Annotated in this window: 48 protein-coding genes and 1 pseudogene (1 of these 49 running past the window's edge); 22 read left to right on the top strand and 27 right to left on the bottom strand. The window is 72.1% G+C overall.

Going from position 1 to position 56,648, the window contains the following annotated elements:
- From ACGFZL_RS22670 to mce, 7 genes are all read right to left on the bottom strand, one after another.
- On the bottom strand, positions 1–816 hold the 5' portion of the coding sequence (locus ACGFZL_RS22670) for an ABC transporter permease (protein WP_393694189.1). It extends 54 nt beyond the left edge of the window; 816 of the gene's 870 nt are visible here — the first part of the coding sequence; the start codon lies at positions 814–816; its stop codon lies beyond the left edge, outside the window.
- Positions 813–1,982 (bottom strand): ABC transporter ATP-binding protein, encoded by a 1,170-nt coding sequence (locus tag ACGFZL_RS22665; RefSeq protein ID WP_393694187.1) that lies wholly within the window; start codon positions 1,980–1,982, stop codon positions 813–815. Before ACGFZL_RS22665 ends, ACGFZL_RS22670 begins: the two co-directional genes overlap by 4 nt.
- 100 nt (positions 1,983–2,082) lie before the next feature.
- Positions 2,083–2,859 (bottom strand): ABC transporter permease, encoded by a 777-nt coding sequence (locus ACGFZL_RS22660; protein ID WP_355169872.1) that lies wholly within the window; start codon positions 2,857–2,859, stop codon positions 2,083–2,085.
- Positions 2,856–3,848 carry an ABC transporter ATP-binding protein gene (locus tag ACGFZL_RS22655; protein ID WP_393694185.1) on the bottom strand — a complete coding sequence of 331 codons (993 nt, stop codon included), beginning with the start codon at positions 3,846–3,848 and terminating at the stop codon, positions 2,856–2,858. The genes ACGFZL_RS22660 and ACGFZL_RS22655 overlap by 4 nt, the downstream gene beginning before the upstream one ends.
- Positions 3,849–3,934: 86 nt before the next feature.
- A complete protein-coding gene (locus tag ACGFZL_RS22650) occupies positions 3,935–4,870 on the bottom strand; it encodes a cellulose-binding protein (RefSeq protein WP_355169876.1) in 936 nt (311 codons plus the stop codon).
- Between the two features lie 186 nt (positions 4,871–5,056).
- Positions 5,057–9,466 (bottom strand): polarized growth protein Scy, encoded by a 4,410-nt coding sequence (gene scy / locus ACGFZL_RS22645; protein ID WP_393694183.1) that lies wholly within the window; start codon positions 9,464–9,466, stop codon positions 5,057–5,059.
- 235 nt (positions 9,467–9,701) lie between these two features.
- Positions 9,702–10,142: a methylmalonyl-CoA epimerase gene (gene mce, locus ACGFZL_RS22640; RefSeq protein ID WP_355169880.1), complete on the bottom strand. Its 441-nt coding sequence runs from the start codon at positions 10,140–10,142 to the stop codon at positions 9,702–9,704.
- Between the two features lie 162 nt (positions 10,143–10,304).
- Between mce and ACGFZL_RS22635 the strand changes: the two genes are divergently transcribed.
- From ACGFZL_RS22635 to ACGFZL_RS22625, 3 genes are all read left to right on the top strand, one after another.
- Positions 10,305–11,528 carry an acetyl-CoA C-acetyltransferase gene (locus ACGFZL_RS22635; protein WP_393694180.1) on the top strand — a complete coding sequence of 408 codons (1,224 nt, stop codon included), beginning with the start codon at positions 10,305–10,307 and terminating at the stop codon, positions 11,526–11,528.
- A 51-nt stretch (positions 11,529–11,579) separates the two neighbouring features.
- Positions 11,580–12,536 (top strand): methylmalonyl Co-A mutase-associated GTPase MeaB, encoded by a 957-nt coding sequence (meaB, locus tag ACGFZL_RS22630; protein ID WP_393694178.1) that lies wholly within the window; start codon positions 11,580–11,582, stop codon positions 12,534–12,536.
- A 161-nt stretch (positions 12,537–12,697) separates the two neighbouring features.
- Entirely contained in the window at positions 12,698–13,930 is a 1,233-nt protein-coding gene (locus tag ACGFZL_RS22625) for an MFS transporter (RefSeq protein ID WP_393694176.1), read from the top strand.
- Between the two features lie 212 nt (positions 13,931–14,142).
- Here the strand turns inward: ACGFZL_RS22625 and ACGFZL_RS22620 are convergent, their stop codons facing one another.
- Positions 14,143–14,655 carry a PepSY domain-containing protein gene (locus ACGFZL_RS22620; RefSeq protein ID WP_393694174.1) on the bottom strand — a complete coding sequence of 171 codons (513 nt, stop codon included), beginning with the start codon at positions 14,653–14,655 and terminating at the stop codon, positions 14,143–14,145.
- Positions 14,656–14,771: 116 nt separating this feature from the next.
- On the opposite strand from ACGFZL_RS22620, the gene ACGFZL_RS22615 reads away from it, so the two are divergent.
- Positions 14,772–15,446 carry a response regulator transcription factor gene (locus ACGFZL_RS22615; RefSeq protein WP_393694172.1) on the top strand — a complete coding sequence of 225 codons (675 nt, stop codon included), beginning with the start codon at positions 14,772–14,774 and terminating at the stop codon, positions 15,444–15,446.
- Positions 15,443–16,855 (top strand): sensor histidine kinase, encoded by a 1,413-nt coding sequence (locus ACGFZL_RS22610; protein ID WP_393694170.1) that lies wholly within the window; start codon positions 15,443–15,445, stop codon positions 16,853–16,855. The genes ACGFZL_RS22615 and ACGFZL_RS22610 overlap by 4 nt, the downstream gene beginning before the upstream one ends.
- Before the next feature lie 7 nt (positions 16,856–16,862).
- On the opposite strand, the gene ACGFZL_RS22605 is transcribed toward ACGFZL_RS22610, so the two are convergent.
- The 4 genes from ACGFZL_RS22605 to ACGFZL_RS22590 form a co-directional block, all read right to left on the bottom strand.
- Positions 16,863–17,339 carry a MarR family transcriptional regulator gene (locus ACGFZL_RS22605; protein ID WP_355169894.1) on the bottom strand — a complete coding sequence of 159 codons (477 nt, stop codon included), beginning with the start codon at positions 17,337–17,339 and terminating at the stop codon, positions 16,863–16,865.
- Positions 17,340–17,440: 101 nt separating this feature from the next.
- Positions 17,441–18,217 carry an AIM24 family protein gene (locus ACGFZL_RS22600; RefSeq protein ID WP_393694168.1) on the bottom strand — a complete coding sequence of 259 codons (777 nt, stop codon included), beginning with the start codon at positions 18,215–18,217 and terminating at the stop codon, positions 17,441–17,443.
- Positions 18,214–18,864: an AIM24 family protein gene (locus ACGFZL_RS22595; protein ID WP_355169898.1), complete on the bottom strand. Its 651-nt coding sequence runs from the start codon at positions 18,862–18,864 to the stop codon at positions 18,214–18,216. The genes ACGFZL_RS22600 and ACGFZL_RS22595 overlap by 4 nt, the downstream gene beginning before the upstream one ends.
- Before the next feature lies 1 nt (position 18,865).
- Positions 18,866–19,498 carry an AIM24 family protein gene (locus ACGFZL_RS22590; RefSeq protein ID WP_355169994.1) on the bottom strand — a complete coding sequence of 211 codons (633 nt, stop codon included), beginning with the start codon at positions 19,496–19,498 and terminating at the stop codon, positions 18,866–18,868.
- Positions 19,499–19,648: 150 nt separating this feature from the next.
- Here ACGFZL_RS22590 and ACGFZL_RS22585 point away from each other — a divergent pair, with 150 nt between their 5' ends.
- The 5 genes from ACGFZL_RS22585 to ACGFZL_RS22565 all read left to right on the top strand — a co-directional run bounded on the left by ACGFZL_RS22585 (position 19,649) and on the right by ACGFZL_RS22565 (position 23,236).
- A complete protein-coding gene (locus ACGFZL_RS22585) occupies positions 19,649–19,993 on the top strand; it encodes a DUF3817 domain-containing protein (RefSeq protein WP_393694166.1) in 345 nt (114 codons plus the stop codon).
- Positions 19,990–20,286 carry an MTH1187 family thiamine-binding protein gene (locus ACGFZL_RS22580; protein WP_355169902.1) on the top strand — a complete coding sequence of 99 codons (297 nt, stop codon included), beginning with the start codon at positions 19,990–19,992 and terminating at the stop codon, positions 20,284–20,286. Before ACGFZL_RS22585 ends, ACGFZL_RS22580 begins: the two co-directional genes overlap by 4 nt.
- 269 nt (positions 20,287–20,555) lie before the next feature.
- A complete protein-coding gene (locus tag ACGFZL_RS22575; protein WP_393694164.1) occupies positions 20,556–21,065 on the top strand; it encodes a MarR family winged helix-turn-helix transcriptional regulator in 510 nt (169 codons plus the stop codon).
- Positions 21,066–21,121: 56 nt separating this feature from the next.
- Positions 21,122–21,460 (top strand): DUF3817 domain-containing protein, encoded by a 339-nt coding sequence (locus ACGFZL_RS22570; RefSeq protein ID WP_393694162.1) that lies wholly within the window; start codon positions 21,122–21,124, stop codon positions 21,458–21,460.
- Positions 21,461–21,535: 75 nt separating this feature from the next.
- Complete coding sequence (locus ACGFZL_RS22565) at positions 21,536–23,236, top strand: methylmalonyl-CoA mutase (RefSeq protein ID WP_393694160.1); 1,701 nt, start codon at positions 21,536–21,538, stop codon at positions 23,234–23,236.
- A 44-nt stretch (positions 23,237–23,280) separates the two neighbouring features.
- On the opposite strand, the gene ACGFZL_RS22560 is transcribed toward ACGFZL_RS22565, so the two are convergent.
- A complete protein-coding gene (locus ACGFZL_RS22560; RefSeq protein ID WP_393694158.1) occupies positions 23,281–23,901 on the bottom strand; it encodes a TetR/AcrR family transcriptional regulator in 621 nt (206 codons plus the stop codon).
- Positions 23,902–24,135: 234 nt separating this feature from the next.
- On the opposite strand from ACGFZL_RS22560, the gene ACGFZL_RS22555 reads away from it, so the two are divergent.
- The 4 genes from ACGFZL_RS22555 to ACGFZL_RS22540 all read left to right on the top strand — a co-directional run bounded on the left by ACGFZL_RS22555 (position 24,136) and on the right by ACGFZL_RS22540 (position 28,469).
- Positions 24,136–25,113 (top strand): tetratricopeptide repeat protein, encoded by a 978-nt coding sequence (locus ACGFZL_RS22555; RefSeq protein ID WP_393694156.1) that lies wholly within the window; start codon positions 24,136–24,138, stop codon positions 25,111–25,113.
- Between the two features lie 583 nt (positions 25,114–25,696).
- On the top strand, positions 25,697–26,329 hold the full coding sequence (locus ACGFZL_RS22550; RefSeq protein ID WP_393694154.1) for a DUF6230 family protein: 633 nt from the start codon (positions 25,697–25,699) through the stop codon (positions 26,327–26,329).
- 117 nt (positions 26,330–26,446) lie between these two features.
- On the top strand, positions 26,447–27,019 hold the full coding sequence (locus ACGFZL_RS22545) for a DUF6114 domain-containing protein (protein ID WP_393694152.1): 573 nt from the start codon (positions 26,447–26,449) through the stop codon (positions 27,017–27,019).
- A complete protein-coding gene (locus ACGFZL_RS22540; RefSeq protein ID WP_393694150.1) occupies positions 27,009–28,469 on the top strand; it encodes a hypothetical protein in 1,461 nt (486 codons plus the stop codon). The genes ACGFZL_RS22545 and ACGFZL_RS22540 overlap by 11 nt, the downstream gene beginning before the upstream one ends.
- 78 nt (positions 28,470–28,547) lie before the next feature.
- Here the strand turns inward: ACGFZL_RS22540 and pyk are convergent, their stop codons facing one another.
- The 3 genes from pyk to pta form a co-directional block, all read right to left on the bottom strand.
- Positions 28,548–29,978 carry a pyruvate kinase gene (pyk, locus tag ACGFZL_RS22535; RefSeq protein ID WP_355169924.1) on the bottom strand — a complete coding sequence of 477 codons (1,431 nt, stop codon included), beginning with the start codon at positions 29,976–29,978 and terminating at the stop codon, positions 28,548–28,550.
- Between the two features lie 97 nt (positions 29,979–30,075).
- On the bottom strand, positions 30,076–31,281 hold the full coding sequence (locus ACGFZL_RS22530; RefSeq protein ID WP_393694148.1) for an acetate kinase: 1,206 nt from the start codon (positions 31,279–31,281) through the stop codon (positions 30,076–30,078).
- Positions 31,278–33,407 carry a phosphate acetyltransferase gene (gene pta / locus ACGFZL_RS22525; RefSeq protein WP_393694146.1) on the bottom strand — a complete coding sequence of 710 codons (2,130 nt, stop codon included), beginning with the start codon at positions 33,405–33,407 and terminating at the stop codon, positions 31,278–31,280. The genes ACGFZL_RS22530 and pta overlap by 4 nt, the downstream gene beginning before the upstream one ends.
- Positions 33,408–33,575: 168 nt before the next feature.
- Here pta and ACGFZL_RS22520 point away from each other — a divergent pair, with 168 nt between their 5' ends.
- Complete coding sequence (locus ACGFZL_RS22520) at positions 33,576–34,604, top strand: ATP-dependent 6-phosphofructokinase (protein WP_355169930.1); 1,029 nt, start codon at positions 33,576–33,578, stop codon at positions 34,602–34,604.
- A gap of 57 nt (positions 34,605–34,661) precedes the next feature.
- Here ACGFZL_RS22520 and ACGFZL_RS22515 read toward each other — a convergent pair whose 3' ends face one another.
- The 3 genes from ACGFZL_RS22515 to ACGFZL_RS22505 form a co-directional block, all read right to left on the bottom strand.
- Positions 34,662–35,366 carry a helix-turn-helix domain-containing protein gene (locus ACGFZL_RS22515; RefSeq protein ID WP_393694144.1) on the bottom strand — a complete coding sequence of 235 codons (705 nt, stop codon included), beginning with the start codon at positions 35,364–35,366 and terminating at the stop codon, positions 34,662–34,664.
- 134 nt (positions 35,367–35,500) lie between these two features.
- A complete protein-coding gene (locus tag ACGFZL_RS22510) occupies positions 35,501–36,166 on the bottom strand; it encodes a hypothetical protein (RefSeq protein ID WP_393694142.1) in 666 nt (221 codons plus the stop codon).
- A 94-nt stretch (positions 36,167–36,260) separates the two neighbouring features.
- Complete coding sequence (locus tag ACGFZL_RS22505; protein WP_393694140.1) at positions 36,261–36,956, bottom strand: transferase; 696 nt, start codon at positions 36,954–36,956, stop codon at positions 36,261–36,263.
- An 86-nt stretch (positions 36,957–37,042) separates the two neighbouring features.
- On the opposite strand from ACGFZL_RS22505, the gene ACGFZL_RS22500 reads away from it, so the two are divergent.
- Positions 37,043–37,918 carry a glycosyltransferase family 2 protein gene (locus ACGFZL_RS22500; RefSeq protein ID WP_393694138.1) on the top strand — a complete coding sequence of 292 codons (876 nt, stop codon included), beginning with the start codon at positions 37,043–37,045 and terminating at the stop codon, positions 37,916–37,918.
- Position 37,919: 1 nt separating this feature from the next.
- Here ACGFZL_RS22500 and ACGFZL_RS22495 read toward each other — a convergent pair whose 3' ends face one another.
- A complete protein-coding gene (locus ACGFZL_RS22495; protein ID WP_393694136.1) occupies positions 37,920–39,023 on the bottom strand; it encodes an NAD-dependent epimerase/dehydratase family protein in 1,104 nt (367 codons plus the stop codon).
- Positions 39,024–39,410: 387 nt separating this feature from the next.
- On the opposite strand from ACGFZL_RS22495, the gene ACGFZL_RS22490 reads away from it, so the two are divergent.
- Together ACGFZL_RS22490 and ACGFZL_RS22485 are read left to right on the top strand one after the other, a co-directional pair.
- Positions 39,411–40,781 (top strand): helix-turn-helix domain-containing protein, encoded by a 1,371-nt coding sequence (locus ACGFZL_RS22490; RefSeq protein WP_393694134.1) that lies wholly within the window; start codon positions 39,411–39,413, stop codon positions 40,779–40,781.
- Between the two features lie 357 nt (positions 40,782–41,138).
- Complete coding sequence (locus ACGFZL_RS22485; protein WP_393694132.1) at positions 41,139–41,345, top strand: hypothetical protein; 207 nt, start codon at positions 41,139–41,141, stop codon at positions 41,343–41,345.
- A gap of 12 nt (positions 41,346–41,357) precedes the next feature.
- Here the strand turns inward: ACGFZL_RS22485 and ACGFZL_RS22480 are convergent, their stop codons facing one another.
- Positions 41,358–42,041 carry a response regulator gene (locus tag ACGFZL_RS22480; RefSeq protein ID WP_393694130.1) on the bottom strand — a complete coding sequence of 228 codons (684 nt, stop codon included), beginning with the start codon at positions 42,039–42,041 and terminating at the stop codon, positions 41,358–41,360.
- The gene (locus tag ACGFZL_RS22475) at positions 42,038–43,642 is read right to left on the bottom strand and encodes an ATP-binding protein (RefSeq protein WP_393694128.1); all 1,605 of its coding nucleotides are present in this window, start codon (positions 43,640–43,642) and stop codon (positions 42,038–42,040) included. Before ACGFZL_RS22475 ends, ACGFZL_RS22480 begins: the two co-directional genes overlap by 4 nt.
- Before the next feature lie 158 nt (positions 43,643–43,800).
- Between ACGFZL_RS22475 and ACGFZL_RS22470 the strand changes: the two genes are divergently transcribed.
- From ACGFZL_RS22470 to ACGFZL_RS22455, 4 genes are all read left to right on the top strand, one after another.
- Positions 43,801–45,222, top strand: coding sequence for a cation:dicarboxylate symporter family transporter (locus ACGFZL_RS22470; protein ID WP_393694126.1), 1,422 nt, complete (start codon positions 43,801–43,803; stop codon positions 45,220–45,222).
- Positions 45,223–45,277: 55 nt separating this feature from the next.
- Complete coding sequence (locus tag ACGFZL_RS22465; protein ID WP_355169944.1) at positions 45,278–45,676, top strand: MerR family transcriptional regulator; 399 nt, start codon at positions 45,278–45,280, stop codon at positions 45,674–45,676.
- Positions 45,677–45,687: 11 nt separating this feature from the next.
- Positions 45,688–46,002: a thioredoxin family protein gene (locus ACGFZL_RS22460; protein ID WP_393694448.1), complete on the top strand. Its 315-nt coding sequence runs from the start codon at positions 45,688–45,690 to the stop codon at positions 46,000–46,002.
- 169 nt (positions 46,003–46,171) lie between these two features.
- Positions 46,172–48,394 (top strand): HelD family protein, encoded by a 2,223-nt coding sequence (locus tag ACGFZL_RS22455; RefSeq protein WP_393694124.1) that lies wholly within the window; start codon positions 46,172–46,174, stop codon positions 48,392–48,394.
- Positions 48,395–48,463: 69 nt separating this feature from the next.
- Here the strand turns inward: ACGFZL_RS22455 and ACGFZL_RS22450 are convergent, their stop codons facing one another.
- The 5 genes and pseudogenes from ACGFZL_RS22450 to ACGFZL_RS22430 all read right to left on the bottom strand — a co-directional run.
- Positions 48,464–49,447 carry a helix-turn-helix transcriptional regulator gene (locus tag ACGFZL_RS22450; RefSeq protein ID WP_393694122.1) on the bottom strand — a complete coding sequence of 328 codons (984 nt, stop codon included), beginning with the start codon at positions 49,445–49,447 and terminating at the stop codon, positions 48,464–48,466.
- 283 nt (positions 49,448–49,730) lie between these two features.
- Positions 49,731–52,562, bottom strand: coding sequence for a 1,4-alpha-glucan branching enzyme (glgB, locus tag ACGFZL_RS22445; protein WP_393694120.1), 2,832 nt, complete (start codon positions 52,560–52,562; stop codon positions 49,731–49,733).
- A 51-nt stretch (positions 52,563–52,613) separates the two neighbouring features.
- Positions 52,614–53,987 carry a maltokinase N-terminal cap-like domain-containing protein gene (locus ACGFZL_RS22440; protein WP_393694118.1) on the bottom strand — a complete coding sequence of 458 codons (1,374 nt, stop codon included), beginning with the start codon at positions 53,985–53,987 and terminating at the stop codon, positions 52,614–52,616.
- A gap of 94 nt (positions 53,988–54,081) precedes the next feature.
- Positions 54,082–55,782: a maltose alpha-D-glucosyltransferase gene (gene treS / locus ACGFZL_RS22435; protein ID WP_355169950.1), complete on the bottom strand. Its 1,701-nt coding sequence runs from the start codon at positions 55,780–55,782 to the stop codon at positions 54,082–54,084.
- A gap of 8 nt (positions 55,783–55,790) precedes the next feature.
- A pseudogene (locus tag ACGFZL_RS22430) lies at positions 55,791–56,648 on the bottom strand (alpha-1,4-glucan--maltose-1-phosphate maltosyltransferase); the annotation flags it as partial.

Here is a 56,648-nt window from a genome sequence, read left to right as displayed (position 1 = left end):
GACGCCGAGGATGATCCACAGCGGCTGCCAGCCCGTCGGTCCCGTCTCGCTCAGCGAGCTGGAGTAGAAGACGCCCAGCTGGTTCGGGATGGAGTACTCGAACAGGGCCTCGCGCACGTCCTGGAGGGACTCCGAGAACATGAACAGGGCGATCACCAGCGGCGCGAGCACCGCCCCGATCATCAGGGTGATGGCGCCCGCCGAGTGCCGGACGACCGAGCCGATCGCGAGCGAGAGCAGGCCGAGCAGCGCGACGTAGAGGGAGACGCCGACCGTGCCCTTCAGCCAGTCGCCGCCGCTGGGCGAGCCAGCGCCGTTGCCCTCCAGCATGGCCGCGTGCAGGAGGCCGACGAGGGTGGTGGAGACCAGCGTCACGACGAAGGCGACCAGGAAGAACACGATGCCCTTGGCGGCCAGCACCCGGCCGCGGCTCGGGCAGGCGGTCATCGTGGTGCGCACCATGCCGGTGCCGTACTCCGAGGCCGTGGTGAGCACGCCGAGCGTCATCAGGCACATGCTGCCGAGCAGCAGCCCGAAGAAGCCCATGGTGAGCGGGTTCTCGCCGTCCAGGTCCGAGGAGGAGTTGGACACGATGAGACCGGTCAGCAGCCCGATGCCGAGGACCAGCGCCACGAACACGCCGAGCGTCCACATCGTGGAGCGCACCGACTTGATCTTCGTCCACTCCGAGGCCAGCGCGTGCCCGAGGTGGGCCGGCGTCACCGGGATCGGCGAGGTGTAGGTGGGGTACGCCGGACCGGGCGCCTGCTGCCAGTCGGGCGCGGCCTGCGGCATCGGGGGCTGGGGCGTGCTCATCGGGCGTCCTCGGGCTGGGTCGGGGCGGTGACGGGCGCGGCGGCGGGGGCGGCCGGTGCGGCGGCGGGCTGCGCGGGAGCCGCCGCGGGCTGCGCGTAGGGGTTGGCCGGGGCCGGGGCGCCGTACGGGCCCGGGGCGCCCTGCTGGGGCGGCGGCGGGGCGTACCAGCCGGGCTGGCCCTGCCCGGGCATCGGCGCCGGCGGCTGCGCGCCGGGCGGCAGCGGCTGCTGGAGACCGGCCTTCTGGTCGATGGTCGACCGGTAGTCCACCGCGCCCTGCGTCATCCGCATGTACGCCTCCTCCAGCGAGGCCCGATGCGGGGACAGCTCCCACAGCCGCACGTCGGCCTCGTGCGCCACGTCGCTGATCCGGGGCAGCGGCAGGCCGGTCACGCGCAGCGCGCCGTCCTGCTCGGGCAGCACGTGCCCGCCGGCCTCGGTCAGCGCCGAGGTCAGCTTCTCGCGCGGCTCCGGGTCGCCGTCCGGGGTGCGCACGCGCGCGAAGTCGGCCGAGTTGGCCGTGATGAAGTCGGTGACGCTCATGTCGGCGAGCAGCTGGCCGCGTCCGATGACGATCAGGTGGTCGGCGGTGAGCGCCATCTCGCTCATCAGGTGCGAGGAGACGAAGACCGTGCGGCCCTCGGCGGCCAGCGCCTTCATCAGGTTGCGCACCCAGAGGATGCCCTCCGGGTCGAGGCCGTTGACCGGCTCGTCGAAGAGCAGCACCTGCGGGTCGCCGAGCAGCGCGGCGGCGATGCCCAGCCGCTGGCCCATGCCGAGCGAGAAGCCCTTGGAGCGGCGCCGGGCCACGTCCTGCAGGCCGACCACGCCGAGCACCTCGTCCACCCGGCGGGCCGGGATGCCGGACAGCTGGGCGAGGCTCAGCAGGTGGTTGCGGGCGGACCGGCCGCCGTGCACCGCCTTGGCGTCGAGGAGCGCGCCGACGTGCCGGGGCGCGTTGGGCAGCCTGCGGTACGGGTGACCGCCGATCGTCACGTGCCCGGCGGTGGGGTTGTCCAGGCCGAGGATCATGCGCATCGTCGTCGACTTCCCGGAGCCGTTGGGCCCCAGGAAGCCGGTGACGGCGCCGGGCCGCACCTGGAAGGACAGGTTGTACACAGCGGTCTTGTCGCCGTAGCGCTTGGTCAGGCCGACTGCCTCGATCATGCTCCGCACCCATCGAAAGGTTCAGGACAGCGGGGCACACGCCCCCCGTAAGGGTTAGGAGGATATCCAGGCGTTGACGGTTCCGCCCAAGTGTTCCGGCTCAGGCGTCCCGGCGCTTGAGCACCAGGTAGCCGCCGACGAGCGCGGCGATCACCCACAGCGCCATGATGCCGAGGCCGCCCCAGGGGCCGTACGGGGTGTCGTCGTCGAACGGCGTGACCACCTGCATGATCTTGCTGCCGGCCTGGTCGGGGAGGTACTGGCCGACCTTCTTGGTGGCCGAGACGTTCCCCAGGATGTTGGAGATCAGGAAGAAGAACGGCATCAGGATCGCCAGCGACAGCATCGGCGAGCGCAGCATCGAGGCCACGCCCATCGAGAACAGCGCGATCAGGGTCATGTACAGCCCGGCGCCGAGCACCGCGCGCAGCACCCCCGGGTCGCCGATGGACGCCTTCAGGTCGCCGAGCATCAGCTGGCCGAGGAAGAAGGTGAGGAAGCTGGTCACCATCGCGACGAGCAGCGCGAGCCCCGCGGCCACCGCGATCTTGCTGAACAGGAAGGTGCCGCGCTTCGGCACCGCCGCCAGCGAGGTGCGGATCATGCCGGAGCTGTACTCGTTCGTCACCACCAGGACGCCGAACACGATCATCGCCAGCTGGCCGAGGCCGGTGCCGGCGAAGCTGATGAAGGTCGGGTCGAAGGTGAGCTGGTCCTGCCGGCTCATGTCGTCGAACTGGCTCTTCGACAGCGCCGAGATCAGTATGCCGAGCGCGACCGTGACGACCACGGCGAGGGCCAGCGTCCACACCGTGGACGCCACCGACCGGATCTTGGTCCACTCGGACCGGACGACCTGGTTCACGGCCGTGCTCATCGCTGCCTCCACTCGCTGCCCCACTGCTGCTGTCCGCCCGCTTCGGGCTGCTGCTGCCCCGGCACGGCGTCGGCGCGCGGCTGTCCGTCGTGCGCGTGGTACTCCACCGACTCGGCGGTCAGCTGCATGAACGCCTCCTCCAGGGAGGCCCGCTGCGGGGACAGCTCGTGCAGCACGATGCCCTGCCGCGCGGCCAGCTCGCCGATCGCCTCGGCCTGCTCACCGTCCACCTCCAGGACCTCGGCGTCCGGACCGGTCACCGGGATGCCGGCCTCCTTCAGCGCGTCGCGCAGCTGCTCGCGCTGCGGGGAGCGCACCCGCACGTAGGAGCGGGAGTTCTCGGCGATGAAGTCGGCCATCGAGGTGTCCGCCATCAGCCGGCCCTGGCCGATCACCACCAGGTGGTCCGCCGTCAGCGCCATCTCGCTCATCAGGTGCGAGGAGACGAAGACGGTGCGGCCCTGCGAGGCCAGCGTCTTCATCAGATTGCGGATCCAGTGGATGCCCTCGGGGTCGAGGCCGTTGACCGGCTCGTCGAACATCAGGATCCGCGGGTCACCGAGGAGCGCCCCGGCGATGCCGAGGCGCTGGCCCATGCCGAGGGAGAACCCCTTCGCCATCTTCTTCGCCACCGACGTCAGGCCCACCGTGTCCAGGACCTCGTGCACCCGCTTCGCGGGGATGCCGTTCGCCTGCGCCAGGCACAGCAGGTGGTTGTAGGCGCTGCGCCCTCCGTGCACGGCCTTCGCGTCAAGGAGGGCGCCGATGTACGTCAGCGGGTCCTTGAGCTGGTCGTAGTGCTTGCCGTCGATCCGCACGTCGCCGGAGGTCGGCCGGTCGAGGCCGAGCACCATGCGCATGGTCGTCGACTTGCCCGCGCCGTTGGGACCGAGGAAGCCCGTGATGATCCCCGGTCTCACGGTGAAGGTCAGGTCGTTGACCGCCGTCTTGTCGCCGTACCGCTTGGTCAGCCCCTCCAGCTCGATCATGCCCCACACGTTAGAGCGTGCCGAAGCCCTCTGCCACCCAATGGCAGAGGGCTTCGCGATCTCGTGCTACGACGTGGAGCCCGCGGTCACCGGGACTGCTGGGCCGGGACGCCGCGGGAGACCTGCTCGTCCTCGGCAGGCGCGCCGGCGGCGGCCACCGCGGCGCCGGTCAGGGTCGCCAGCATCTCGCGCACGTTGGTGAGCTGCGCGTTGATGGAGTCGCGGCGGTTGGTCAGGGCGGCCAGCTCGCGCTCGGACTCCGAACGGATGCGGTCGGCCTTGGCGTTGGCGTCGGCCACGATGTCCTCGGCCTGGCGCTGCGCCGTCTCCACGGTCTGGCGGGCGCGGCGCTCGGCGTCGGTGCGCAGCTTCTCCGCCTCCAGGCGGAGCTGCTCGGCGCGGTGCTCGATCTCCGCCAAGCGCTTCTCGGCCTTCTGCTGACGCGAGGCCAGGTCGCGCTCGGACTGCTCGCGGCGCTTGGCCAGGTTGGTCTCGAAGTCGGCGGCGGCCTGCGCGGCCTTGGCGCGGGTCTCCTCGAAGAGGGCGTCGGCCTCCTCGCGCTTGGACTGCGCGTCCTTCTGCGCCTCGGAGCGCAGCTGGGAGGCGTCGGACTTGGCCTTCTCGACGATCCGGACGCCCTCGTCCTCGGACTTGGCCTTGCGGTCGGAGGCGTACGCCTCCGCGTCGTTGCGCACCTGCTGGGCGGCCGACTCGGCCAGCTCGCGGTGCTGCTCGGACGCGCGCCGGGCCTCCTCGCGCAGGTCCTTCGCCTCTTCCTCGGCGAGGCGCAGGATCTTCTCGACGCGGGCGCCGAGGCCGGCGTACGACGGCTCCGCGTCGTTCACCTGGGCCTGGGCGTTCTGCGTCTCGAGGTGGAGTTCCTCGATGCGCTTCTCCAGAGCGGTGATGCGGGTCAGAGCGCTGTCACGGTCGGAGACGAGCTTGGAGATCCGTTCGTCCACCTGAGCGCGGTCGTACCCACGCCGCACAAGCTCGAAGCCGTAGGGGGAAGTGTCGCTCATGGGGTTCCTGTCGAAGAGACCGGTCGGTGAGGTGATAGAGGGAATCCTAGGCGCCGATGCGGTGTGTCATCGAGCGGATGCGCGTTTGATCTGGAGAATGACACCCCTTTCGGGTGGCTGACTCCCGTCCGGCTTGCCAAAGATCCGGCCAAAGACCTCATCAAGGCACCGAACGGGCCTCCTACGCTACCCCTCTGACGGTTTGCCACCCGAACGTGGGGCCCCCACCGTCGCCCCGGCCTTCACGCCGGTGTCCTTGCCGCCGGCGCCCGGCGTCTCGAAGGACTCCAGCGCCTCCAGGACGTCCTGGACCCGGCCGATCTCGGCGTTGATGTCCTCGCGGCGGCGCACCAGGGTCTCCAGCTCGCGCTTGCCCTCCTCGACCGTGCGGCGCGCCTCGCGGACCGCCTCGGCCTTCAGCTCCTCGGCCTCCCGGACGAGGCTGGCCTTCTTCTGCTCGGCCTCCTTGAGCAGGCCCTCGGCCTTCTTCACCGCGGCGATGCGCACCTTGCCGGCCTCGGAGTTGGCGTCCGACACCAGCTCCTTCGCCTTCGCCTCGGCCTTGGCGAGCTGCTCCTCGGCCGCCTTGATCAGCGCGTCGCAGCGGTCGCCGGCCGACTTCATGGTCTCGGCGGCCTCGCGGCGGGCCCGCTCGTGCAGCTCCTCGATCTCCGAGGTGAGGCGCTCGCGCAGCTCCTCCGCCCGCTCCCTTATGGCGGTGGCGTCCCGGCGCGCGCCGACCAGCAGCTCGTCGGCGTCCGTGCGGGCCTTCTCCACCCGGCCGTTGCCCTCCACCGTCGCCTCGCCCACCACGCGGTCGGCCTCGGTGCGGGCCGCGCCGACCATGGTGTCGGCCTGCGCCTCGGCGTCCGCGGTGGTCTGCTGGGCCTGCTGGCGGGCCTCGGCGAGCAGCTTGTCGGCCTCCGCCGTGGTCTCGGTGATGAGCGTGTCGACCTGCTCGGCCGCCTCCGAGCGCCGCTTGTTGGCGTCCTGGCGGGCCTCGTCCAGGGTCCGGTCGGCCTCCTCGCGGGCCGCCGCGGTGACCCGCTCGGCCTCCGCCGCCGCCTCCGCGCGCACCCGCTCCGCCTCGGTGCGGGTCCGCTCCGCGTGCTGCTGGGCGGAGCCGACCGTCTCGGCGGCCTCGGCGCGCAGCCGCTCCGCGTCGCCCGCCGCGTCCGACAGCAGCCGGTCGGCGCGGGCGGTCGCCTCCGCGCGCACCCGCTCCGCCTCGGCGGTGGTCTCCTCGCGCAGCCGCTCGGCCTCCGCCACCGCCTCGCCGCGCACCCGCTCGGCCTCGTTCGCCGTCTCGGTGCGCAGGTTCTCCGCCGCGGCGGTGGTCTCGGTGCGGATCCGCTCGGTCTCCGCGGCCGTCTCGGTGGTGAGCCGCTCCGCCTCGGAGCGGGCCTCGGTGATCAGGGTGTCCGCCTGCGTCGCCGCGTCGGAGCGGATGCGGTTGGCGTCCTCGCGGGCGTCCGCCCGGGTGCGCGCCGCGCTCTGCTCGGCCTCGGCGATGGCGTCGGACGCCTCGGTGCGCACCCGCTGGGCGTGCTCGGCGACGTCCGCCCGAAGCCGCTCCGCCTCGGCGGCGGCCTCGGCGACGGTGCGCTCGGCGAGCGCCTTGGCGGCCTCGGTCTCCTCGTACGTCTCGACCTGGAGGCGCTGGGCCTGCTCGGCGGCCTCGGAGCGGACGCGGTCGGCTTCGGTGCCGGCCTCGGTGAGGGCGTGCTCGGCCCGGGCCTTGAGGGCGTCGGTCTGCTCGCGCGTCTCGTGCTGGACGCGCTGGGCGTGTTCGGCGGCCTCGGTGCGGATGCGCTCGGCTTCGGTGCCGGCCTCGGTGAGGGCGTGCTCGGCCCGGGCCTTGAGGGCGTCGGTCTGCTCGCGCGTCTCGTGCTGGACGCGCTGGGCGTGCTCGGCGGCCTCGGTGCGCAGCCGCTCCGCCTCGGCGCCGGCGTCGGTGAGGGTGCGCTCGGCTTCTGCGGCGGCCTCGGTGAGGGTGCGCTCGGCCTCGGTGCCGGCCTCGGCGAGGGCGCGCTGGGCCTCGGCCTTCGCGGCCTCCGTCTCCTCGCGGGCCTCGTGGCGCAGCCGGCCCGCGTCCTCGCTCGCCCGCTCGCGCTCGGCGTAGGCGTCGGTGCGGACCCGGTCCGCCTCCTCCTCGGCCTCGCGGCGGGTGCGCTCGGCCGCGTGCTCGGCGGCGCTGCGCAGCCCGGTGATCTCCTCCTGCGCCTGCTCGTGCAGCCCGGCGACCGACTCGCGCACCTGCGTCGCGTGCTGCTCGGCGGCGGCCACCAGCTCGCCGGCGCGCCGGTCGGCCTCCTCGACCAGGCGGACCGCCTCGGCCTGCGCCTCCTCGACGCGGGTGCGGGCGGCGGCGAGCAGCTCCTCGCTCTGCTCCCGGGCCCGCTCGCGCTCCTGCCCCGCCTCCTCGCGGGCGGCGCCGAGCAGCTCCTCGGCCTCGCGGCGGCGCCGGGCGGCCTCCTCCTGGGCGCCGGCCAGCGCCTCGGACGCCTCGCCGGCGATGCGCTCGGCGGCGGCCTGCGCCTCCGCCCGCATCCGGTCGGCGCTCTCCTGCGCCTCGGACTTCAGCCGCTCCGCCTCGCTCGCCGCCTCCGAACGCAGCCGCACGGCCGTGTTCTCGCCCTCCGCGCGGGAGGCGGAGGCGTCGGCGGCGGCCTCGGTGCGCAGCCGCTCGGCCTCGGTCTCGGCCTGCTCCTTGAGCGTACGGAGCCGCTCGGCGGCCTCGGTGCGCAGGCGCTCGGCCTCCTCGGCGGCCTCGCGGCGGATCCGCTCGCCCTCCTCGCGGGCCTCGCCGAGGGCCTCCTCGGCGGCGGCGCGGCGCTCCCCGGCCTCCTCCTGAAGCCGGGTCAGTTCGGCGGCGGCCTCCTCGCGGCGGGCCTCGACGGCGCGCTCGGACTCCTCGCGCAGCTCGCGGGCGGCCGTCTCGGCCTCCTCCTGGAGGGCCTCGACCCGCTCGGCGGCCTCGGCGCGGTGCCGCTCCGCCTCGGCGCGGGTGCGCTCCAGGGTCTCCTCGGCCTGGCGGCGCAGGGTGGTGGCCCGCTCGATGGCCTCGGTGCGCACCTTCTCGCTGTCGGCGGTGGCGCCCCGGCGCAGCTCGTCGGCGTCCACCCGGGCCTTGCCGAGCAGCTCCTCCGCGGAGTTCGCGGCCTCCTCGATCTGCGCCACGGCCTCCTTGCGGGCCTCGGCGCGGATCTTCTCGCCCTCCGCGACCGCGTCGGCGCGCAGCTGCTCGGCCTCGCCGCGCAGCCGGCGGGCCTCCTCCTGCAGCTCGACCGTCTTGGCCCGGTACTCCTTGGTGTCGTCCTTGGCCGCGCCCTTGAGCCCCTCGGAGATGTCGTGCGCCTCGGCGCGCAGCCGGTCGGCCTCGGTCTCCGCCTCGGTGCGGATCCGCTCGGCCTCCTCGGCGGCGGCCCTGGTGGTCTGCCGCGCCTCCTCGGACGCCTTGGTCAGCACCTCCTCGGCGGTCCTGGCCGCCTTGGACAGCTGGGTGGCCGACTCCTCGGCGGTGTGGGCACGGGCCTGCTCGCCGGCCTCGGCGACGATCTTCTCGGCCTCGGCGCGGGCGTCCGCGACCAGCTGCTCGGCCTCCGCGCGGGTGGTCTCGGCGTCCTTGGTGGCCTCGCCGACCAGCCGGGCGACCTGCTCCTTCGCCGTCCGGGTGCGCTGCTCGTTGACCGACTCGGCGCCCGCGAGGGCCTTCGCCGCGGCCTCCTCGGCCTCCGCGACCAGCTTCTCGGCCTCGGTCCGCGCCGAGCGCAGCGCCTCCTCGGCCTCGGTCATCCGCTGCTCGGCGGCCCGGCTCAGCTCCTGCGACTGGCGGCGCGCGGACTCGGTGTCGCTCGCGCTGGAGCTGCGCAGCCGCTCGGCGTGGTCGGTGGCCTCCTGGGCCTGCGTCGAGGCGGCCTCCAGGAGCCGCTCGGCGTCCGCGCGGGCCCGGCGCAGCAGCGCCTCGGCCTCGGCGCGGGCGCTCTCGGCGTCGGAGGTCAGCCGCCGGCGGGCCTCGCCGGTCAGCCGCTCGGCCTCCGCGCGGGCCTGGGCGAGGGCCTGCTCGGCCTCGGCGCGGGACTCGTCGAGCAGCCGGCGGGCCTGGCTCTCGGTGCGGGCGCGCAGCTGCTCCGCCCAGGACACGTTCTCGTTGACGTGCGACTCGACGGTCTGCCGCCGCTCGGCCAGCTCCTGGTCGAGCTGCTGGCGCCGGGTCACCGCCTCCTGGTGCAGCTCCGCCTGGAGGCGGGCGGCCTGCTCGGCGTGCTCCTGGAGGATGCGCTGCGTCTGCGCGCGGGCCTGGGACAGCTCCCGCTCGGCGTCGGTGCGGAGCTGGTCGGCCTGCAGCTGCGCGTTGCGCAGCAGCTGTTCGGCCTGGTACCCGAGGTCGCCGCCGTCGAAGGCGGGCCGGGACATGATGGTGCGGCGCGCCTCGTGCAGCTTGGCGCGCAGCACCTCGACCTGGTAGCCGAGGTCCTCGGCGTGCTGGAACGCCTTCTCCCGCTCGGTCCTCAGCCGCTTCATCTCGGCCTCGAACCGAGAGAGGTGGTCGACGTCAGCCGCCGGCTCTCGCTCCTGGCTCTCGTAGCCCCGCACTGCGCGGTCCCATCCGTCCCCTGGTCGCAAATCTCCGAACGGGCCCCGCCCGTGGATCCGGACGGCGCCCCCGGGGAATGGTGTCAGATCAACGGCGGAGCATGGGCTGCTGCCCCGTCGCTCGCCCCCCGAAACACCCGGACCCCGGCGGCCCTGCCGTCAGCGACGACGGGGCCGGGTCACCCCGGACTGAGCGGCGACCGCGCCCAACCCTACCGGCCCCTATGTACGAAGGTCAGTGCTCAGGTGACTCAACGGCCGCCGAAGTGACCAGTTCGGTCAGCACGCCGTGGCAGTCCTTGGGGTGCAGGAAGGTGATCCGGGACCCCATCGAGCCGATCCGGGGCTCGTCGTACAGGACCCGGACGCCCTTCTCCCGGATGTCCGCGGCGTCCTGGTCGACGTCGGCCGTGCCGAAGGCGATGTGGTGGACGCCCTCGCCGTTCTTCGCGAGCCACTTGCCGACCGCGGAGTCCTCGCGGGTGGGCTCCAGGAGCTGGAGGTAGGAGGCACCGCCGTCCGAGGTCTCGTTGATCTTCAGCATGGCCTCGCGTACGCCCTGTTCCTCGTTGACCTCGGTGTGGAACACCTCGAAGCCGTAGGTGGCACGGTAGAACTCGACGGTGGTGTCGAGGTCGTGGCAGGCGATTCCGATGTGGTCGATGCGCGTCAGCATGGACCCAGTGCAGCGCTCCCCGCGGGGTGGCGCAACGTGCGGGCGATCACACCCACCGCGAGGTGACGCGCGGCATACCGCTCAGTACATTCGAGTAAACCCTCGTTCACCACCCTCGTTCACTCCTCGGCCAGTGCGGGCCGGAAAAGGGGATCGCAGCTCATGGCTACTTCTGCACAGAAGCCCTCCGCCTCGAACGGCACGACCTCCGTCATCGTCGCGGGTGCCCGCACCCCGATGGGGCGGCTGCTCGGCTCGCTGAAGTCCTTCTCCGGGGCCGACCTCGGCGGCTTCGCGATCAAGGCGGCCCTGGACCGCGCGGGCATCGGCGGCGACCAGGTCCAGTACGTCATCATGGGCCAGGTCCTCCAGGCCGGCGCCGGCCAGATCCCGGCCCGCCAGGCCGCCGTCAAGGCCGGTATCCCGATGAGCGTCCCCGCGCTCACCATCAACAAGGTGTGCCTCTCCGGCCTCGACGCCATCGCCCTCGCCGACCAGCTGATTCGCGCCGGCGAATTCGACATCGTCGTCGCCGGCGGCCAGGAGTCGATGACCAACGCGCCGCACCTGCTGCCCAAGTCCCGCGAGGGCCACAAGTACGGCGCGATCGAGATGCTCGACGCCATGGCGCACGACGGGCTCACCGACTCCTTCGAGAACATCGCGATGGGCGCGTCCACCGAGAAGCACAACACCCGCCTCGGCATCGAGCGCGCCCCGCAGGACGAGGTGGCCGCGCTCTCCCACCAGCGGGCCGCCGCCGCGCAGAAGAACGGGGTCTTCGAGGCCGAGATCGCCCCGGTGGAGATCCCGCAGCGCAAGGGCGAGCCGGTGGTGTTCAGCCAGGACGAGGGCATCCGCGGCGACACCACCGCCGAGTCGCTCGGCAGGTTGCGCCCCGCCTTCACCAAGGACGGCACGATCACCGCGGGCTCCTCCTCGCAGATCTCCGACGGCGCGGCGGCCGTGGTCGTCATGAGCCGGGCCAGGGCCGAGGAGCTGGGCCTGGAGTGGATCGCGGAGATCGGCGCGCACGGCAACGTCGCCGGACCGGACAACTCTTTGCAGTCGCAGCCGTCCAACGCCATCCGCCACGCCCTGACGAAGGAGGGCCTGGAGGTCTCCGACCTCGACCTGATCGAGATCAACGAGGCGTTCGCCGCGGTCGCCGTGCAGTCGATGAAGGACCTCGGGGTGTCCACCGAAAAGGTGAACGTGAACGGGGGCGCGATCGCCCTCGGCCACCCGATCGGCATGTCGGGGGCCCGCCTGGTGCTGCACCTCGCCCTGGAGCTGAAGCGGCGCGGCGGCGGCACCGGCGCGGCGGCGCTGTGCGGGGGCGGCGGGCAGGGCGACGCGCTGATCGTGCGGGTCCCGCGGCGCTGACCTGAGATCCTCGGACCCCACCGGCACTGTAGGTCACTGAACGGAGCTGTGATGCAGGACGTCTCCTCGCTGGTCGCCCAGGCCAGGGAAGGCCGGCCGCGGGCCGTGGCCCGGCTGATCTCCCTGGTGGAGGGGGCGTCCGGGCAGCTCAGGGAGGTCATGCGGACGCTGGCGCCGCTGACCGGCGGGGCGTACGTCGTCGGGCTCACCGGCTCGCCGGGCGTCGGCAAGTCGACGTCCACCTCGGCGCTGGTGACGGCCTACCGCAAGCAGGGCAGGCGGGTCGGCGTCCTCGCCGTCGACCCGTCCTCCCCCTTCTCCGGCGGCGCGCTGCTCGGCGACCGGGTGCGGATGTCGGAGCACGCCTCCGACCCCGGCGTCTACATCCGCTCCATGGCCACCCGAGGTCACCTCGGCGGCCTCGCCTGGGCGGCGCCGCAGGCCATCCGGGTGCTGGACGCGGCCGGCTGCGACGTGATCCTCGTGGAGACGGTCGGCGTCGGCCAGTCCGAGGTGGAGATCGCCTCGCAGGCCGACACCTCCGTGGTCCTCCTCGCCCCCGGGATGGGCGACGGCATCCAGGCGGCGAAGGCCGGGATCCTGGAGATCGGCGACGTCTACGTGGTCAACAAGGCCGACCGGGACGGCGCCGACGCCACCGCGCGCGAGCTGAACCACATGCTCGGCCTCGGCGAGTCCCGCGGCCCCGGCGACTGGCGCCCGCCCATCGTCAAGACGGTCGCCGCGCGCGCCGAGGGGATCGACGAGGTGGTCGAGGCCCTGGAGAAGCACCGGGCCTGGATGGAGGAGCGCGGTGTCCTCGCGGAGCGCCGCCGCACCCGGGCCGCCCGCGAGGTGGAGGCCATCGCGGTCACCGCGCTGCGCGAGCGCATCGGCGACCTGCGCGGGGACCGGCGCCTCGGCGCGCTCGCGGAGCGGATCGTCGCCGGAGAGCTGGACCCGTACCGGGCGGCGGACGAGCTGGTCGAGGGGCTGACGGGGGGCTGAGTCCGGGCCGCCGCAACGGGGTGGGCCTCCGCGCGCCCCGCTGCTAGCCTCACCCCCGTGTTCCTCCTCCTGGCGTAGGGCCCGCCCCGCCCGCGACCGCCGCACCGGCCGTCGCGGAGTTCCGGCGTCCCCTGATTCCGCCTCTTCCGCGAGGAACTCCCATGTCCACACCCTCGCCGCGGCCTTCGTACGCCGCGGTCCTCCGTGTTCCGCACGCCCGCCGGACCTTCGCGTCCGCCCTGGTGGGCCGCCTGTCCTACGGCACGGTCTCGTTGTCCGTCCTGCTCTCCGTCAACCGCTCCACCGGCTCCTACGCCGTCGCGGGCACGGTCATGGCGCTGTTCGGCGCGACGAGCGTCTTCCTGTCGCCGGGCCGGGCCGCCCTGCTCGACCGGTACGGCCCGCGCCGGGCACTGATCCCCATGGCGCTGCTGTACGCCGCCCTGCTCTGCGCGCTGGCCGCGGTGTGCCGGTCCGGAGAGGTGTCGGTGCCCGTCCTCGCCGTGACCGCCGCGCTCGCGGGTGCGTGTACGCCGCCGCTGGGTCCGACGATGCGCGCGGTCTGGGCGGGGCTGCTGCCCGACCGGGCCCTGCTCCAGCGCGCGTACAGCCTGGACGGCGTCTGCGAGGAACTGCTCTTCGTCTCCGGCCCGCTGCTGGTGGGGGTGCTGATCCGGTTCGCGCCGCCGGAGGCGGGGGTCGTGCTCAGCGCCTTGCTGGTGACGGTCGGCGCGGTGGCCTTCGGCACGTCGCCGGCGGTGCGGGCGGGCTCTTCTCGGGCCGAGGCGGCCGTACGGGGCGGGCGTCCCGCGTTCCGCGCGCTGCGCCGGCCGGTCGCCGTCGCCGCTGCCGCCGGGCTCGCGGTGGGCGCGGTCGAGCTGCTCGTCGTCGCCTTCGCCGAGCGGCACGGGCTGGGGGACGGCGCCGTGGCCTGGACGCTCGCGGCGATGTCGGCGGGCAGTGCGGTGGGGGGTCTGGTGAGCGGCGCGGTCGCCTGGCGGCGGCCTGCGCGTGTCCGGTTGCGGTACCTCGCGGCGGGGCTGGGCCTCTCCGTTGCCGCCACCGGTCTCGCCCCTGCCGTCTTCGTCTCGGCCGTCGCCTGCGTGGGCCTCTTCGTGGCGCCGCTGCTGACCACGGCGTACCTGATCGTCGACGAGAGCGTGTCCGCGTCCCATCGCATCCGAGCCGGCGCCTGGGTCAACACGGCGGTGAACGCCGGGGGTTCGACCGGCGCCGCCGCGGCGGGCCTCCTGATGGCCCACGTCCCCCTCGCCCTGTGCTTCACGGCAGCGGGTGCACTAGCGGTGACGACGGCGCTGATGCCGACCCGGCGAGCGGCACCTCACAGCGCCGAGCCCGCACCGGACGCCTTGGTCGTGACCCCGTCCCGCTGACGAGGGCGCCGACGGGGGGCGTTGGCGCAACCCGGCGCGACGGGTTGCCTCCCCCAAGCTCTTCGAGCAGGGGGGACCCCCAGCGCCCACCCGTGCCGCCCCAGCGGCACGACTGCCCGCGGCTGGGGAGCGGGCGGGACTGCATGCCCCAGGGGCGCGGGGAACTGCGCGACCAGCCACAGTGGACCCGCACCCGGCAGACGGCCCGCGGCTCAGTCGTCGTCCGCCGTGAGCTTGCCGGACCTGGTGTCCACCAGCCACTCGTGCTCGGGTTCGCCCTTCGTGTGCGTCTCCGCCTCCCACGCCGCGTCGTCGAGGTCGACCGACGTCACCCGGCCCTTGGCGGAGGCCGCCTCCACCGCCTCCGTGGCGGTGAGCGTGGTGTGCTTCAACGCCGCTCGGATTTCGACCGCGTCGTCCTCGTCGTCGGCATACGACCCGCGCACCTTCCCCCCGACCGGGTCGACACGGACGCTGTGCCACGTGTCGTCGGGCGCGAGGACGTCCACCTCCCAGGCGGCGCCGCCCTCGTCGTCGTCCAGCTCGGCGGAGACGGCCGTACCCGGCGTGTCCTTCAGCGCGGCGGCGATGGCCTCGGAGGCCGTGACCTTCGCCGACGGGGCGGCGGCGTCGTCGTCGTCCCCCGAGGCCGCCAGGGCCGTCGCCGTGCCGCCCACCGCAAGGGCGGCGGCCGTGACGGCGGCGATCACGATGTTGCGCTTCATAGGGGTCCCTCCCAAAGGGGCTCGGTGTTCGATGCCCCCACCGTCCCGCACCGACGCTGAGCCCCCGCTGAAGCCACCTGAAGGGCTCTTCAGCGAGCCTTTGCGACCCTTTACCCATGCGCATCCTGATAGTGGAGGACGAGAAGCGGCTGGCCCTCTCCCTCGCCCGGGGCCTGACCGCCGAGGGCTACGCCGTGGACGTCGTCCACGACGGCCGGGAGGGGCTGCACCGGGCCACCGACGGCGCCTACGACCTCGTCGTCCTCGACATCATGCTGCCCGGCCTCAACGGCTACCGCGTCTGCGCCGCCCTCCGCGCCGCCGGCCACGACGTGCCGATCCTGATGCTCACCGCCAAGGACGGCGAGTACGACGAGGCGGAGGGCCTGGACACCGGCGCCGACGACTACCTCACCAAGCCGTTCTCCTACGTCGTCCTGGTCGCCCGGGTGAAGGCCCTGCTCCGCCGCCGCGCGCACCACGCCCCGCCCGTGCACGTCCTCGGCGACCTCAAGGTCGACACCGCCGCCCGCCGGGTGTTCCTCGACAAGGCCGGGGACGAGGAGGAAGTCGTCCTCACCGCCAAGGAGTTCGCCGTACTGGAACACCTCGTGGTGCGGGCAGGCCAGGTGGCCTCCAAGGCCGACATCCTGGAGCACGTCTGGGACTTCGCCTACGACGGCGACCCCAACATCGTCGAGGTCTACGTCAGCGCCCTGCGCCGCAAGCTGCGCCCCGGCCTCATCCGCACCGTACGCGGCGCCGGTTACCGCCTGGACGCCGAGCGGTGAGCCGGCACCTCGGCTCGGTCCGCGCCCGCGCCACCCTCGGCGCCGTCCTCGTGGTCGCCGTCGCCCTGCTCGCGGCCGGCGCGGCCGTCCTGCTCTCGCTGCGCGCCAACCTGCTGGGCGAGGCCGGCACCCAGGCGGAGCGCTCCGCCCGCGAGGTCGCCGCCGAACTCGCCGTCCGCACGCCCTACGACGGCCTCTCCCTCGACGTGGACGACCGCCCCGTCCAGGTCGTCGACGAGGACGGCCGGCTCGTCGCCGCCAGCGAGGACCTGGAGCGGATCAGCGGCGCCGGCACCCCGGACGTACGCCCGCGCCCGGCCCCGAGCGCCACCGATGACGACGACGGCGACGACGACCGCGACGCCGACGACCTGAAGCCGGGGGACATCGGCGACCGCACCACCGTCGGCGACGGCTCCGCCACCATCGACGGCGACACGGAGGACTACCGCTTCGCCGCCGTCCCCGTCGAGACCCCCGACAAGGGGCGGCTGACCGTCTACGCGGGCGCCCCGCTCTCCGCCGAGCACGGCGCCGTGGACACCGCGCTGACCGCGATGCTGGTCGGCTTCCCGCTGCTGCTCGCCGTGGTCGCCGCCGTCACCTGGCTGGTCACCCGGCGCGCGCTGCGCCCGGTGGAGGGCATCCGGCGCGAGATGGCGGCCATCACCGCCTCGGCCGACCTCGCCCGCCGCGTCCCGGTGCCCGGCGCCCACGACGAGGTCGCCCGCCTGGCGCGCACCACCAACGAGACGCTGGCCGCGCTGGAGACCTCCGTCGAGCGCCAGCGCCGGTTCGTCGCCGACGCCTCGCACGAGCTGCGCAGCCCGATCGCCTCACTGCGCACCCAGCTGGAGGTGGCTGCGGCCCACCCCGAGCTGCTCGACCTGCCCGGCGCGGTGGCGGACACCGTACGGCTCCAGCGGCTCGCCGCCGACCTGCTGCTGCTCGCCCGCCTGGACGCGGGGGAGCGACCCGCCGGCGCCCGCGTGGACCTGGCCGCCCTCGCCCGGGAGGAGGCCGCGGGGCGGGCCGGGGTGCGGGTGCGGGCCGAGGGGGCGGTGCCGGTCGCCGGGTCGCGGGGGCAGCTCGGGCGGGTGCTCGCCAACCTGCTGGACAACGCCGAGCGGCACGCCCGTACGGCGGTGGAGGTGACGGTGCGGCGGGAGGGCGGCACAGCGGTGGTCGGCGTCGCCGACGACGGGGAGGGGGTGCCGGCGGCCGACCGGGAGCGGATCTTCGAGCGCTTCGTGCGCCTGGACGCCGCCCGCAGTCGGGACGACGGCGGCGCGGGCCTCGGCCTGGCCATCGCCCGCGACGTGGCCGCCCGGCACGGCGGCACCCTCACGGTGGCCGACGCTCCGGCAGGCGGGGCCCTGTTCGAACTCCGCCTGCCGTCAGCGCCCTAAGGGATGCTCACGGGCGCCCGCGCTGCCCCCGCAGGTGCTCCGCGATGGGCTTGAGTGCCTTGTCGAGGTCGGTCAGGGACTCGGGGGCCAGCAGGTCGATGAAGTGCCGGCGCACGGACGCCACGTGGTGCGGCGCGACCTTGCGCATCGTCTCCCTGCCGTGCTCGGTCAGCACGGCGTAGAGCCCGCGGCGGTCGGACTCGCAGTTCTCCCGCCGGACCAGGTCCGCGTTCTCCATGCGGGTGATCTGGTGCGAGAGGCGGCTCTTGGACTGCAGGGTCGCGGAGGCGAGGTCGCTCATCCGCATCCGGTCGTCCTCGGACTCGGAGAGGTTCACCAGGATCTCGTAGTCGTTCATCGTCAGGCCGAACGGCTGGAGGTCCTTCTCGAGCTGGTACGTCAACAGCCTGTTGACCTCCAGGTGGGTGCGCCAGGCGCACTGCTCCGCATCGGTCAGCCAGCGGGTGGCCGTCTCGGTCTCCATGTATGAAGTCTACCTAAAAGGTTGAAAGGCGAACTAGTGAGGGGTCGGTGTGGCGCCCGCGGGTGCGCACGCGTTCGAGGTCACACTCCGCAGATTACCGTTCACAGCCCGAAGCGGCGCTGGAGGTCGCCGAGCTGTCCGGGAAGACCCGGTAGCCCCGAGCGACCTGGTGGGGTGCCCGTCGTGCCCCCACCCGGCACGCCCCCGGTCTGCGGGACCGCGCCCGTCGCCTGCTCCGCCATCAGTGCCTCGCTGGACTGCAGCAGCACCGTCCCGGCGCCCACGAACTCGAACTGGTGCTCCTCCCCGCTGGCCCCGCCCAGGCCCGTCATGGCCCGTAGGCCGCCCAGCAGACCGGTCATGTACTGGTGGTCGTAGTGGTGGCACGGCGAGGGGCAGTCCGCCCAGCCGACCAGGGCCTCCGGGTCGACCTGGATCGGGGGCTCCATGAACACCACCGGACCGTTCGACGCGGCCACGAACTTCCCGGTTCCGATCAGCGTCAGGAAGCCCGGCACGATCGACTGCTTCAGCGCGAGACTTGGCTGAAAAGCGAGAAGGTTGCCTGAGCGAATGGTCAGGTTGCCGTCTTCCAGATCGTACGAATTCACGTCGAAGGCCCGGTCGGCGAGGAGCATCTTGCCCGAGCCCTCGGCCACCACCCAGTCGCTCGCGTGCAGTGGCGAATGGAAGGACGTGCGCACCAGCCGGTCCAGCCGGCCGTGCCCGATCCCGTTGAACTCGATCGTCCCGTAGTAGGCGATCATCTTCCCCTTCTGCAGGAACCACTGGCTCCCCGTCAGCTCCACCGAGAAGGTGTACGCGTTCACGTTGTCGTCCACCGGCAGGGACGCCGGGTCGTGCTGGACCGTGCTCACAGCTTCTCCTCGGATGCCTGGACGAACACCGCGCCGTTGCCGCTCAGCTCCAGCTGGAACGCCTCGCCGGAGCCGCGGCCCACCATGTCCCGCCAGCCCAGCGCCGTGGACAGCTTGTTGCGCAGGTCGCCGTGGTGGGCGACGTACGCCTGCGGGTCGACGTGCACCGGGCGCTGCGGGGTGACCGGGATCTCGAAGACGCCGCCGTGCGCCATCACCGCGACCGCGCCGTGGCCCTTGAGGGTGGTGGTGAACAGGCCCTGCCCGGTGACCTGCCCGCGCACCATGCCCATCACCCCGCCCTGTGCGCCGAGGAAGAGGGTGCCCTGCTCCAGGGTGCCCTCGAAGGCGAGCAGGCGGTCGGCCTCGACGTGCAGGGTGTCGCCGGAGAGGTTGATCACCTGGACGTGGTGGCCGCCGTGCCCGAAGAGGACGGTGCCGCTGCCCTCGACGGTCATCAGCGGGGTGTCCTCGTTCGCCACCCGGCGGCCGATCATCGACATCACGCCGCCCTGGCCGCCGCGCACGTTCGGGGTGAAGGACACCTCGCCCTGGTAGGCGAGCATGGCGCCGCGCTGGCTGTAGAGGCGCTGCCCGGGGGCGACGGTCGCCTGCACCATCTTGGAGTTGATCTCACGGAAGGCCATCTCACACATCCCCCGCGATCGTGTTCCGCTCGCTCGGCTGGACGTAGACCAGCCCGTCGCCCTCGAAGCGGATCTGGAACGCCTCGCCGCCGCCCTCGCCGAGGAGGGTGCGGAAGGTCACACCGGACTGGAAGGACTGCCGCAGGTTGCCCTGGTGCGCGACGTAGGCGCCGGGGTCGACGGTCAGCGGATACTGCCCGCTCACCCGCAGCACCACCGCGGGACCGTCGGACATGATCGCCGCCTGCCCGTGCCCCTCGACGGTCGTCGTGAACAGGCCGTTGCCCTGGGAGGCGCCGCGCAGGCCGGTGAACTCGGTGCCGGTGCGCAGGCCGGCGTCGGCGGCGAGGAAGTTGCTGGACTCGACGTACAGCCGGTCCCCCTGGAGCCGCACGAGGTTGATCTCGGAGGCCCGGTCCGCGAACCAGCAGGTCCCCCGCCCCTTCACCTCCATCACGGTCATCTGCTCGCCGGTCAGGCGCCGGGTCACCATGCCGCGTATGCCCTCACCACCGCCGCTCAGCTTCTTGAACGCCATCTCGCCGTCGTACGCGACCATGGAGCCGTTCTTCGCCTTCACGGCGTCCCCGGTCATGTCGACGGCGAGCACCTTGCTGCCCTGGAGTCGGAACATCGCCACGAAGGTGACGGTAGCCCCCGGGGGGTGTCGGCGAACAGGGCCGCCGCACCCGGGCGCGGGGGCGGGCGGGTGGTTTGCCACAATGGGGTGGTCGCTTGTGCGCCGGTTCACAAGTGATCAAACCCCGCCCCTTGAAGGTGACCCGTGGACCTGAAGACCGCATCCGCCCTCCGCCGCCTCCGCCTGGTCTCGGCGCCGGAGGCGATCTCCTTCCTCCTGCTGCTCACGTGTTCCGTCCTCAAGCGGACGACGGAGTTCGACGCGGTGAAGCCGATGGGATACATCCACGGCTTCCTGTTCGTCCTCTACGTGCTCTTCTGGGCGGACGCGTGGAACCGCGCGAAGTGGCCGCTCGGCCGGGCGGCCCTGTACTTCGTCCTCTCCGTCCTCCCCACCGGCGGCTTCTTCGCCGAGCGCAAGCTCAAGGGGGAGGCCGAGAGCGCGGTCATCGCCTCCCGGGCCCGCCGCGAGGGGGTCGTGAACGCATGATCGTCGCCTTCTCCGTGACACCGCTGGGCGTCGGCGAGGACGTCGGGGAGTACGTCGCCGACGCGGTCCGGGTGGTCCGCGAGTCCGGCCTGCCGAACCGCACGGACGCGATGTTCACGTCCGTGGAGGGCGAGTGGGACGAGGTGATGGACGTGGTGAAGCGCGCCACCGCCGCCGTCGAGGCCCGGGCCGGGCGGGTCTCGCTGGTCCTCAAGGCGGACATCCGCCCCGGCGTCACCGACGGGCTCACCTCGAAGGTGGAGACGGTGGAGCGGCACCTCGCCGAGGGCTGACCCGCTCACACGGCGTGTACGTGCACGTCCTGGGCGTTCAGCACCGCCAGGTACGCGGCGATGTCCTCCTGGTCCCAGGGCGGTGCCGACGCGGCGCCGGTCCGTCGGGTCGAAGCCGGACGCGCAGGCGACGCACTCGGGCCGGCCCGCTCGGCGTGCTGCTGTATGACGCGTAATACGTCCGGCCAACCGCGGTCGACGGGGTCGTCGGCGACCAGAGTCCGAGACGGGGCTGACCGGCATGTGACCGGCCGGTAAGGTCTTCTCCCGTGCCGAAGCCCCTCAGTCTCTCCTTCGACCCCATCGCCCGCGCCGACGATCTCTGGAAGCAGCGCTGGGGCGGGGTGCCGTCGATGGCCGCGATCACCTCGATCATGCGGGCGCAGCAGATCCTGCTGGCCGAGGTCGACGCGGTGGTCAAGCCCTACGGGCTGACCTTCGCCCGCTACGAGGCCCTGGTCCTGCTCACCTTCTCCAAGGCGGGCGAGCTGCCGATGTCCAAGATCGGCGAACGCCTGATGGTGCACCCCACCTCGGTCACCAACACGGTCGACCGCCTGGTCCGCTCCGGCCTGGTCGCCAAGCGCCCCAACCCCAACGACGGCCGCGGCACCCTGGCCGCCATCACCGACCGCGGCCGCGAGGTCGTCGAGTCCGCGACCCGCGACCTGATGTCGATGGACTTCGGCCTCGGCGCGTACGACGCGGAGGAATGCGCCGAGATCTTCGCGATGCTGCGGCCCCTGCGGGTGTCGGCGGGGGACTTCGCGGAGGACTGAGGGTGGTACCGGGCCCCCCGCAAGATCGTGCGAATCGGGCGGTTACGCTCGTACGCATGAAGAAGAGCGTGCTGACCCGCTACCGCGTCATGGCGTACGTCACCGGCGTGCTGCTGATCCTGCTGTGCCTGAGCATGATCGCCAAGTACCTGCTGAAGATGGACGGCGCCGACGACCTCACCCGCGTCGTCAGCATCGCGCACGGCTGGCTCTACGTCATCTACCTGATCTTCGCCTTCGATCTGGGCGCCAAGGCGAAGTGGCCGGTCAAGAAACAGCTCTGGGTGCTGCTGGCCGGCACGGTGCCCACGGCCGCCTTCTTCGTGGAGCGCCGCATCAGCAGGGAACTGGAGCCGCGCGTCGCCGACGGCTCGCCCGCCGTCGCCAAGGTCTAGCGAAACCGCCGTACGAACGCTCGTACGGCGGTACGCCATCGACATTTACTTGGACGTCCTAGTAAATTGGTGCCCATGGACGCTGACGCCATTGAGGAAGGCCGCCGACGGTGGCAGGCCCGGTTCGACGGGGCGCGGAAGCGCGACGCCGATTTCACGACGCTGTCCGGGGATGCCGTGGAGCCCGTGTACGGGCCGCGGGACGGGGACGTCTACGCGGGGTTCGAGCGGATCGGGTGGCCGGGGGAGTACCCGTTCACCCGCGGGCTGCATCCGACCGGGTACCGGGGGCGGACGTGGACCATCCGGCAGTTCGCCGGGTTCGGGAACGCCGAGCAGACCAACGAGCGGTACAAGATGATCCTCGCGAACGGGGGCGGCGGGCTGTCGGTCGCGTTCGACATGCCGACGCTCATGGGGCGGGACTCCGACGATCCCCGGTCGCTCGGCGAGGTCGGGCACTGCGGGGTGGCCATCGACTCCGCCGCCGACATGGAGGTGCTGTTCGGGGGCATCCCGCTCGGGGACGTCACCACCTCGATGACGATCAGCGGGCCCGCCGTGCCGGTGTTCTGCATGTACCTGGTGGCCGCCGAGCGGCAGGGTGTCGACCCCGGCGTGCTCAACGGCACGCTCCAGACCGACATCTTCAAGGAGTACATCGCGCAGAAGGAGTGGCTCTTCCAGCCCGAGCCGCACCTCCGCCTCATCGGCGACCTCATGGAGTACTGCGCCGCCGGCATCCCCGCCTACAAGCCGCTCTCCGTCTCCGGCTACCACATCCGCGAGGCCGGGGCCACGGCCGCGCAGGAGCTGGCGTACACCCTGGCCGACGGCTTCGGGTACGTGGAGCTGGGCCTCAGCCGCGGCCTCGACGTGGACGCCTTCGCCTCGGGGCTCTCCTTCTTCTTCGACGCGCATGTCGACTTCTTCGAGGAGATCGCCAAGTTCCGGGCCGCGCGGCGGATCTGGGCGCGGTGGATGCGGGACGTGTACGGGGCGCGGAGCGACAAGGCGCAGTGGCTGCGCTTCCACACCCAGACCGCCGGGGTGTCGCTCACCGCGCAGCAGCCGTACAACAACGTCGTCCGCACCGCCGTCGAGGCACTCGCCGCCGTCCTCGGCGGGACCAACTCCCTGCACACCAACGCCCTCGACGAGACCCTCGCCCTGCCCAGCGAGCAGGCCGCCGAGATCGCGCTCAGGACCCAGCAGGTGCTGATGGAGGAGACCGGCGTCGCCAACGTCGCCGACCCGTTGGGCGGTTCCTGGTACATCGAGCAGCTCACCGACCGCATCGAGGCCGACGCCGAGGCGATCTTCGAGAAGATCAAGGAGCGGGGCCTGCGGGCCCACCCCGACGGGCGGCACCCCATCGGGCCCGTCACCTCCGGCATCCTGCGCGGCATCGAGGACGGCTGGTTCACCGGCGAGATCGCCGAGTCCGCCTTCCGCTACCAGCAGTCCCTGGAGAAGGGCGACAAGCGCGTCGTCGGCGTCAACGTCCACACCGGCTCCGTCACCGGCGACCTGGAGATCCTCCGGGTCAGCCACGAGGTGGAGCGCGAGCAGGTGCGCGCCCTCGCCGAGCGCCGCGCCGCCCGCGACGACGCCGCCGTCCGCACCGCCCTGGACGGCATGCTCGCCGCCGCCCGCTCCGGCGCCAACATGATCGAGCCGATGCTGGACGCGGTGCGCGCCGAGGCCACTCTCGGCGAGATCTGCGGCGTCCTGCGCGAGGAGTGGGGGGTCTACACCGAGCCCGCCGGGTTCTGACCGCCCCGGACACCGGCCGGGCGGCGGCTCAGGGCTCAGGACCTTCAGGACCCCGCCGCCGCCAGGCCCAGCAGCAGCACCCGCGTGAGCCCCCGCACCCACTCCCCGTCGGCCGGCTCCGCGCTCACCAGCGTCCGGTGCACCACCGCGCCCGCCACCACGTCGAAGATGAGGTCCGCCGTGCGGGCGGCCTCGGCCGGGTCGGCCTCGGGCGGCAGTTCGCCGCGCTGCTGCGCCCGCGCCCGCCCCTGGAGGACCAGCCGCTTCTGCCGGTCCACGATCGAGGCCCGGATCCGCTCGCGCAGCGCGTCGTCCCGGACGGACTCCGCGACCACCGCCATCAGCCCGCTCTTGGCCTCGGGGCGCGCGAGGATCGCCGCGAACTGGAGCACCACACCCTCGATGTCGGCGGCGAGCGACCCCCGGTCGGGCAGCTCCAGCTCGTCGAAGAGCTCCGCCACCGCGTCCACGACCAGCTCGTTCTTGCCCGCCCAGCGGCGGTACAGCGTCGTCTTGGCGACCCCGGCCCGCGTCGCCACGTCCCCCAGCGTCAGCTTCGACCAGCCCAGCTCCACCAGCGCCTCCCGGGTCGCGGCCAGGATCGCGGTGTCCGCGGTGGCGCTGCGCGGACGGCCGGCCCGGCCGGCGGGGGTGCTGCTCTGCATTCCCCGACCCTATCGCCGGGTCTGCCGGCGGCCGTGAGGGAGATCACCGGAAAGGGCTCGCCCGACGCCCCGTCATGCCATTACGCTACGACTCGTAGCGAAAGCGCGGGCCGCGGTCCGCGCCGAGCGACGACCACAGGGCGCGGGTGGGGACCCGGCGCCGTACATGACCCTTCAGAGCGGGCTTTCACCCCGCTTTTCACGCACGCGCCGGGGACGGGGGAGGATAGACCCATGCAGCCACGGAACATGTCCATGAGCGGGGTCGTCGACCTCGCCGCGGTGAAGTCGGCCCAGGAGGCCAAGGCGAAGGCGGAGCAGGCGCGCGCCGACGCCGCACGGCACGGCGGGGCGGGGGCGATCTCCCCGGCCGACCTCGTCATCGACGTCGACGAGGCCGGCTTCGAGAACGACGTCCTGCAGCGGTCCACCGAGGTCCCGGTCGTCATCGACTTCTGGGCCGAGTGGTGCGAGCCCTGCAAGCAGCTGAGCCCCGTGCTCGAGCGGCTCGCCGTCGAGTACGGCGGCCGCTTCCTGCTCGCCAAGATCGATGTCGACGCCAACCAGATGCTGATGCAGCAGTTCGGCGTCCAGGGCATCCCGGCCGTCTTCGCGGTCGTGGCCGGCCAGGCGCTGCCGCTCTTCCAGGGCGCCGCGAGCGAGACCCAGATCCGCCAGACCCTGGACCAGCTGGTGCAGGTCGCCGAGGAGCGCTTCGGTCTGACCGGCCTCGCCGTCGACCCGGAGGCCGAGCCGGGCGCCGCCCGCGCCGCTGCCCCCGAGCGCCCCGCCGGGCCGCACGACGCGGCCCTGGAGGCCGCCGTGGTCGCGCTGGACTCCGGCGACCTGGGCGGCGCCGTGCAGGCGTACAAGAACGTGCTGGCCGACGACCCGGGCAACCCCGAGGCCAAGCTGGGCCTGGCGCAGGCCGAGTTGCTCCAGCGCGTGCAGGACGCCGACCCGCAGAAGGTGCGCCAGGAGGCCGCCGAGAAGCCCGGCGACGCCGCCGCGCAGATCGCCGCCGCCGACCTGGATCTGGTGGGCGGCCATGTGGAGGACGCCTTCGGGCGCCTCGTCGACGCCGTGCGCCGCACCGCGGGGGAGGACCGGGACGCCGTACGGCTGCGGCTCCTGGAGCTGTTCGAGGTCGTCGGCTCCGACGACCCCCGGGTCGCCACCGCGCGCCGGGCCCTGGCGCGGGCCCTGTACTGACGGACGGTCGGGACCGCAGCGGTCGCGCTTTGCCAAAACTTGGCAATCGCGGCCGCTGTTACTCCCAGTAAGACAGGGTCGTCGGTCTGCCGCGCTCTGTCCGCACATCAACCATTTTGCTCCTCCCCTTTGACGCACCCAGCGTCGCGGTTCGCGGCCGGTACGTCGCATTCCGGTTATCCGGCCGTTACTAGCCAGTAACGAACCCCCTTGTGTCGGCGGCGTAAATGGACCACGATCGGCCACGCTCGGTCCATTTCCCGCACCCCGCAAGCCAGTCGGGTCACGGGCATCCTGGGTCCCCACCGGGCAGAGTCGGCAGCAGTGGTGCCGGCTCTCGGACAGGGGGGTCTTCGCCCACCGGCGAAGCCTGTCCAGCAGGGTTGTGCGTGATGCGTGTCAGGCGCGACCAGTGGTTGTCGCTCGGGGGTGATCGCCGGTGATTCGGGCGCGTGGTTGGCGCCGCCGAGCGCGGGCGCTCTCCTTCCCGAGGACGTAGCACTTCTCCCATCCCTGCCAGGCCGAGCCGCCGCTCAGGAGGCGGACCTGGAACAGGAGATGTACGTCCGAGAAGGAGGAACATATGGAGTCCCAGGTGCGTGGCGGGACCAGATGGAAGCGGTTCGCTGTGGTCATGGTGCCCAGCGTGGCCGCCACGGCTGCGATAGGCGTCGCGCTGGCGCAGGGCGCGCTCGCCGCGTCGTTCAGCGTGTCCGGGCAGTCGTTCAAGGTGACGGCGGACAAGCTCGAGGGCAAGGGCTTCGCCCAGTACGGGGCGATCGACTCCGGCTACACGCTCGACGGCAAGAAGACGGCTCACCCCGTCGCCGTGTCGTCGTTCAAGTCGGCTGACATCACGAAGATGTGCCAGTCGGTGGTCACCCCGAACATCCCGCTCATCGGCTCGGTCAGCCTCGTGCTGAGGGCCGGTGGCAACGGGACGCCGGTGCACGCCGACAACCTGTACATCGACGTCGAGGACCTCGAGGCCGATGCCACGTTCCGCGGCATCGACATCGGCGTGGCCGCGAAGGACGCCGCCAAGGGTCCGAAGATCAAGCAGGGCGAGACCGTGAATCCCTACGGTTTCGCGCAGCAGGCCAACTCGGCCACGCTGACCGGTGTGAAGCAGACGGCGTGGGCGACCACGGCGGGCACCTTCAAGCTCAGCGGGCTGAAGATGTCGCTGTCCACGGGTGTCAAGGAGTGCTACTAAGCACTCGCTGACGGGCGGGGGAGCCGACGGCGCCCCCGCCCGTCCACTCTCCGGCCGCGCCCTCGTACGCGGCCCACATCTCCACCCCAGCAAAGCCGTACCAGGGAGCTGTTTTCCATGAGCGCCGAGACTCCTGCCGCACCCGGTCCCGCCGCACCCGGCCAGTTCACCGTCCGGAGGCAGCAGTTCCGCACCTGGCGAGGCTCGCGGCCGTTCTGGGCCGGCCTGTTCATCGCCCTCGGCGGCATCCCGATCGCCTACTTCCCCTACGCGAACCTCCAGATCGGCCACCTGACCCTGGCGATGTCCACCACCGCCGGCGCCGGGTCCCTGATCATCGGCGTGCTCCTCGTCGTGCTGGGCATCAGCCTGTGGTTCCAGAAGCACGTCCGGGTCTTCGCGGGTGTGGCGGCGATCCTGCTGGCGCTGGTGTCCATCCCGGTCTCCAACCTCGGCGGCTTCCTCATCGGCTTCCTGTTCGCCCTGGTCGGCGGCGCGATGGCCGTCTCCTGGGTGCCGGGCACGCGGCAGCGGGCCGCCGAGCCGCCGGCGGGTGACAAGAGCCTGGGACACACCCCCGAGGGAACGCTGCCGCACGTGCCGCAGCAGGGCCCGGGAGCGGACCAGCCGAACGATCTGTCAGGAACGAGCCCGGCCAACGGGGCGAACGGGAGGCACAGTGCCGGCTGACGAGGTGACCCGCGGGACTGACGTGGAAGCGTCCCGCGTGAGAACCGGGCCGCGCCACGCGGCAGCCAAGAAGCCGTTGTTCACCCGGTTCCACGTGCCGGCCGGCAAGGCGATAGCCCTGGCGGCGATGCCGACGGCGGTCCTCATGGGGATGGGGTTCACGCCGACGCTGGCCCTCGCCGACGGGGGCGACGGCCCGGCGCCGAAGGCCAGCAGCCTGACGGTCGACGAGTACAAGGCGTGCGTCGAGGCGCTGAAGGGCGACGACGCGTCCGAGTCGCCGAAGCCGTCCGACTCGGAGCCGTCCGACTCGAAGCCGTCCGCCTCGGAGTCGGCGTCCGGCAAGGGCGACGCCGAGGCGGACCAGGACGACAAGAAGCCCGAGACGGGTACGGACGCTTCGCCGGATTCAGGTTCCGACGACGCGGCCCAGCCCGCTCCCGAGCCCACCGCGTCCTCGGACACGCCGGACAAGGCGCCCGACACCAAGACGCCCGAGAACAAGGCCCCGCAGAGCAAGGAGGACGACTCCGCTCCGGCTCCCTCCCCGTCCGCCTCCACGTCGGACGAGAAGGACGAGGACGGCGGCCTCCTCGGTGACATCGGCAGGGGCATAGGCGACGCCGTCGGCGGCATCCTCGGCGGCGGCAAGAAGACCGAGAGCCCGAGCCCCACGCCCTCCGCGAGCGCCACCGGGGACGACACGGCGAAGGACACGCCGGAGAAGTCCACCGGCACGGCGAAGGACACGGCGGACACGGCGAAGGACACCGCCCCCGCCGCGAAGCCCGAACCGAAGAGCACCGCCTCCGCGGACACCCTCCAGAAGGCCAAGGAGGCCCTGGAGAAGGCGGACAAGGCGGCGAAGGAGGAGAAGGCGGCGAAGGAGGCGCAGGACAAGGCGGCCGAGGCGACCCCGTCGGCCACCCCCGGTGCCACCCCCGACCCCTCCGAGAGCCCCGCCGCCGATCCCGAGGACTGCCCGGTCGCCACCGAGGCCGAGGGCGGCGTGGACAACAAGATCCCGCTGCCGGACGACCCTTGGTACCTCAACGCCAGCTCGCTGACGCTGAAGGGCGCCGACTACAAGGGCGTCGTCGAGGTGCGCACGGCCAACGGCACCGTCAAGAAGGTGCTGAAGTACGTCATATCCAACGGCACCGACATCGGCGACCTGCACCAGACGGTGAACGACAAGCAGTCCGGCAAGACCTACCACGTGCAGGCGGCCAAGGGCTCCAAGTCGACCATCACCGACGGCGACACGGTGATGTACACCGAGTCCATCTCCGGGAACCTGCTCGGGCTGATCCCGATCACCTTCGACCCGGACAACCCGCCGCCCCTGAACATCCCGCTGATCTACTTCACCAAGGTCAAGGTCGTCCAGGCCGGCCAGTTCGGCGGCACCCTGCACATACCCGGGCTGCACCAGTACACGACGGACTGACACCGCGCGGCACACCGCGTACGGCGGCGAGGGCGCCCCCTGCCGCAGGGGGCGCCCTCGCCGCCGTTCACCGGTCCGTCAGTTGTGGCGGGTCTCGCCCAGGTGGAGCACGCGGACCATGTTGGTGGTGCCGGAGACCCCGGGCGGGGAGCCGGCCGTGATCACGACGATCTCGCCGTCGCTGAACCGGCCGAGGCGCACCATCTCCTGGTCCACCAGGTCCACCATCTCGTCGGTGGTGTTGACGAACGGCACCACGTGCGGCTCGACGCCCCAGCTGAGCGCCAGCTGGTTGCGGACCGACTCGTCGGTGGTGAAGGCCAGGATCGGCTGCGCGGCGCGGTAGCGGGAGAGGCGGCGCGCGGTGTCGCCGGACTGGGTGAAGGCCACCAGGCCCTTGCCGCCGAGGAAGTCGGCGATCTCGGCGGCGGCGCGGGCCACCGAACCGCCCTGCGTGCGCGGCTTCTTGCCCGGCACCAGCGGCTGCAGGCCCTTGGAGAGCAGCTCGCCCTCGGCCGCCTGGACAATCTTCGACATCGTCTTGACGGTCTCGATCGGGTACGCGCCCACACTGGACTCGGCGGAGAGCATGACCGCGTCGGCGCCGTCCAGGATCGCGTTGGCCACGTCGGACGCCTCGGCGCGGGTCGGGCGCGAGTTGGTGATCATCGACTCCATCATCTGGGTCGCCACGATCACCGGCTTGGCGTTGCGCCGGCACAGCTCGATGAGGCGCTTCTGCACCATGGGGACCTTCTCGAGCGGGTACTCGACGGCCAGGTCGCCACGGGCGACCATCACACCGTCGAACGCCAGCACGACGTCCTCCATGTTCTCGACCGCCTGCGGCTTCTCCACCTTGGCGACGACGGGGACGCGGCGCCCCTCCTCGTCCATCACGCGGTGCACGTCGGCGACGTCCTTGGCGTCCCGGACGAAGGAGAGCGCGACCAGGTCGGCGCCCATCCGCAGGGCGAAGCGCAGGTCCTCGATGTCCTTCTCGCTCAGCGCGGGCACGTTGACCGCCGCGCCGGGCAGGTTGATGCCCTTGTGGTCGGAGATGACGCCGCCCTCGATGACGATCGTCCGCACCCGCGGGCCCTCGATCGCGACGACCCGCAGCTCGACGTTGCCGTCGTTGATGAGGACCTGGTCGCCCTTGGAGACGTCACCGGGCAGGCCCTTGTAGGTCGTGCCGCAGATCGTCCGGTCGCCCGGCACGTCCTCGGTGGTGATGGTGAACTCGTCGCCCCGGACCAGCTCGACGGGGCCCTCGGCGAAGGTCTCCAGGCGGATCTTCGGGCCCTGGAGGTCGGCGAGGACGCCGATGGCGCGGCCGGTCTCCTTGGCGGCGGCCCGGACCCGGTCGTACCGGCCCTGGTGCTCGGCGTGGGTGCCGTGGCTGAAGTTGAAGCGGGCCACGTTCATGCCGGCCTCGATCAGCGCGACGAGCTGCTCGTGGGAGTCGACCGCGGGGCCGAGAGTACAGACGATTTTCGAACGGCGCATGGGGGCGATCCTATCCGTTTGTTTCGCTGCGGAATATTCCGTCTGGCGGAAAGTACAAATGGGCGCCTCGGTGCTCACAAGTGAATTGCGGAGGCCGTCAGGCGGTCACCAATGCGTAGGTCTGGGTGGCGATCTCCAATTCCTCGTCGGTCGGTACCACGGCCACCGCCACGCGCGCCTCCGCGGGCGAGATCAGCCGCGCCCCGCCGCCGCGCACGGCGTTCAGCCCGCTGTCCACCGCGAGGCCGAGCCCCTCCAGGCCCGCCACGGCGGCCTCCCGCACCGGCGCCGCGTTCTCGCCGACGCCCGCGGTGAAGGCCACCGCGTCCACCGTCCCGAGTACCGCGTAATAGGCGCCGATGTACTTCTTCAGCCGGTGAATGTAGATGTCGAAGGCGAGCGCCGCCGCTTCGTCGCCCCCGTCCACCCGGCGGCGGATCTCCCGCATGTCGTTGTCCCCGCAGAGTCCGAGGAGACCGCTCCCCTTGTTGAGGAGAGTGTCGATCTCGTCCATGGACATTTCGCCGACCCGGGCCAAATGGAAGATGACGGCCGGGTCCAGATCACCGGAACGCGTCCCCATCACCAGCCCCTCCAGCGGGGTCAGCCCCATGGAGGTGTCCACGCACACCCCGCCGCGCACGGCCGAGGCGGACGCCCCGTTGCCCAGGTGCAGCACGATCACGTCGACCTCGGACGGGTCCTTGCCGAGCAACCGCGCGGTCTCCCGGGAGACGTAGGCGTGCGAGGTGCCGTGGAAGCCGTAGCGGCGGATGCGGTGGCGGTCGGCGACCTCCGGGTCGATGGCGTAGCGCGCCGCCGACTCCGGCATCGTGGTGTGGAAGGCGGTGTCGAAGACGGCGACCTGGGGCAGGTCCGGGCGCAGCGCGCGGGCGGTGCGCAGGCCGGCCAGGCCCGCCGGGTTGTGCAGCGGGGCGAGGGGGATCAGCCGCTCGATCTCGGCGAGCACGTCGTCGTCGACGACCGTCGGCTCGGTGAACCTGAGGCCGCCGTGCACGACGCGGTGCCCGATCGCCGCCAGTTCCGGGGAGTCCAGGCCGAGTCCGTCCTCGGCCAGCTCGGCCGCCACCGCCTTCAGCGCGGCCTCGTGGTCGGGCACGGGCGCGGTCCGCTCCCGGCTCTCCCCGTCGGCCGGGGTGTGCTTCAGCCGGGAGGTCTGCTCGCCGATCCGTTCGACCAGGCCCACCGCGAGGCGGCTGCTGTCCCGCATGTCGATCAGCTGGTACTTCACCGACGACGAGCCGGAGTTGAGGACGAGGACGCGGGTGGGGCCGGTGCTCACTGGGCGGACGCCTTCTCGGTCGGGGACTGCGGGTCACGGGGGGACTGCCGGCCGTCGGGAGCCTGCTGGGCCTGGATCGCCGTGATGGCGACGGTGTTGACGATGTCCTGGACGAGCGCGCCCCGGGACAGGTCGTTGACCGGCTTGCGCAGGCCCTGCAGGACCGGGCCGACGGCGATGGCGCCGGCCGAGCGCTGCACGGCCTTGTAGGTGTTGTTGCCGGTGTTCAGGTCGGGGAAGATCAGCACGCTGGCCTGCCCGGCGACCGCCGATCCTGGCAGCTTGGTCGCGGCCACCGACGGCTCCACGGCGGCGTCGTACTGGATCGGCCCCTCCACCCGCAGGTCGGGCCGGCGGCTGCGGACGATCTCCGTCGCCTCGCGCACCTTGTCCACGTCGGCGCCCGAGCCGGAGGTGCCGGTGGAGTACGACAGCATCGCGATGCGAGGGTCCACGCCGAACCGCGCCGCCGTCGCCGCCGACTGGGTGGCGATGTCGGCGAGCTGCTCGGCGCCCGGGTCGGGGTTGACCGCGCAGTCGCCGTAGACGAGGACCTTGTCGGCCAGGCACATGAAGAAGACCGAGGAGACGATGGCGGCGTCCGGCTTGGTCTTGATGATCTCGAAGGCCGGGCGGATGGTGGCCGCGGTGGAGTGCACGGAGCCGGAGACCATGCCGTCGGCCAGGCCCTCCTGCACCATCAGCGTGCCGAAGTAGTTGACGTCGGCGACCACGTCGTGGGCCAGCTCCACCGTGACGCCCTTGTGGGCCCGCAGGGCCGCGTACTTTTCCGCGAAGCCCTGGCGCAGGTCCGAGGTGGCCGGGTCGATCAGCTGGGCGGCGCCGAGGTCGATGCCCAGGTCGGCGGCCTTCTTGCGGATCTGCTCCTCGGGCCCGAGCAGCGTCAGCTCGCACACGCCCCGGCGCAGCAGCACCTCCGCCGCGTGCAGGACGCGCTCCTCGGTGCCCTCCGGCAGGACGACCCGGCGCAGGTCGGAGCGGGCCTGTTCGAGCAGGGAGTGCTCGAACATCATCGGCGTGACGCGGTCGCCGCTGGGCGCGGAGACGCGGCGGCTCAGCTCGGCGGTGTCGACGTGGCGCTCGAAGAGGCCGAGGGCGGTCTCCGCCTTGCGCGGGGTGGTCGCGTTGAGCTTGCCCTCCAGGGAGAACAGCCGCTCGGCGGTGGGGAAGCTGTTGCCCCGCACCGAGAGCACCGGCGTGCCCGGGGCGAGGCGGGCGGCCAGCGTGAGGATCGCGTCGCCCGGCACCTCGTCCAGGGTGAGGAGTATGCCGGCGATGGGCGGGGTGCCGGCGCTGTGCGCGGCGAGCGAGCCGACCACCAGGTCCGCGCGGTCGCCCGGGGTGACGACCAGGCAGCCGGGGGTCAGGGCGCCGAGCAGGTTGGGCAGCATGGCCCCGCCGAAGACGAAGTCCAGGGCGTCGCGGGCCAGGCCCGAGTCGTCGCCGAGCAGCACCCGGGCGTCCAGGGCGTGCGCGATCTGCGCGACGGTCGGCGCGGCCAGGGCGGGCTCGTCGGGGACCACCCAGCACGGCACGGGGAGCCGGTCGGCGAGGCGGGCGGCGATCTCGTCGCGGTCCTCGCGGGCGACGCGGTTGGTGACCATGGCGAGCACGTCGCAGCCGAGGCCGTCGTAGGCGCGGAAGGCGTTGCGGGTCTCGGCGAGCACCGACTCGGCGCTCTGCCCGCGCCCGCCCACCACCGGGACGACCGAGGCGCCGAACTCGTTGGCGAGCCGCGCGTTCAGCGACAGCTCGTCGGGGAGCTGGGTGTCGGCGTAGTCGGTGCCGAGGACGAGGACCACGTCGTAGTCCCGGGCGACCAGGTGGAAGCGGTCGACCAGCGCGGACACCAGCTCGTCCGTCCCCTGCTCGGCCTGGAGCACGGACGCCTCCCGGTAGTCCAGGCCGTAGACGGTGGCCGGGTCCTGGGAGAGGCGGTAGCGGGCGCGCAGCAGCTCGAAGAGCCGGTCGGGGCCGTCGTGGACGAGGGGCCGGAGGACACCGACCCGGTCGACCTGACGGGTCAGGAGCTCCATGACCCCCAGCTCCACGACCTGGCGGCCGTCGCCGCGGTCGATGCCGGTCACGTAGACGCTGCGGGTCACGCGTGCTCTCCGTTTCGTGTGCGGGACGGTGTGGGCGTAGGACGCTCTTGACAATACCTCTGGCGGGGGATAGGGCGCCTGCCAGTGGGTGCGGCGCACACCCCCGGGGGACGTGAAAGAATCGGACGCGGCTCACCGGTCTCAACAGCGAGCAGGAGACACAGCACGATGCGTATCGGAGTTCTCACCGCAGGCGGCGACTGCCCCGGCCTGAACGCAGTGATCCGGTCGGTCGTGCACCGAGCGGTCGACAACTACGGCGACGAGGTCATCGGCTTCGAGGACGGCTACGCCGGCCTGCTCGACGGCCGCTACCGCAACCTCGACCTGAACGCGGTCAGCGGCATCCTGGCCCGCGGCGGCACCATCCTCGGCTCCTCCCGCCTGGAGCGCGACCGGCTCCGCGAGGCGTGCGAGAACGCCTCGGACATGATCCAGAGCTTCGGCATCGACGCGCTGATCCCGATCGGCGGCGAGGGCACCCTGACCGCCGCCCGGATGCTCTCCGACGCCGGTCTGCCGGTCGTCGGCGTCCCCAAGACCATCGACAACGACATCTCCTCCACCGACCGCACCTTCGGCTTCGACACGGCCGTCGGCGTCGCCACGGAGGCGATGGACCGCCTCAAGACCACCGCCGAGTCCCACCAGCGGGTGATGGTCGTCGAGGTCATGGGCCGGCACGCCGGCTGGATCGCCCTGGAGTCCGGCATGGCGGCCGGCGCCCACGGCATCTGCCTGCCCGAGCGGCCCTTCGACCCCGCCGACCTGGTCAAGATGGTCGAGGAGCGGTTCGCCCGCGGCAAGAAGTTCGCCGTGGTCTGCGTCGCCGAGGGCGCCCACCCCGCCGAGGGCACGATGGACTACGGCAAGGGCGCGATCGACAAGTACGGCCACGAGCGCTTCCTCGGCATCGGCACCGCGCTCGCCTACGAGCTGGAGCGCCGCCTCGGCAAGGAGGCCAAGCCGGTCATCCTCGGCCACGTCCAGCGCGGCGGCGTCCCCACCGCCTACGACCGCGTCCTCGCCACCCGCTTCGGCTGGCACGCGGTGGAGGCCGCGCACCAGGGCGAGTTCGGCCGGATGACCGCGCTGCGCGGCACGGACGTGGTGATGGTCCCGCTGGCGGAGGCGGTCACGGAACTGAAGACGGTCCCGAAGGACCGGATGGACGAGGCGGAGTCGGTGTTCTGCTGAGGCTTGCCGCGGGCCCGGTTCTAGGGCTGCTTTCTCGGGCTGCTTCTCGGGCTGCTGCTAGGGCTGCTTCTCCACGGCGGCCCAGAAGTGGTCCACGATCCGGTCGAGGAAGTCCCGGCCCTGGGCGTGGGAGTCGCCGCTGCCGCCGCCCCAGCTGAGGGTGGCGGCCATGTGGCCCTGGTAGTCCTGGTGCAGCTGCTGGAGCACGTTCTCCAGCACCCGCCGGTCCAGCGGCGCGACCTTCGCGACCGGCCGCACGTATCCCTGCCACCGGGTGCTGACCGCGCTGCTCAGCAGCTCGGCGAGCTGCTCCTCGCGGCCCGTGACGGCGACGAAGTCCGGCAGCGCGAGGCCCAGGACGTCGGCCAGCAGCGCCGACTGGCGGTCGGTCCCGCGCCAGGCGTCGGTGTCCTCCATCTTCAGGTACGCCCGCAGCTCCACCCCGACGGTCCGCGCGACGTCCTCCGGAGCCAGCCCCCGCGCGATCCGGTGCTCGCGCAGCGTCTCCGGCCGCCCGATCAGCTCACCCGGCGAACACCACAACACCCCGGCCAGCGCCGTCAGTTCCGGATTCCCGGGCGAGGCGATCCCGCGCTCCCAGGCGATGATCAGATCGGGCGTGACATAGGGCAGCCCGTACGACACCCGCATGCCGTGGGCGACATGCTCGGGCCCCATGCCGAGCCCGGCACGAAGCCGCCGCGCGGCAAGGGCGTTGAACGGGGGTCCCGGCTGCTCCGGGCGAGATGAGGGTCGGCGCACGGGCCACACCGTAGGGGTGCACGGGGCCGGTGACTACGGGCCGTTCGGACAGGTTCACGGATTGTAGGAACATACGGGAGTCGATTCGGACGATCTTCCCGAACCGCGCGCCGTTCTCGGGAAGGCTTGTGGCGTCAGCAGCTGGCCAGCGGCACCGCCGAGGTGCTCTCGGCGCCGGCGGGCGGGTCGAGGAGACGGGTGAACTGGTAGCACTGAGCCGTGGGTGCCTGGGCCACCGCGTCCCGGACGAGCACCGTGACGCGCACCGCGTGCTCGTCGCGGACGGCCTGCCGCACGTCGTAGCGGTGCTGTCGGCCGGTGGGATCCAACGCGCGGGCCACCTGGGCGCGCGTCAGCCGCTCGGTCGGCGTGTTCCTGAGGGAGACGAGGGCCAGATCCACCCGGTCGCGGATGACGCGGCTCGCCTCGCAGGCTTCGCGGGTGCCTCCGGCCGGCCGCGTCGTCCAAGTGGTCCCCGACCGGCGGGCGGTGAGGGTGAAGCACCGGTCCACCTCGATGGGGCCGCCGCTGAGCACGACCCCCTTCTCCGTGTACGTCGCCGACCAGGAGCCGGTGGCGGTGAGCGTGCCGCGCGCGGCGTCGGATTCCTGCCGGGCCCGCAGCACTACGGACGCCTCGGCGCTCTCCTTCGCCTCACGGTTGAGGTGCCCGTTGTGCCAGACCGTGTACCAGAACCAGACGAGCAGACAGGCTGGGAGGAGCAGTAGGACGAGGCACCCTGTGGTGGCGCCGCGGAGGAGTGGCCCCGGCGGTGCGGGACTGTTCGCGGTGAGGGTCATCAGCCGAACATTTTGGCATGGCGCCCGCCCGGTCGGATTGTCCTCTTCAAGGGCACGTTGAGGTTGGGCGCATCGCGCATCGCCCACGAGTTGCTCACCGTTCTGGACGACGGCGTCCCCGGACGTGGGCGTCGGCGGTGTGTGGTGCCGACACGACGCTGTGGGCGGGGACGGTGCGCGCGGCGAGGGTGACGCCGCTCGTGATCCGGCAGTCGCGGCCGACGGCGAGGCCCGGGCCGAGGCTGATGCCGTTGCCGGTCTGGACGCGGTCACCGATGAGGGCGCCGAACCGGGGCGTGCCGCAGCGGTAGAGGCCGTCGGGGGTTCGCAGGACGATCTCGCGTTCGGGGTCGCTCATGCGCGGGCTCCACATGCTGATCGCCGCGACGGTCAGGTTGGCGGACAGGTGTGCGTCAGCGCCCACGACGGTGCTGTTGATCCCGATGCGGTGGCCGAGCACGGTTCGTTCGCCGAGGAAGGAGCGCGTCACCTCGCAGTTGAAGCCGACCGAGACGTCGGCGCACAGCACCGAGCCGGCGCGAACGGTGGAGAACTCCCACACCCGTACGCGAGGTCCGACGATCACGTCGTCGCCGATGATCGCGGTCGGATGGATCTGTGCGGTCGGGTCGATCCGGCAGGGGATACGGGAGAGGGCGCGGCGGTGCCAGTCCTCCCAGTGCATGAGGAAGTCGACCAGGTCCGCATGGCCCATGACCTCGTAGGGCGTGCCTTCGAGCGGGGTGCCGCCGGGGGTGCTGAGGTAGTCGCCGAGCCGGATGAAGGGCATGGGTGGCCTTCCGTCGTGTGGTCGTCGGACGTCCCTGCGGGCCGTTAGCATCGCGGCACCGGACCGGAGGAACGGGGAATTCATCTGTGCGTCATCCGCGCGTAGGCGTCGCCATCCTGACCATGGGCACGCGACCCGCCGAACTGGCAGATCTGCTGGCGTCGATCGCCGGGCAGGACACACCTGCGGCACGGGTGGTGGTCGTCGGCAACGGCTCGCCGCTGCCGCCGCTGCCGGAGTGGGCCACCGGTGTCGAACTCCCGGAGAATCTGGGCGTCGCCGGTGGTCGTAACGTCGCCTTGGCCCGGCTCCGGGAGTTCGGGGACGTCGATGTGGTGGTGGACCTGGACGATGACGGCCTGCTGATCAGCCCGGACGTCTTCACCCGGCTCACGGAGATGTACGCGGCGGACCGACGGCTGGGTGTCGTCGGCTTTCGCATCGCCGACGAACGAGGCCGCACCCAGCGCCGTCACGTCCCCCGGTTGCGGGCGGCCGACCCGATGCGGGGCGGTCCGGTGACGACCTTCCTGGGCGGCGGACACGGGCTCTCCGTGCGGATGCTCGACCAGATCGGCGGCTGGCCCGAGCCGTTCTTCTACGCGCACGAGGAGACGGACCTGGCGTGGCGGGCGCTGGACGCGGGCTGGAAGGTCCATTACGAGCCCGAGTTGGTCCTCCGCCACCCGTGGACGTCGCCCACCCGGCACGCCGTGTTCCACCGCATGGTCGCCCGCAACCGGGTCTGGCTCGCCAAGCGCCACCTGCCCGCCCTGTTGGTCCCGCTCTACCTCGCCACCTGGACCGCCATGACCATCGTTCGCACGCGGTCGGCCGCAGGGCTGCGCGCCTGGTTCGGCGGATTCGCCGAGGGCGTACGGGTCCCGTGCCCACCGCGTCGCCCGATGCGGTGGGCCACCGTGTGGCGGATGACCCGCCTGGGGCGGCCACCCGTCATCTGAATCAGCTGGTCGGCCCCTCGGACGCGGCCCGCAGCCATCGCGGAACGGCCTCAGGTGTCTCGCTCAGCCAGCGTGCGTAACGGGCCACTCCTTCACGCAAGGCGATCTGCGGACGCCAGCCGAGCACCGCTTCCATGCGATGGATGGACGCATAGCCGCCGAGCGGATCGCCGGTGGGCAAGGGTGACTGCGCGAAGCGGGTGCCCGGGTACTGGTCGGCGATCAGGTCGGCCACCATCCTGATGGTGGTGGGGACGCCGGTGCCGACGTTGATCGTCTCGTCGTGCGCCCGCGGCGCGACCAGCGCTCGCACCGTGGCTGTGGCGACGTCGTCGACGTGCACCAGGTCGCGGACCTGGTGGCCACCGCCATTGAGGTGGAGCGGGAGCCCGAGCGCGGCACGGCTGGCGAACCAGGCGACCACCCACGAGTGGCTGTCCTCCTTGACGACCTGAGGCTCTCCGTAGACGGAGAAGTACCGGACGATCGCGTACGAGGTGCCCGCCGCGCCCAGTGCCAGAGCGGTCTGCCTCTCGCCCCACGCCTTGCTGTTGGCGTAGGCGGACATCGGCCGCAGGGGCGCGTGTTCGTGGAACTGCGGAGGCACCCGGCCGTGTACGGCTTCCAGCAGCTTTCGCACCGTCCGGTGCTCCTCGTCAGGGCGCGTCCAGTCGTCGGGGTCACCGTTGCCGTAGACGCTGGCCGAGGAGACGAAGACCAGCCGGCGGATCCGCCCGCACGAAGCGACCGCGTCCAGCAGCACCTGCGTGCCGCTGATGTTGGTGTGGATCGCCGCCATTGGCCTGCGGGTGCAGGCGGCTACGTCCGCGAGGGCGGCGGCGTGGATCACGTAGTCGCACTCGGCCACCGTCCTCCCCACCAGGGCCGGGTTCTGGATGTTGCCGACGATGACGTTCGGGTCGGTGGGGTCCACGCCGAACAGATCCCGGTAGGTGCGCCGGGGGTAGGCGTCCAGCGTGCACAGCGAGACCGGACGGGCCCCCACACGCCTGAGGCAGGCGGCGATACGGCTGCCGATGAGGCCGGCCCCGCCCGTGACCAGGACGGTCCGGCCGGCCAGCTGCGCCGACAGGTCGTCGGCCACGGCAGCTCCCTGTCGGGCTGCGGTGTGCGACATCAGCGGCCCTCCTGCCGGGCCTTCTCCCGCTGGGCGATGAGCTGCTCGAACTGGATCGCGTACAGCTCCACCTGGTCCGGCGTCAGCACGAGCAGCGACCGGACCTTCTCGCCGTCGGTGTGGCTTCTGCGGTGTTGCGTGTGTGATCGCCTTCACGGGGTGTCCTCCTCGGTGTCCTGGGCGCTGCCGCTCGGGTACGGGCCGCCCGTCGCCATGAGGACACCGCAGGCCGCCGGGTGACGGGGAGGGGGTGCATCCTGGTGCGCACACGGTGTGCACCAGGCGTAAACGGCTTGCAACTCCCTGTGCTGCCTGAGGTCTCGAGGCGACAATGAGCCGGGCAGGAGGTGAGGCGTGGACCGGAACCACCCGATCTGGCACTCGACGGCCATGAGGGACGCTCTCGCGCGCCGCGATCCCGGCGCGATCGTCCGGTTGGCGCGTCGGGCCGCCGACATCACGCTGGCCGGGCTGGGCGGTCAGGTCGGTTACACGGCCGCTTCCCTGTCCCGGATGGAACGGGGCAAGCAGCCCATGCGTGACCTGGTGCTGCTCCAGCGTCTCGCCGCCTGCCTCGACATTCCCCCGCATCTGCTCGGCCTCGCGCCGCCACGCGAGGGAGCCGCCTCGGAGCGGCTCGACGCCACTAGGGTGGGCACGCAGACCCTGATCGGCGAAGAGGGGGACGACCCGGTGCGACGCCGTGAACTCCTGGCGACCCTGTCCGGTGCCACCGCAGGCGCGCTCGTCGGCCCACCGACGGCCGCCCACGCCTCGCCGCAGCCCAGCCTCTCCGGGCTGGCCGACCTTCTGCTCCACCGGCAAATTCCGGGACTTGCCGCCGATCCCAGCCCGACCACCGTCACCGCAGCGGTGGACGCCTCCCGGCGGGACTTCGGCGCGTGCCGCTACGACGCCCTCGCCCGCGCGCTTCCGGCCCGGATCGCGCTGGCCCAGGCTCTCTGTGCACAGGGACACACGGAGCCGGCCGCCACCGCGGTCGCCGAGCTGTACACCACCGCGGCCCGCCTGTGCATCAAGCTCGGCGAGGACACCCTGGCCGCCGTCACCGCCGACCGAGCCCTCACCGCGGCCCTGGACGGCGGCGCGGACGCCCTGACCGTCGCAGAGGCGCACCGCATGGTGTCGTCCGCCTGGCGCCGCCACGGGCACCACGCCCGGGCGACGGACGTCGCCGTCACCGCCGCCCAGCACCTGGCCGCCGACCGCAGCACCGACGCGACCGAACGCCTCTCCGTGCAGGGCAACCTGTATGCCACCGCCGCCTACACCGCCGCGAAGCAGGGCGACCGGCACACGGCCCACAGCCTGATCGCCGAGGCCGAGGACACCGCCGGGCGGCTCGGCCATGACGCGCTGCTGCGCGGTACCGTCTTCGGCCCCAGCCAGGTGCTCCTGCACCAGGTCTCCATCAGTCACCTGCTGGGCGACGCGGGTCAGGCCATCGAGCATGCCCGGCGGATCGATCCCGCCGCCCTGCCCACCACCGAGCGCCAGGCCCGCTACTGGATCGACGTCGCCCGCGCCTTCGACCAGTGGGACAAGCCCGACCGCTGCTACCGGGCGCTGCTGGCCGCCGAGCGCGCGGCACCGCAGGAGGTGCGGCGGGGTTCGGTCCGGACCATGGCCGACGGTCTCCTACGGCACGACCGCACGCTGCCCGGCGTACGAGCGTTCGCGGGGCGGGTCGGCGTACTCGCCTGATCTGCCGGGCCGGTCGCTGTGGTTAGGATACCGGGCATGTACATGCGGGGGCGGACGGTCAGGTTCGCGGTGATGACGGTGGCGGTGGTGCTCGCCCTGACCGGGTTTTCGACGGGTCACCGCCACCGGCACAGCAGCGGTGGCGGTTGCAGCAGTTCGCGGCAGGATCACGACGGTTCTACGTCGTCCCACTCGTCGTCCTCGTCGAGGGCCGGTGGGGGTGGGTATCGGGCGCGGCCCACTCACCGTGCGTCGCCCACCCCGTCCTCCGCCAAGCCCTCCTCGCCCCCGAAGGACGGCGTCGCGAAGCTCGTGCGGTGTGGGGATCTGGAGGGGGATCCGGACACCGTCATCGAGGTGCGGAACCCGAACCCGCGCGAGGCCGACTTCTTCGTGAAGGTCCAGTGGAAGGACAGCGCCGGCAACACCGCGGGCGAGTCCGGCCGCACCATCACCGTGCCGGCGAAGGGCGTCGGCACGGCCCGGATCTCCGCCGCCAGCTCCGGGGTCGCGGACCGGTACGACCACTGCCACGTCGAGCCGCGGGTCGACGGCATCTGGTGACCCGCGGGCCGCTCACCGGCCCGGCACCCACCGGTACATCAACTCCGGCCGCCCCACCTGCCCGTACAGCGGGCGGCGTTCCGCCTGGCCCGTGGTGACCAGGTGTTCCAGGTAGCGGCGGGCCGTGATGCGGGAGAGGCCCGTGGTGGTGCCCAGGGTGGTGGCGGTGAGGCCCTCGGGGGCGGCGCGGAGGGCCGAGGTCACGCGGGTCAGGGTCGGGGCGCTCAGGCCCTTCGGGAGCGTGGCCGGGGCCGGGGTGCGCAGGGCGGCCAGGGTGGCGTCGACCTCGTCCTGGCCGCTCGCCTCGCCTGCCGCGCTGCGGAACTCGGCGTAGCGGACGAGGCGGTCGCGGAGGGTGGCGAAGGTGAAGGGCTTCAGGACGTACTGGACCACGCCCAGGGAGACGCCCTCGCGGACCACCGCCAGGTCCCGCGCCGACGTCACCGCTATCACGTCGGCCGGGTTGCCGGCCGCGCGCAGGGAGCGGGCCAGGGCGAGGCCGTGCACGTCGGGGAGGTGCAGGTCCAGGAGGAGCAGGTCGACCGGCGTGCGCTCCAGGGCGCGGCGCGCCTCCGCGCCGGTGTGCGCCTTGCCGACCGGTGTGAAGCCCGGCACCCGGCCGACGTAGAGGACGTGGGCGTCCGCCGCGACCGGGTCGTCCTCCACGATCAGGACGCGGATGGGTGTCGAGGTCATGCCGGCTCCGCCAGTGGCAGGCGGGCCTCGAAGCTCGCGCCGCCCCGCGACGCCTCCGCCACCGTCAGGGTGCCGCCGTGCCGGAGCACCGCCTGGCGGACCAGGGCGAGGCCCAGGCCGCGGCCGTCGGGGCCGGCCGGCTTCGTGGACCAGCCGCGTTCGAAGACCAGGTCGGCGTGGGCCGGGTCGACGCCCGCGCCGGTGTCCGTGACGCGCAGGACGAGTTCCGGTCCGGCGGGCTCGGTGCGCGCCGTCACCGTCACCCGCGGCGGCACGCCCGACTGGGCCGCGTCCACCGCGTTGTCGATCAGGTTGCCCAGGATCGTGACCAGGTCGCGGGGCGGGAGGGACGCCGGGAGCAGGCGGTCGTCCAGGCGGCTGTCGTCCGACACCACCAGCTCCACGCCCCGCTCGTTCGCCTGCGCCGCCTTGCCGAGCAGCAGCGCGGCCAGCACCGGCTCGCTCACCGCCGCCACCACCTGGTCGGTCAGCGCCTGCGCCAGCTCCAGCTCGGCCGTGGCGAACTCCACCGCCTCCTCGGCCCGGCCCAGCTCGATCAGCGAGACCACCGTGTGCAGCCGGTTGGCGGCCTCGTGGGCCTGGGAGCGCAGGGCGCGGGTGAAGCCGCGCTCGGAGTCCAGCTCCCCGGTGAGCGCCTGGAGTTCCGTGACGTCCCGCAGCGTCGCCACCGTGCCGCGGCGCTCCCCGCCGGAGACCGGGGAGGTGTTCACCACCAGGACGCGGGAGGCGGTCAGGTGCACCTCGTCCACCCGCGGCTCGGAGGCCAGCAGCGCCCCCGTCAGCGGCGGCGGCAGCCCGAGGTCGGCGACCGGCACGCCGAGCACGTCGGCGGGCAGGCCGAGCAGCTCGCGCCCGCCGTCGTTGACCAGCGCCACCCGGTACCGCCCGTCCAGCATCAGCAGCCCCTCCCGCACGGCGTGCAGCGCCGCCTGGTGGTAGTCGTGCACCCGGCTCAGCTCGTCGGCGTTCATGCCGTGCGTGTGCCGGCGCAGCCGCGCGTTGACCACGTACGTGCCGACCGCGCCGATCAGCAGCGCCCCGGCCGCCACCCCGAGCAGCGCCCTGAGCTGGTCCCGCGCCCGCTTGCTGATCTCCTCCACCTTGATCCCGGCGCTGACGAGTGCGGTCACTCGCCCGCCGTCCCGCACCGGCGTGACCGCCCTGACCGACGGGCCGAGCGTGCCGGTGTACGTCTCGGTGAAGGTGCCGCCCGCGCGGGCCCGCTCGATGTGGCCCCGGAAGGGCCGGCCGATCTCACCGGGCTCGGGGTGGGTCCAGCGGATGCCCGCCGGATCCATGATCGTCACGAAGTCCACGCCGGTGTCCCGCGTCACCCGCACCGCGTACGGCTGGAGGCGGGCCGTCGGGTCGGGCGTGCGGACCGCCTCCCGCACGGAGGGCGCGTCGGCGATGGCCCGGGCCACCGCCTCGGCCTGCCGCCCGGCCGCGTCCTCGGCCTGCCGCCGGTCGCTGAAGTAGGTGAACAGCGCGCTCCCGGCGACCACGACCGCGATCAGCACGGCCTGCACGGCGAAGAGCTGGCCGGCCAGGCTGCGGGGGCGGGGGACGCGGAGGCGCATGCGGACAGTCTCCCTGCCCGCCGCGCGGTGAACTCAATGAACGCAAGGGTGACCGCGCTCACACTCCCCGGCATAGTCGCCGCATCCCCACCCGACCGCCCGGACGTGAGCCGCACGCCGGTGATGCCGACGATGTCGTCAAGCCAAGGAGGGCCGCCATGACCGGCGCAGCCGCTACGGCACCAGCCACCCCACCAGGACCGCGCGCCAAGAAGGACCGCACGCACTACCTCTACCTGGCCGTGATCGTCGCCGTCGCCCTCGGCATCGCCGTCGGGCTCGAGGCGCCGGACTTCGCCGAGGAGCTGAAGCCGCTCGGCACCGGCTTCGTGAACCTGATCAAGATGATGATCTCCCCGATCATCTTCTGCACGATCGTGCTGGGCATCGGCTCGGTCCGCAAGGCCGCCAAGGTCGGCGCGGTGGGCGGCATCGCGCTCGGCTACTTCCTGGTGATGTCCCTGGTGGCGCTGGCGATCGGCCTGGTCGTCGGGAACATCCTGGACCCGGGAACCGGGCTGTCGGTGACCGACGCCGTCAAGGAGACCGGGCAGGCGCAGATCGACGCGGGGGCCAAGGACACCACCGCGTTCCTGCTCGGCGTCATCCCGACCACCCTCGTCTCCGCCTTCACCGAGGGCGAGGTCCTCCAGACCCTGCTCGTCGCCCTGCTGTGCGGGTTCGCGCTCCAGGCGATGGGCCGGGCCGGGCGGCCCGTGCTGCGCGGTGTCGAGCACATCCAGCGGCTGGTCTTCCGCGTCCTCGCCATGATCATGTGGGCGGCGCCGATCGGCGCGTTCGGCGCCATCGCGGCCGTCACCGGCTCGGCCGGCGTGGAGGCGCTCAAGAGCCTGGCCGTGCTGATGCTGGGCTTCTACGTCACCTGCTTCCTCTTCGTCTTCCTGGTCCTCGGCGCCCTGCTCCGCCTCGTCGCCGGCGTCAATGTCTTCGCGCTGCTGAAGTACCTGGGCCGGGAATTCCTGCTGATCCTCTCCACCTCGTCCTCGGAATCGGCGCTGCCCCGCCTGATCGCGAAGATGGAGCACCTGGGCGTCGCCAAGCCGGTGGTCGGCATCACCGTCCCGACCGGCTACTCCTTCAACCTCGACGGCACCATGATCTACATGACTATGGCGTCGCTGTTCATCTCCGACGCCATGGGTACGCCGATGTCGCTGGGCGAGCAGATCCCGCTGCTGCTCTTCCTGCTCGTCGCCTCCAAGGGCGCGGCCGGTGTCTCGGGGGCGGGGCTCGCCACGCTGGCCGGCGGCCTGCAGTCGCACAAGCCCGCCCTGGTGGACGGCGTCGGCCTGATCGTCGGCATCGACCGCTTCATGAGCGAGGCCCGCGCGCTGACCAACTTCGCGGGCAACGCGGTGGCCACCGTCCTGATCGGCACCTGGACCAAGGAGATCGACCACGACCGGGTGGCGGCGGTGCTGGCCGGGCGGGCGCCGTTCGACGAGAAGACGCTCCTGGACGACGAGCACGACGAGCACGACGAGCACGACGGTGACGGTGCCGGCACCGACCCGGACGCGCCCGACCAGGGCGGCGGGAAGGAGCTGGCCAAAGCCTGACACCTGAAGCCCGACGCTTGCCTTGACGTCCGCGTCAAGGCGTACGTTCCTCCGTATGCGCATCGGCGAGCTGGCCGCACGGGCCGGCACCACCACCCGGACGCTCCGGTACTACGAGTCGCGCGGTCTGCTGGCCGCGCGGCGCACCGGCAACGGATACCGGACGTACGACGAGGACGACCTGAAGCTGCTGCGGCAGATCCGGACGCTCCAGGACTTCGGGTTCGACCTGGAGGAGACCCGGCCGTTCGTGGAGTGCCTGCGCGCCGGGCACCCCGAGGGCGACGCGTGTCCGGCCTCGCTCGTGGTCTACCGGCGCAAGCTGGCGGAGCTTGACGCGCTGATCGAGCAGCTCACGTCGGTGCGGGCGCAGGTCGGCGCGCAGCTGGCGCGGGCCGAGGCGGCGGTTCCGGGGGGTCCGGAGCCGAGGTGCGAACTGGGAGGGCACGGATGACGGGCAACGGGGTGGCCGAGGTGACGGACGCGGAGTTCGGCACGGAGGTGCTGGGCAGCGAGCTGCCGGTGCTGGTGGAGTTCACCGCGGACTGGTGCCCGCCCTGCCGCCAGATGGCCCCGGTGCTGGACGCCGTGGCCGAGGAGGAGGCCGGGCGGCTGAGGGTGGTGCAGCTGAACGTCGACCGGAACCCGGCGACCACCAACGCCTACCGGGTGCTGTCGATGCCGACCTTCATGGTGTTCCGCGGGGGCGAGCCGGTGAAGTCGATGGTGGGATCCCGGCCCAAGCGGCGGCTGCTGGCGGAACTTGCCGACGTGCTCTGACCCGCGCCCCGTACAGAGAAAATCCCCCGAGCGATTGCGCTCGGGGGATTTCTCCGCGTATATTCTTTCATTCGTGACTTCGATAAAAAGAAGGCGCGAAGAAGTTCAGTAGGCACAGTATATCTGGGCGGGAGTGGAATTGTCAAACACCGAATTGCCGGACGATGAATTGCGCCACGAGCAGGAATTCGTCGACGGACTCCACGCACGGGTGGACGCCCTGTGCGGCGACGCCGAGACCTCGGTGACCGACGCCCTCGGGCAGGGCAGCACCCCCATGCAGGCCCGCCTCGAACGGGACATCCTCGTCGCCGAGCGCTCCGCCCTGCTCGCCGCGCTCGACGCGGTGGACGGCGGCCTCTGCTTCGGCCGCCTCGACCTCACCTCGGGCGAGGCCCACCACATCGGCCGCATCGGCCTGCGCGCCGACGACGCCGAGCGCACCCCGGTGCTGATCGACTGGCGCGCCGACGTCGCCCGGCCCTTCTACCTGGCCACCGGGCACACCCCGATGGGCCTGCGCCGCCGACGGCACATCGCGAGCGAGGGCCGCCGGGTCACCGCCCTGCACGACGAGTTCCTCGACGTGGGCGACCGGACCCGCACCGGCCACGAGGACCCGGCCGGCGACGACGTGCTGCTCGCCGCGCTGAACGCCGCCCGCACCGGGCGCATGGCCGACATCGTGCAGACCATCCAGGCCGACCAGGACCGCATCATCCGGGCCCCGCACCGCGGCGTCCTGGTGGTGGAGGGCGGCCCCGGCACCGGCAAGACCGCCGTCGCCCTGCACCGCGCGGCCTACCTGCTCTACGAGCACCGCGAGCTGCTCGCCAAGCGAGCCGTCCTCATCGTCGGCCCCAACCCGGCCTTCCTCGGCTACATCGGCGAGGTGCTGCCCTCCCTCGGCGAGACCGGCGTACTGCTCTCCACCGTCGGCGAGCTGTACCCGGGCGTGCACGCCACCGGCACCGACACCCCCGAGGCCGCGGCCGTCAAGGGCCGCGCGGAGATGGCCGGCGTGCTCGCCGCCGCCGTACGCGACCGGCAGGCGCTGCCCGACCCGGTGATCGCCATCGAGCACGACCGCGAGGTCCTGATGCTCGACGACGACCTGGTCAACGTCGCCCGGGAGCGGACCCGCGCCGCGAAGCTGCCGCACAACGCGGCCCGCGAGCACTTCGAGGGGCACGTCCTCAACACCCTCACCGACATGGTCGCCGAGCGCATCGGCACCGACCCCTACGACGGCACCAACCTGCTCGATCCCAGCGACATCACCCAGATCCGCGACGAACTCGCCGAGAACCCCGAGGTCTGGTCGGCGATCGAGCAGCTGTGGCCCCGGCTGACCCCGCGCCGCCTGGTCGCCGACCTGCTGGCCGCGCCGGAGGCGTACCTCCCCGCCGAGGACGCCGCCGCCGTGCGCCGCCCGGTCACCCGGCACTGGACGGCCGCCGACGTGCCGCTGCTGGACGAGGCCGCCGAACTGCTCGGCGAGGACGACCGGATCGCCCGCTCCCGCGCCGAGCGCGAACGCCGCGCGCAGGTCGCCTACGCGCAGGGCGTCCTCGACGTCTCCTACGCCTCGCGGACCTACGAGTTCGAGGACAAGCACGCGGAGGACGCGGAGGTGCTCTCCGCGCACGACATCATCGACGCCGAGCGGTTCGCGGAGCGCCAGGAGGAGGCGGACCACCGCAGCGCCGCCGAACGCGCCGCCGCCGACCGCACCTGGGCGTTCGGGCACATCATCGTGGACGAGGCGCAGGAGCTGTCCCCGATGGCCTGGCGCCTGCTGATGCGCCGCAGCCCGACCCGCTCCATGACCCTGGTCGGCGACCCCGCCCAGACCGCCGAGGCGGCCGGCGTCGGCTCCTGGGCGGAGATCCTCGCCCCCTACGTCGAGGACCGCTACGAGCACACCCGCCTCGGCGTCAACTACCGCACCCCCGCCGAGATCATGGACCTCGCGGCGGCCGTCGTACGCGCCGAGGACCCGGCCTTCGAGCCGCCCAGCTCGGTGCGCTCCACCGGCGTGGAGCCCTGGATCCGCGAAGTCCCCGGCGACCTGCCGGGCGCGGTCGCCGAGGCGGCCCGCGAACTGACCCCGGACGAGGGCCGCCTCGCGGTCATCGCCCCGCGCGAGCTGCACCGCGCGCTCGCCGCCCGCCTCGACGGCGTGACGGCGGACGCCGAGCCCGACCTGACCCACCGTGTGGTGCTGCTCGACCCGCGCCAGGCCAAGGGCCTGGAGTTCGACTCCGTCCTGGTGGTCGAGCCCGGCCGGTACGGCACCAGCGACCTGTACGTGGCCCTCACCCGCGCCACGCAGCGGCTCGGCGTGCTGCACACCGAGCCGCTGCCGAAGGGTCTAGTGATGACGGTCTAGCGTGCCACGGTCCCTGTTCAGTCCTGCCGGAGACCGAGCAGGGACCTAGGTCCGGACCACCCGTCATTTTCAGCTCGCGTGCGCCGCACCGTTCTCTACGTCGTCGGGGTGCACGATGATGTCTGGGATAGCCAGGTAGCTCATGAGAGCCTTCATGTACACCTGGTGCTTTCGCCCCATGAAAGTCGTGGGGCAAGGGAACGTGCCCGCTCTGACCATGCGGTAGGCGGAGGACGGAGCGATTCCCAGTACCTCTGCAGCGATCGGAAGGCCCACGAATGTAGGGTAGAGGTCCGAAGCGTAGTAGTAATGATTGCCACCCGTGACAAATGTCCGCGTGAGCATTGATTCAGTCGCGAGGCGGTTCGGCACGCTGGGGCGACGGCCCGTCCGAATGTCCTGGTGGAAAGCTTCGATGAGGTGTGAAGGTACGAACCTCTGCAGTTTGGCCCCGTGGCTCTCACCCAGGATCTGCTCGGCGACGGCCGGGTCTCGAACGTTGGCGTTGTGGATCACCGCAGAGGCGTTGATCGTGAATTCTTTCGGAGCTTCTGCCTGAGCGCGTAGAACATCTGAGTCACCAATGGTGCTTTCGTTGTCATGAACCTTCGCGCACGCGTAGGCGGCGTTGACCGCCGCTTTGAGCATCAGCCCCGGAACCTCGCTCGGAGGTGTCCCCACCTCCGTGGCGACCCAGGTGTCAAGGGCGGCTGCGACCATCTCGGATCGGATATCTTCCAGATCTGCGTAGAATTCCCGGGAAATGATTTCTGACCGCTTGCGAAGAAATGAGGTCAAGCAGTCCACGACGGCCATCCGCCATTTGTCGTCGCCTCGCATGTCGGACAGTCTTCCCATGGCCACCATAGAGTCCCACAGGCGGGACCTCGTGCGGCGTGCCGCTCGTTCGACTACTGCCTTGGAGCGGAAGTCGTCGTAGTGGTGGTGGCGCTTGATTTCGCACTCTTGTGCATTGTCCACGTGGACGCAAACGGGCTCACCGCTGAAGGCGGACCGCACGTGTGCTGTAACGCAATCGAATGCGTCGGACATTATCGGGCTCCAAACTCTATCCTCTGATGTCGAGCAGAATAAGAGTATGGCGCTTGATCCAGCTTCTGATCCTATGAACAGATAGTGATGGAAGATGCTCCCTAGTGACACCTTCAGTGCAGTATGGCAACGATGATTGGCGTCATTTGACTTGATGGCAGTGTCTGGTCCGACGCAGGAAATGGCCCGTGCGGCGCCGAGCACGGCGGACGCGACGGCTTCCCGTCCGCGTCCGCCGATTCATACCGTTCGTTCCGCCCTGCCGGACTGAGGTGTCATGGCGTTACGCGGGGCGCAGCCAGACCGTCGCCAGGGGCGGCAGGGTGAGGCGGATGCTGGCCGGCCGGCCGTGCCACCCCTGCGCCTCCGCCTTCACCGGGTCGGGGTTGCGCACGTCCCCGCCGCCGTAGCGGGCGGCGTCGGTGTTGAGGACCTCGTGCCAGGCGGTGATGTCGTCGGGGACGCCGAGGCGGTACTCGGGCCGGGCGACCGGCGCGAAGTTCGACACCGCGAGCAGCGGGTTGCCGTCCGCGTCCAGGCGCAGGAAGGCCAGCACGTTGTCCTCCGAGGCGTCCCCCACCACCCAGGAGAAGCCCGAGGGGTGGATGTCCCGCTCCCACAGCGCCGGCACGTCCCGGTAGGCGCCGTTCAGGTCGCGCACCAGGTCCAGGACGCCCCGGTGGTCGGCGGACGCCCCGTACTCCGGGTCGAGCAGCCACCAGTCGGGGCCGCGCGACTCCGACCACTCGGCGCCCTGCGCGAACTCCTGCCCCATGAAGAGGAGTTGCTTGCCGGGGTGGGCCCACATGAAGCCCAGGTAGGCCCGCAGGTCGGCGCGCTGCTGCCACCAGTCGCCCGGCATCTTCGACACCAGCGACCGCTTGCCGTGCACGACCTCGTCGTGGGAGATCGGCAGCACGTAGTTCTCGCTGTATGCGTACACCATCGAGAACGTCATCTCGTGGTGGTGGTACTTGCGGTGCACCGGCTCGTGGCTCAGGTAGTCCAGCGAGTCGTGCATCCAGCCCATGTTCCACTTCAGCCCGAAGCCCAGGCCGCCGAAGCCGCTGGGGCCCTGGTGGTGGGTGGCGCGGGTGACGCCGTCCCAGGCCGTCGACTCCTCCGCGATGGTCACCACACCCGGCACCCGCCGGTACACCGTCGCGTTCATCTCCTGGAGGAAGGCCACCGCGTCCAGGTTCTCCCGGCCGCCGTGCTCGTTCGGCGTCCACTGGCCCGGCTGGCGCGAGTAGTCCAGGTAGAGCATCGAGGCGACCGCGTCCACGCGCAGGCCGTCGATGTGGAACTCCTCGCACCAGTACACCGCGTTGGCGACCAGGAAGTTGCGCACCTCGCGCCGGCCGAAGTCGAACTCCAGCGTGCCCCAGTCGGGGTGGGCGGCGCGCAGCGGGTCGGAGTGCTCGTACAGCGGGCGCCCGTCGAACTCGGCCAGCGCCCAGTCGTCGCGCGGGAAGTGCGCCGGCACCCAGTCCATCAGGACGCCGATCCCGGCCCGGTGCAGGGAGTCCACCAGGAACCGGAAGTCGTCCGGCGTGCCGAGCCGGGCCGTCGGCGCGTAGAAGCCGGTGACCTGGTAGCCCCAGGAGCCGCCGAAGGGGTGCTCGGCGACCGGCATCAGCTCCACGTGCGTGAAGCCGAGGTCGCCCACGTACGCCGGGAGCTGCTCGGCGAGTTCGCGGTAGGTCAGGCCCGGGCGCCAGGACGGCAGGTGGACCTCGTAGACCGAGAACGGGGCCTCGTGCGCGGGGCGTTCGGCGCGGCGGGCCAGCCACTCCTCGTCGCCCCAGGTGTACTCCGAGGCGGTCACGACGGAGGAGGTCGCGGGTGGTGTCTCGGTGCGCCGGGCCATCGGGTCGGCGCGGAAGGTGCGGGAGCCGTCCGGGCGGGTGATCTCGAACTTGTACAGCTCGCCGGGGCCGATCCCGGGCAGGAACACCTCCCACACGCCGGTGCCGCCCAGGGAGCGCATCGGGTGGCCCGTGCCGTCCCAGAAGTTGAAGCCGCCGGCCACCCGCACGCCGCGCGCGTTCGGCGCCCAGACGGTGAAGCGGGTGCCGGGCACGCCCTCATGGGTCATCGGGTGCGCGCCGAGCGCCTGCCACAGCTGCTCGTGCCGGCCCTCGCCGATCAGGTGCAGGTCGAGGTCGCCGAGGGTGGGCAGGAAGCGGTACGGGTCCTCGACCTCCTGGACCGCGCCCTCGTACGTCACGACCAGCCGGTACTCGGGGACCTCGGCGAGCGGCAGCAGGCCGGAGAAGAAGCCGTCCCCGTCGTGGGTCAGCTCGGTGCGCCGCTCCCCGGAGACGACGGTCACGGCCTGCGCGTACGGCCGGAAGGCGCGCAGCGCGACGCCGCCGGGCACCGGGTGGGCGCCGAGCACGGTGTGCGGGTCGTGGTGCGTGCCGGCCAGCAGGCGCTCGCGGTCGGCCTGGTCGAGGGCGGGGGAGGCGGGGGGCTCGGCCAGGGCCGGTATCGGGGCCGGGGCGGTAGCCGCCTTGCGGGCGGGCGCCTTGCGGGCGGGGGTGGCCTTACGGGCGGTAGCCGCCGCCTTCGTGGCCGGCGCGGTCTTCTTGGCCGTCGCCTTCGTGGCCGGCGTGGTCTTCTTGGCCGTCGCCGACTTCTTCGCAGTGGCCGCCTGCTTGACGGTCGCCGTCTCCTTCGCCGGCGCCGCCTTCTTGGCGGCCGGCACCGTCTTCTTCGCCGTGGCCGCCTTCTTCGCCGGGCCCGCCTTGGCGGTCGCCGCCTTCGCCGTGGTCTTCTCGGGCGTGGCCGTCTTCACGGGGGCGGGCCGGGCCGGGGCGGCCTTCTTCTCCGCTGCCGTCTTCTTCTCCGCTGCCGTCCTCTTCACCGCCGCCGTCTTCTTCCCGGCCGCCTTCTCGGCCGGCGGCAGCGCCTCCTCGGCCGTCCGCTCGGCCACCGCCTTCTTCGCTGCGGACTTGGTCGCCGTCGCCTTCTTCGCCACGGCCTTCTTCGCGGCGGCGGCCTTCTTGGTCACGGCCTTCTTGGCCACCGCCTTCTTGGTGGCGGCCTTCTCCGCGGGCGGCGGTGTCGTCTCGCTGGGTTCCGGACCGCTGGACGGGGGGCGGGGGGTCACGGCGCAGCCTCCTGGGCGATGGGGGATCGAGAGGTGGGTGGGGCGGGCGGGTCAGGCCGGGCCGGGCTCGGCCAGCCGGCGCACGGCGGAGAGCGGGACCGGGAGCCAGTCGGGCCGGTGCCGGGCCTCGTAGACGACCTCGTAGACCGCCTTGTCGGTCTCGAAGGCCCGCAGCAGCACCGGGTCGGTGCGCGGATCCTCGCCGGCCACCTCGGCGTAGCCCGAGCAGTACGCGGCCCGGCAGGTCTCGGCCCAGCCGGGGACCGGCGTCTCGGCCGAGTGGGCGGCGTAGTCGAAGGAGCGCAGCATGCCCGCCACGTCGCGGACGGTCGGCCCGGGCAGCCGGCGCTCGGCCAGCGGCTTGGCCGGCTCGCCCTCGAAGTCGATCAGCGACCACTCCCCGGACGCCGAGCGCAGGCACTGCCCGAGGTGCAGGTCCCCGTGCACCCGCTGCCCGGTCCAGGTGCGGCCCTCGGCGGACAGGTCCTCCAGGGCCGTGAACGCCGTGCGCAGCCCGGGCGCGTACTGCCGCAGCGCGGGCACCGTGCGCACCGCCTCCTCGAGCCGCGCGGTCATGCCGGCCACCAGCCCCCGCAGCTGGGCGTGGCCCAGGGTGACCGTCGGCAGCGCGCGGGCCAGCGCGGTGTGCACCTCGGCGGTGGCCCGGCCGAGCGCCCGCGCCTCGGCGGCGAAGTCCTCGCCCTTGGCCAGTTCGCGCAGGGCGAGGTCCCAGCCGTCCGAGGCGCCCTGCACGAAGGGCTGGAGCACGCCGAGCACCCAGGGCTCGCCGCCCGGCTCGGCCGTCAGCCAGCCGGTCGGCGCCGGGACGCGGGAGCAGCCCTCGCGGGCCAGGGCCAGCGGCAGCTCCAGGTCGGGGTTGATCCCCGGGACCACCCGGCGCAGCACCTTGAGAATGAACGTATCTCCGAAGACGACGGAGGAGTTGGACTGCTCGGCGGTCATCAGCCGGGGCACCAGGCCCTCGCGGATCTCCTGCTCCGGGTCCCGGTCGAAGCGGAGGTCACCGATCCGCGCCCGGGTGCGCAGCGCCTCCAGGAGCAGCTCGGCGGGCCGGGTGTCGTAGAGGGCGTCGTAGGCGGTGCGGCCAGCCAGCGGGCCCTCGGTCACGTGTCCGATCAGCGCGGGCGCGAGCCGGGGCGGCAGCGCCTCGCGCACGCCTATCAGGAGCTGGTAGCAGTCGCCGGCCTGCTCGGACTCCTGGTGGGCGCGGACCAGCAGGTGGTACAGGCCGAGCCGGCCCTCGGGCGGCAGCAGCTCGACCGCCGCGACCAGGGAGAACCCGGTGACGGGCCGCCCCTTGCCGGCGAACCAGCGCTGCCGTGGCAGCCAGCCCCGCAGCAGGGGTTCCAGGGACGCGAGCAGTCCGGGCGGGCTGGTGACGGTGCGAAGGGCGGCTTCCGACATGGCGTCGCGTCCTTTCCCCGGTCGTCGGGGTGTCGAGTGTGTGCGTGCTCGGGGCGGGAGGGCGGAAACCGGTCCCGCCCCGGGCACGGGGGGCCTAGACGGCGTCCTTGCGGAGCCGGAACCAGTAGAAGCCGTGCCCGGCCAGGGTCAGCAGGTACGGCAGTTCGCCGATGGCGGGGAAGCGCACCCCGCCGAACAGCTCCACCGGGTGGCGCCCCGCGAACTCGCGCAGGTCCAGCTCGGTGGGCTGGGCGAAGCGGGAGAAGTTGTTCACGCAGAGCACCAGGTCGTCCTCGTACTCGCGCAGGAAGGCGAGGACGGCCGGGTTGGAGGAGGGCAGTTCGGTGAAGGTGCCCAGGCCGAAGGCGGGGTTCTGCTTGCGGATCTCGATCATCCGGCGGGTCCAGTGCAGCAGGGACGAGGGCGAGGCCATCGACGCCTCGACGTTCGACACCTGGTAGCCGTAGACCGGGTCCATGATCGTGGGCAGGTAGAGCCGGCCCGGGTCGGCGGAGGAGAAGCCGGCGTTGCGGTCGGGGGTCCACTGCATCGGGGTGCGCACCGCGTCGCGGTCGCCGAGCCAGATGTTGTCGCCCATGCCGATCTCGTCGCCGTAGTAGAGGATCGGCGAGCCCGGGAGGGCGAGGAGCAGGGCGGTGAACAGCTCGATCTGGTTGCGGTCGTTGTCGAGCAGGGGCGCGAGGCGGCGGCGGATGCCGATGTTGGCCCGCATCCGCGGGTCCTTGGCGTACTCCGCCCACATGTAGTCGCGTTCCTCGTCGGTGACCATCTCCAGGGTCAGCTCGTCGTGGTTGCGCAGGAAGATGCCCCACTGGCAGTTGGACGGGATGGCCGGGGTCTTGGCGAGGATCTCGGAGACCGGGTAGCGGGACTCCCGGCGCACGGCCATGAAGATGCGGGGCATCACCGGGAAGTGGAACGCCATGTGGCACTCGTCGCCGCCGGTGGAGTAGTCGCCGAAGTAGTCGACCACGTCCTCCGGCCACTGGTTGGCCTCCGCGAGGACCACCGTGTCGGGATACTGCGCGTCGATCTCCTTGCGCACCCGCTTGAGGAACTCGTGGGTGCGCGGGAGGTTCTCGCAGTTGGTGCCCTCCTCCTGGTAGAGGTACGGCACCGCGTCGAGCCGGAACCCGTCGATGCCGAGGTCCAGCCAGAACTTCAGCGCGGAGATCATCTCCTCCTGCACGGCCGGGTTCTCGTAGTTGAGGTCCGGCTGGTGGGAGAAGAAGCGGTGCCAGAAGTACTGCTTGCGCACCGGGTCGTAGGTCCAGTTGGACGCCTCGGTGTCCACGAAGATGATCCGGGCGTCCTGGTACTGCTTGTCGTCGTCGGCCCAGACGTAGTAGTCGCCGTAGGGGCCGTCGGGGTTCTTGCGGGACTCCTGGAACCACGGGTGCTGATCGCTGGTGTGGTTCATGACGAAGTCGATGATGACGCGCATGCCGCGCTGGTGGGCGGCGTCGACGAACTCCACGAAGTCGGCGAGGTCACCGAACTCGGGGAGGACGGCGGTGTAGTCGGAGACGTCGTAGCCGCCGTCGCGCAGCGGCGACTTGAAGAACGGCGGCAGCCAGAGGCAGTCCACGCCCAGCCATTGCAGGTAGTCCAGCTTGGCGGTGATGCCCTTGAGGTCGCCGACGCCGTCGCCGTTGCTGTCCTGGAAGGAGCGGACCAGGACCTCGTAGAAGACGGCTCGTTTGAACCAGTCGGGGTCGCGGTCCTTGGCCGGGGTGTCCTCGAAGGTGTCCGGTACGGGCTCATTGACGATCATGTTGAGGGTCAGCCTCCGATCTGCGGGGTGGGCGGTCGCAGCACCGTGAAGACATGCGCGGGCGCACGGCCCGGTTCCAGCCGCACGTAGTTGGCCCTGCCCCAGTGGTATGTCTCGCCGGTCAGCTCGTCGCGCACCGGCACCGACTCGTGCCAGTCCAGGCCGAGTCGCGGCATGTCCAACGAGACCGTGGCCTCCTGGGTGTGGTGGGGGTCGAGGTTGGCGACCACCAGAACCGTGTTCGAACCCTGGCGTTTGGAGTACGCGATGACCTCCTCCTTGTCCACGTGGTGGAAGGTGATGTCGCGCAGCTGCTGGAGGGCCGGGTTCTCCCGCCGGATGGTGTTGAGGCGGGTGATCAGGGGGGCGATGGTGCGGCCCTCGCGGGTGGCGGCGTCCCAGTCGCGGGGTTTGAGCTGGTACTTCTCGGAGTCGTGGTACTCCTCGCTGCCCTCGCGCAGCGGGGTGTTCTCGCACAGTTCGTAGCCGCTGTACATGCCCCAGGCGGGGGAGAGGGTGGCGGCGAGGACGGCGCGGACCTCGAAGGCGGGCCGGCCGCCGTGCTGGAGGGTGGCGTGCAGGATGTCGGGGGTGTTGGGCCAGAAGTTGGGTCGCATGTAGGCGGCCGCCTCGCCCGACAGCTCGGTGAGGTACTCGGTGAGTTCCTGCTTGGTGTTGCGCCAGGTGAAGTAGGTGTAGGACTGCTGGAAGCCGACCTGGGCGAGGGTGGCCATCATCGCCGGGCGGGTGAACGCCTCGGCCAGGAAGATCACGTCGGGGTCGGCGGTGTTGATCTCGCCGATGACGCGTTCCCAGAAGACGACCGGTTTGGTGTGGGGGTTGTCGACGCGGAAGATGCGTACGCC

The organism is Streptomyces sp. NPDC048182 (genome assembly GCF_043202555.1).
Classification (GTDB): domain Bacteria; phylum Actinomycetota; class Actinomycetes; order Streptomycetales; family Streptomycetaceae; genus Streptomyces.
Note: the sequence above shows the minus strand (reverse complement) of the source record. Positions and strands in the feature narration are given on the sequence as shown.

Bases quoted from the DNA above. Each gene is read 5' to 3' on its own strand.
- ACGFZL_RS22665 (WP_393694187.1), bottom strand. From the start codon at position 1,982: ATGATCGAGGCAGTCGGCCTGACCAAGCGCTACGGCGACAAGACCGCT.
- ACGFZL_RS22660 (WP_355169872.1), bottom strand. From the start codon at position 2,859: ATGAGCACGGCCGTGAACCAGGTCGTCCGGTCCGAGTGGACCAAGATC.
- ACGFZL_RS22655 (WP_393694185.1), bottom strand. From the start codon at position 3,848: ATGATCGAGCTGGAGGGGCTGACCAAGCGGTACGGCGACAAGACGGCG.
- ACGFZL_RS22650 (WP_355169876.1), bottom strand. From the start codon at position 4,870: ATGAGCGACACTTCCCCCTACGGCTTCGAGCTTGTGCGGCGTGGGTAC.
- mce (WP_355169880.1), bottom strand. From the start codon at position 10,142: ATGCTGACGCGCATCGACCACATCGGAATCGCCTGCCACGACCTCGAC.
- ACGFZL_RS22635 (WP_393694180.1), top strand. From the start codon at position 10,305: ATGGCTACTTCTGCACAGAAGCCCTCCGCCTCGAACGGCACGACCTCC.
- meaB (WP_393694178.1), top strand. From the start codon at position 11,580: ATGCAGGACGTCTCCTCGCTGGTCGCCCAGGCCAGGGAAGGCCGGCCG.
- ACGFZL_RS22625 (WP_393694176.1), top strand. From the start codon at position 12,698: ATGTCCACACCCTCGCCGCGGCCTTCGTACGCCGCGGTCCTCCGTGTT.
- ACGFZL_RS22620 (WP_393694174.1), bottom strand. From the start codon at position 14,655: ATGAAGCGCAACATCGTGATCGCCGCCGTCACGGCCGCCGCCCTTGCG.
- ACGFZL_RS22615 (WP_393694172.1), top strand. From the start codon at position 14,772: ATGCGCATCCTGATAGTGGAGGACGAGAAGCGGCTGGCCCTCTCCCTC.
- ACGFZL_RS22605 (WP_355169894.1), bottom strand. From the start codon at position 17,339: ATGGAGACCGAGACGGCCACCCGCTGGCTGACCGATGCGGAGCAGTGC.
- ACGFZL_RS22595 (WP_355169898.1), bottom strand. From the start codon at position 18,864: ATGGCCTTCCGTGAGATCAACTCCAAGATGGTGCAGGCGACCGTCGCC.
- ACGFZL_RS22590 (WP_355169994.1), bottom strand. From the start codon at position 19,498: ATGTTCCGACTCCAGGGCAGCAAGGTGCTCGCCGTCGACATGACCGGG.
- ACGFZL_RS22580 (WP_355169902.1), top strand. From the start codon at position 19,990: ATGATCGTCGCCTTCTCCGTGACACCGCTGGGCGTCGGCGAGGACGTC.
- ACGFZL_RS22570 (WP_393694162.1), top strand. From the start codon at position 21,122: ATGAAGAAGAGCGTGCTGACCCGCTACCGCGTCATGGCGTACGTCACC.
- ACGFZL_RS22565 (WP_393694160.1), top strand. From the start codon at position 21,536: ATGGACGCTGACGCCATTGAGGAAGGCCGCCGACGGTGGCAGGCCCGG.
- ACGFZL_RS22560 (WP_393694158.1), bottom strand. From the start codon at position 23,901: ATGCAGAGCAGCACCCCCGCCGGCCGGGCCGGCCGTCCGCGCAGCGCC.
- ACGFZL_RS22555 (WP_393694156.1), top strand. From the start codon at position 24,136: ATGCAGCCACGGAACATGTCCATGAGCGGGGTCGTCGACCTCGCCGCG.
- ACGFZL_RS22550 (WP_393694154.1), top strand. From the start codon at position 25,697: ATGGAGTCCCAGGTGCGTGGCGGGACCAGATGGAAGCGGTTCGCTGTG.
- ACGFZL_RS22545 (WP_393694152.1), top strand. From the start codon at position 26,447: ATGAGCGCCGAGACTCCTGCCGCACCCGGTCCCGCCGCACCCGGCCAG.
- pyk (WP_355169924.1), bottom strand. From the start codon at position 29,978: ATGCGCCGTTCGAAAATCGTCTGTACTCTCGGCCCCGCGGTCGACTCC.
- ACGFZL_RS22520 (WP_355169930.1), top strand. From the start codon at position 33,576: ATGCGTATCGGAGTTCTCACCGCAGGCGGCGACTGCCCCGGCCTGAAC.
- ACGFZL_RS22510 (WP_393694142.1), bottom strand. From the start codon at position 36,166: ATGACCCTCACCGCGAACAGTCCCGCACCGCCGGGGCCACTCCTCCGC.
- ACGFZL_RS22505 (WP_393694140.1), bottom strand. From the start codon at position 36,956: ATGCCCTTCATCCGGCTCGGCGACTACCTCAGCACCCCCGGCGGCACC.
- ACGFZL_RS22480 (WP_393694130.1), bottom strand. From the start codon at position 42,041: ATGACCTCGACACCCATCCGCGTCCTGATCGTGGAGGACGACCCGGTC.
- ACGFZL_RS22475 (WP_393694128.1), bottom strand. From the start codon at position 43,642: ATGCGCCTCCGCGTCCCCCGCCCCCGCAGCCTGGCCGGCCAGCTCTTC.
- ACGFZL_RS22470 (WP_393694126.1), top strand. From the start codon at position 43,801: ATGACCGGCGCAGCCGCTACGGCACCAGCCACCCCACCAGGACCGCGC.
- ACGFZL_RS22465 (WP_355169944.1), top strand. From the start codon at position 45,278: ATGCGCATCGGCGAGCTGGCCGCACGGGCCGGCACCACCACCCGGACG.
- ACGFZL_RS22450 (WP_393694122.1), bottom strand. From the start codon at position 49,447: ATGTCCGACGCATTCGATTGCGTTACAGCACACGTGCGGTCCGCCTTC.
- ACGFZL_RS22440 (WP_393694118.1), bottom strand. From the start codon at position 53,987: ATGTCGGAAGCCGCCCTTCGCACCGTCACCAGCCCGCCCGGACTGCTC.
- treS (WP_355169950.1), bottom strand. From the start codon at position 55,782: ATGATCGTCAATGAGCCCGTACCGGACACCTTCGAGGACACCCCGGCC.